The organism is Candidatus Saccharibacteria bacterium oral taxon 488, assembly GCA_005697215.1.
Lineage (GTDB): Bacteria > Patescibacteriota > Saccharimonadia > Saccharimonadales > Saccharimonadaceae > Nanosynbacter.
This window is the reverse complement of the sequence record CP040003.1, coordinates 403,700-459,270: the sequence shown is the minus strand read 5'-3', so window position 1 is coordinate 459,270 and position 55,571 is coordinate 403,700. Positions and strand designations below refer to the sequence as shown.

Genomic DNA, 55,571 nt, shown 5'->3' with positions numbered 1-55,571 from the left:
TGGCAATATTTCGAATCTTGCTAGCGTCCTTCATAAAAATATGGTCTGATGTTAACGCAGACCTTCCTTTGGTGATTAATTGTAGCACATATGGGCGGGGATGAGAAGGTTGGCTAGCTAAATTTCAGTGGTCGTACCTATCTTTTATCTAAGCATCGCGTAGCATTTCTTGCGGCACAAACCGCTCCTTATATTTTCCACCCAGTAAAATCGCCTCCCTCACATCGCCGAGTGCGCGATGATTGTGGCGGTCGGTTAGTCGATATCGGCCCTGGCTCGTCCAAGCATCGGCCATTTCTTCAGCGCAACGCATGTCAAGTTGCCGGAATCCCAAACGCTCGTATAGCGCGGGCATGCGTCTCGCGAGGATCTCGCGGTCACATTGCAGATAATAGCCGCAGTGAATTAAAACAGCGTCATTTGCGGTTTGCTGTAGCCAGTTGAGCGCTTGCTTTTCGAGTGCGGCCTCGTTATATTTTGACACGGAGACATCGTCCAGTAGACCATTTCGCGTGTGCATATCAACAACCGATTCGGGCATAGAATGTTCAGAGAAGCCATTAGGCTTGCAGGCTAAAGAAAACGGCTCACCGATTTGCTCCAACTGGCAATTGGTGATAATCGCCGCGACTTCAAGTATCCGCGCCGCATCAACATCGGTCGTCGTATACTCCAAATCCATCCAGACAAAGAGGCCGGGTGGAAGTGGGTCGTACGGGATCACGGTAGCCTCCATGATACTTATTATACACGTAATTTACGCGGTTTATTGACGAGTGGGCGGTAGCTTATCGATTTCAAAACGACTTACTAAAATTTCACAGCTATCCATCAAATATAGCAACTCGGCCTTCTTTGTGATATTTGCCTCATCATATAAATCATGGCGCCAGGTTGTGGGGATTGCTTCATATCCATAAAATGCACCCGCCAACTGTCCATAGATTGCACCGTTTGTATCGGAATCACCGCCGAGGTTTACGACAGCTAGCATGCCATCTCTGAACGAGTCGTAGGTTTGAAACGCCCACCACGCAACCTGTAAACTATGAATGATATAACCGCTAGTATTCAGCTCCTGTGGTTGTCTAACGCGCCGCCAAATATCATCAAACAGGTTACCGGTACTTAGACTATCAATGTCTGCCACTTTGGTTTTATTCCCATTGGCTTTCATTGCTCGAATGAGTAGTGCAGCGAAAACTTCAGCGCCAGCCTCTGCTTCAAATGAGTAGTGCGTCTCTCTGGCCGACAAACGAACCATGGCAAGGATATCTTTTTCTGAGCGATGCTTGAATGCTGCTAACACCACTGGAGCTAATCGCATAATTGCACCATTGCCAGCAGACTCAGTGCGTGGAGTATCTTTAGCAACCCAAGCACTTTTATCGCTTTCAAAATCACGAATAGCCGCTTGAATCTGTCCGCCGCAGTCAAAACAAAAGCCGGTGGAACTTAAATATCCCTCATTGCGCCACCGAGTAAAATTGCCCATCACATCATATGAATCATATCCTCCGTTGTTGAGCAGGCTTTCGGCTAGACAAAGTGCCATTGATGTGTCGTCCGTCCAGTATCCTTTCGGTAGATTAAACGGTCCGCCAGCTCTCATTTCATCAACATATGGAAATGTCCCGGGCTGCTCAAATTCGCACACCATCCCCAATGCATCGCCAATCGCTAATCCTGTTAGCATACCTTTGGCATTGTCTATCATAGAAGCACTCATGCAGGTTATTATAGGGATAAAAAAATATTTATCAAGCATAGAGAAGTAAATAATCTCTCTATTCCTAATCTTAAATCGAGTGGGTCTATCAAGGACTATGTAACGCCATACTTATTGATAAATTGGCGCTCCAGCCAGCCGTGTCCAGCCTTCATCGATATTTACCCATTCTTCATCAGGTGGTGGGCCTTGTCCGACGGTGACGGTAGCTGCTGGTTCGACGTTGATTTGCAGCGGGATTGAGCCAAGATTGGTCTTGTGATGGGTTAGGCTGAGTGGCCCGTCAGGAATATATAGCTCTCGCTCAAATAGATACTGGCCCCAGAGGATGCGAATAGTGTGCGGCTGGTTGGCGTTGCCGGTAGCAGGAGTAATTCGAATCCAAACTGGGCCCTTGTAGTCGTCTGGGTGCTGACCGAATGTCCATGGCGCTGGGTGGCGGTTGAGGCGGTGAACGCTGTGTCGGGCTACTGACTTAGACTCAGCCTGATCTTTCTCGAGATTACTGAGTCGTCGGTCTATACTATCAAGACGCTTGGTGATCTCGTTGAGGCGGTTTTCAAGATTCGTACAATGCTGATCCATTTGCCCCGTCGATGTATCAATCCTTGCTGACATTTCCTTCACGAATATTCTCCTATACCTATTAAATCAAACGGCACCATGAATAGGCAAGTGAGGGGGGCTGGCTAGGTGGGGCTTACACGAGCATTCTAAAGAAAGGATTAAAACGCGGCATGTCAGAGATTCGTGAAGCGAGTAGGAGCTTTCTTGTTCAATAAATCAAAAAATAGAGTAATTACCACAGATGTTCCGTTTAGAAGGCCCGGAGACAGGTTAGCCCCGACTTCACTCCAACCCCGCTTTGAGGAAATCTTTGAGAACTGGAGTGAAGCTAGAGGACTACTGGATACACTGTAGAAGGGGTCGATATCGTTCTCCGTCACATTGATAGCACCGATTTGGACAAGAGAATTATTGCGCAAACTCACGCGCTGACATATCTCGTTGTCCTTGAGGATCGGCTTGACAAAGTTTTTTCAGGTGCATCAAGCGAAAAAGAACGGATCAATGACTTGCTGGTGTCGTTGTATGATGACCTAGACGATGAACGCAGTAAATCGCAGGAGCTATACGAGAAACCTCTTATTATCGGTACACCATTTGCAATATATGAAGGTGGTTCTGCACTAATTCATGTCCCAGATATTCGACTGGAATTGCTTGAATCTGAAGAAGATTAACGGTTTTATTTCTCATCATTATCCTCCTCCATTTCAAACCCTCCCAGAGCCATAAAAGCAGCAGTTCCTCTTTTGCGTATTTCGCGGATAGCATCAGGATCGCCGTTGGCTGCTTGCTCAGCCTCATATGTTCCCTTAAGGATCTTATACACCTCGATAGTTCGCGGGTCGGGAACACCCATAAATATGTCAGACGCCCTAAAGCCTTCGGGTTCCGTGAGCCCTGAGTGGACGTAGGTTTCGACACCGCCATCCGGCCTCCAAGGAACTTCCTCGTCTCGTTTTTTTCTGTTGAATAATCTCCATTTCATATGAATCTAGTGCCGAATGGTGGGAAATACAGGGCTCGAACCTGTGACCTCACGAATGTGAATCGTGCGCTCTAGCCAACTGAGCTAATTTCCCGTAAAAATAAAACCCTGGTGCGGATGAAAGGACTTGAACCTTCACGCCGTGAGGCACATGCTCCTAAGGCATGCGTGTCTACCAATTCCACCACATCCGCATAGCTAACTGTCAAAGATGCGCACGGTACTTTCAGGCGCATCTACCCCTCAATTATACACGACCCGCTGCGACCGGGCAATACACTTTACGCCCCACCTTGACCGTGCTATCATGAAATTAACAGAAAAAGGGGGACTATGAATAAGGTTGCGACATATTTGAATGAACATCTGACGGGTGAAGTGGTGACGCATGACGGTGCTTTGGCGGATGCGCAGCGGGACGGCAGCGTGCTGGCGCGGCAGCCGGAGTTGATCGCACGAGTGGCGGACACGAGTGATGTGCGCAAGGTTTTGCGGTTTTGTTCGCAGTTGGCGGAGAAGGGTCACGTCTTGCCGGTGTATGCGCGCGGATGCGGCACGGATAGTACGGGCGCGGCGATTGGGCGTGGCATCGCCATTGACATGGCGGCACACATGCATAATGTCGTCGGAATTGATGCTAAGCAGCAGCTGATTCACCTCCAGTCGGGTATTTCTCATAGGGCGGCGCAGGCAGTGCTGTCAACGCATAAGGGTTTGGGGCTACCAGAGATTTCATTGACGGGTGAGGATGGCACGATTGGTGGCGCGATTAGTACTGAAGCGGCTGGCATGCTGTCCTCGGCGTATGGTCTATTGAGCCAGTCGATTCACCAGATGGAAGTTGTCTTGTCAAGCGGCGATATCGTGCAGACCGGTCGGCTGTCAAAGCGCGAACTGAGCAAGAAGAAGGGTCTGGCGACATTTGAGGGCGAATTATACCGTCAGCTGGATAATTTGATAACCGATAATGAAGCGCTGATCGCTCGGATTGATGCTGGCGCGCCAGAGATGGCCGGCTTTTCGAGCATCGCTCAGGTGCGGCAGCGCGATGGCTCGTTTGACCTCACGCCGCTATTTGTCGGCGCTCAAGGCAGCCTCGGTATCATCGGTGAACTGATCATGAAAGCTGACTTCATCCATCCGGAACTAGCCGTGGTAAGTGCCGCGTATAGTTCAATGAATGCAGCGCAGGCGGCGGTCGACACGGCGCTGCAAGCGGGCGCCTCGACCGTCGAGCTGATCGACGGGCGGCTCTTCTCGCGGGCGGCAGCCCAGGGTAAAAAACTAGCATGGGCGCCAAAAGAATGCTATCGCGGTGGCGTGGTAGTGGCGCTCTTTCACGCGTTTTCGGACCGCGCGCGTAGCAAGGCTGCCAAGAAGTTACTACGTGCGCTTCGCGGTGGCACGGCTGTGCAGGTTGAGCTACGCGACGTGGAAATGAAAGAAGCGTTTACGCTACATTCAGTGCTGACCTTGGCGGAGCATCCAACGGATGAGCACGGTGTCATGCCGCAGGTATTCTCTGGGATGTGGCTGCCGGGCGTGCAGCTGGACGGCTTTATCAAGTCGATGCGCGCGCTTGAAAAAGAATACAGCGTGGCCATGCCGCTGTTTATCGACGCGACGACTGGCATGATCAATAGTTATCCGGTGTTCTCGAGCAAAAAGGTCAGTGACCGCCAACGTATCCTCAAACTCTGCTCGGACATGATGCGGATCGTGACTAGCCACGAAGGGTCGTTCGCGGGATTTGGCGGCGAGGGCCGGCTCAAGGCGGCATTTGTTCAGCCAACACTGACGCCCGAGGAGCGTGACCTGTATGCAAAAATCAAGCATATCTTTGATCCAAAAGGCATCCTCGCGCCGGGTATCAAGACTGCTGTGCCGATGAAACAACTGGCAGAAGAATTAAATGCTTGGTGCCGGCTGGCGGGCTGAAACGGCTGGGAAATCTCCTTGCGGAGGAGCGGCCGGTCGTGTATAATACTCGGTAGTCACGCGGATGTGGCGGAATTGGTAGACGCGCTAGCTTCAGGTGCTAGTGTACGCAAGTACGTGAAGGTTCAAGTCCTTTCATCCGCACCAGAAATCATACGATGAGTCAGCGCTCATCGTTTTATATTGTTTGACTATAAAAACTGAGGATGTCTCCTCGGGGTATTATGCAGATATATGGTAAGCATGACAAGCAGACGGGATAGGGTTGTCTTAGGTGAGACAACGTGTGTTCCGCCGCTCACTTGTCATGCTTGGCCTGGTACTAAGTCAGGCCTTTGGCCCTGTGCAACTCACTAATGAGCCGCGCCGCCGTCCCCGGGCCTCCGTTGTCCCGATCGTAGAGCCGGGGGTCCAGCTCTCGGTCGGTTGAGAGGAGCACCTTCAACGGTCTCCCGAAGAGGTAGTCGAAGGAGATATTCCCACCCCTCCTCTTTTTTTCGTCGATGATCGACTGCGCCATCTCGACGCTCAATTCTCGAGGGCCATGCGCAGCTGCGAAGATACCCATACCAACGGGCCTGGAATTGTTAAAAAGCCTCGCGAGAACTTCTGCCAGTGAAATACCTTCGATGTTAACCATGTGAGTCATGGTAGCTCTTTCTCCGCATCTTTGGCGACATGCCATCCAATAAATGGACGTGTGCAATCCTATAACACACAAGATGAGGTTTCGCGCCTCTTACCATAAAAGAAGCAAAATCTCACCTTGTGTCGTCTGCTTGTCAATGAACGCCTTTGGACAATAAGTCAAATTTATGTCAACAAAAGCTGATATATATATCACTTATATGAAAAAATGTCAATGATTTTTGTCAAGTTTTTCTGTTTTTTCATCCCCATTTGCTAAAATAACAGAGATGCAAGACACACGAAATGTGATTGACAAATTCAAAGGTCGCAGCGAGGCGGAGATTGTAAAGGAGCTAGACGCCAAGGACCACGGCTTGGTGATTGCTCTGGAGAACACCGAGCGGGATTTTAATATGGGGACGATTGTCAGGAGCGCCAATGCGTTTGGCGTACGGCAGATTTATGTGATTGGCAGGCGGCAATGGAATAAGCGCGGCGCCATGATGACGGATAAATATTTACACGTGCATTATGTCGGTTCGACGGCAGAGTTTGTCGAGTTAATGCGGACTGAAGACAGAGAAATTATTGCGATTGATAATATCCCAGGTAGCGTCAATATGTCGGAGACGAATTTACCAGAGCGCGCGGTGCTAGTGTTTGGTCAGGAAGGGCCGGGAATTTCCGAGGAGATGGCGCAGGCGGCAGATAAAATTATTGCCATTGAACAGTTCGGCTCGACCCGCTCCATCAATGTCGGCGCAGCAGCCACCGTGGCGATGTATTGCTGGCTGCAACAACATGTGCTCGGTTGATATGCTTCAACCCCTCACCCGCCTTTATTATTGAAAAATTTGCCCCATTGTGCCACAATAAAAGCAACCATGAGCAATTTATCAACTCAGAGTTACAAGGGCGCGCGCGATTATTTCCCGGAGGATAAGCGCCTGCAAAACTATATTTTCAAGGTGTGGCACGCCACGGCGCAGAGTTTTGGGTATGAGGAGTACGGTGCGCCCTTGCTTGAGCCGCTGGATATTTATACCGCCAAGTCGGGGCAGGAGTTAGCGGGCGAGCAGACGTACTTGTTCACCGATCGCGGCGGTCGACAGGTAGCAATTCGCCCAGAGATGACGCCGTCGATTTCCCGTATGGTGGCCAGTCGGCGTCAGGAACTAGCCATGCCGGCCCGGCTATATTCTATCGCTAATTTTATGCGCTACGAACGGCCACAGCGCGGACGGGAGCGCGAGTTTTGGCAATTGAACGCCGACCTGTTTGGTGCGGAAGGGCCGTGGGCGGACGCGGAGATTATCGAGTTTGGCTACCATAGCATCATGAACTTTGGTGCGCGCGAAGACATGTTTACGGTGCGGGTCAATAATCGCCAGTTGATCAATCAGTTGATGAGCGGGTTTCTCGGCCTTGATGTGATCGGCGCCCAGATGATGACGCGGCTGCTTGATCGAAAGAATAAGATTTCGCCAGAAGCTTTCCGTGAGCAAGCCATAGAGATTTTTGGCTCGGAGGAGGCTAAGGCGGGCCTACCAAAGTTGGCGCAGCTGATTAGCATGCGCAGTGTCGACGATCTGCCGGAGGAGCTAGCGGATAGTCCGAGCGTCCAACAGCTTCGTCAGGTGATGACCCTGCTGTGTCAGAAAGGCATCGGCAATGCGATGTTCGACGTGACGCTGATGCGCGGGCTGGATTATTATACCGGTACGGTGTTTGAGTTTTTTGATAATTCGCCGGAGAATAATCGAGCGTTATTCGGCGGCGGGCGCTATGATGGGCTGGTCGGGCTGTTTGGTGTCGAGCCGGTCGCTACGGTCGGCGTGGGGCTCGGTGCGACGACGATGCAGCAGTTCCTTGAGGTGCACGAGTTACTACCAAAACTAACGACGCATACCGATGTGTACATCGTCGCGGTGGACGCGGCATCGCTAGGTGGTGCAGATACTTTGGCGCGGACGCTGCGGAGCGAGGGGGTGCGGGCCGAGTTAGATTTCAGCGGGCGCAAGTTAGACAAGCAGCTGAAAACCGCACTCAAAAAGAATATCCCATTTGTGGCGTTTGTCGGCGAAGAAGAGGTCGCTTCGGGTGTCTACACGATCAAAAACCTCATCGAGTCAACCGAGCAAAAAGTCAGCCTCGAGCGCATGATCAGCGTGGTCAAAGATCGGCGCTACGACGGCGATGATGACGCGGCGTTTGAGATTTAGTACTACCCCTGTTATAATAGGTAGTTATGAAGACTACTGTAAAGAAACTATCAGATACTAACGTTTGTTTGACAATTACGCTGGGGGCGGACGAGCTGAATGCGGCTGAGCAGGTGGCGCTGACCAAGATGGCGCGCGACCTCAAGGTGCCGGGATTTCGTAAGGGCAAAGTGCCGATCAGCGTGGCTGCCAAGCACGTCAATCCAATGGCACTCCAGGAGCAGGTGCTAGACAACGCCCTGTCCAAAGCGGTGGCTGAGGCCTTTATGAACGAGAAATTACAGGCGCTGGAGCGGCCGAGCGTTGAGGTCAAGAAATTTGTCCCCAATCAAGAAGTTGAGTTTACCGCCGAGGCGACCGTTGTGCCGCCGGTCAAGTTAGGCGATTACAAAAAGCTCAAGGCCAAGCCTCAGGCCGTCAAGGTTGAGGCCAAAGACGTTGATGAAATTATCGAACGGATGCAACAGAATTTCGTCGATAAAACCGAGGTCGAGCGTGCGGCTCGAGAAGGTGATGAGGTGATCATCGACTTTGTTGGCAAGAAAGACGGCGTGGCGTTTGACGGCGGTTCGGCCAAGGATTTTGCCCTGAAGCTGGGCGGTGGTCAGTTTATCCCCGGCTTTGAAGAGGGCGTGGTTGGCCACAAGGTCGGCGAGACATTTGATCTTGACCTTGAATTTCCGAAGGATTACCATGCTGAAAATCTGGCTGGCGCCAAGGTGGTGTTTAGCGTGACGCTGCACAAAGTAAATGAGCTGAAGCTACCGGAGCTCAATGATGAATTTGCCGCCAAGTGTGGCCCATTCACCGACATCAAAGAGCTGAAGGCCGACATCAAGCGCGAAATCACTGCGCAAAAAGAGCGCGAGGCCAAGGAGAAACTCAAGGATGAGCTGGTGGCAGAACTGGCAGATAGCTCCAAGGTGGCGCTGCCAGAGCTATTGATCGACGATCAGCTGCGGTCAATTGAACAAGATCTGATGCAGAATTTGTCATATCGCGGCCTGACGACGGACTCGTACCTAAAGGCGCAAGGCTTCAAAGATAAAGCCGATTGGCAGAAAAAAGAGGCTCGCCCGGCGGCCGAAAAGCGGGTCAAGGCTGGCCTGGTGCTAGCTGAGCTATCAAAGGAGCTGGGTGTAGAGGTTAGCCGCGAGGAGCTTGATGCACAAATTTCCACCTTCAAGCAGCAATACGGCAAGGATGCCAAGCTGGCCGCCCGGTTCGATGATCCAAACGTCCACCGTGACATCGCCAACCGGATGATCACCGACAAGACGATCGACAAGCTGGTCGAGCTGAATAGTAAATAGCGACGACATAGCAATAAAATAATCTGAAGCAGGGGATGGCAAAAGGGTCGCCCCTGTTTTATTGACAAACCTACAATTAGCTGGTATAATGGCAAAATATGTGTGAATCCTCAAAGTCTGAGCGTCCAGAGTTGGAGTCTGGGCACCCCCAAGAGAAAAATGGGAGCGGCGAGAAGGTTAGCCGTCGCAGTTTTTTGGGAGGTATGGCGCTTGGTGCTGGATGCTTGGGCGCTGGAACTATTATCGGTGAGGCTATAAAAAACCTAGGATCAGAACAAGGTCAAAATATACCGATACAGCACAATAACGAGCGAAAAGCTCCGCCGCCGGGCTCGCTAAGTGTTGTCGTCGTGCAATTATTGCCAGAAAACGCCGAGCCGCATCAAGGCATTGAAAAAATTAGCTCTGGGGTACGAGATGCTCTTGGGCGTATCGCGCTAACGACTAGCCATCTATACCTTAATGTGCGGTTCACGCGGGATGGTCACTCGCCTGATACAACACGAATAACTGAGGATGGTAAACAACCTGCCTATAGTCAGCGTCTGCTTCAACTGATTGGCCAGGCTCATGCTCCTGAAGAAGGTGATATGGCACTGGTTATCGTCGATTCTGCTGATACAGAAGAGGACTACTACGCTGGTCTAACCGTGTATGACGATAAACACCCTCCAGTTGCGCTTGTGCGCGATGTGGGTGGCGTGTCCATTGGTACGATTGCACACGAATTAGGACATATGCTTGCTCCAGAGGGTGTCAAGCGCGGTCTTGGTCACGCCTGGGCCCTGCAGTCGTGGGTAAGGCAAGATGGTGACAAGGAGGTAAAAGATTGGCGCCATAGTCCTCACGTTGCTCCTATTCAGGACATTATCGCTGCGGGGTATGGTCTGGAGAAGGATGACAATGGAAAACCAAATCCCTATGCTTCACGATATAGCGTCATGGGAAATAGTGCATTATTTGATTCCATGGTAGATCCAACGATACCAATGTTCTCTTCCCCTGAGCTTGCCTTTCTCGATCCAACGCTGTCAATTCGCCATATCACAATGCCGTCGATGGGCACAGGCCAGATACCCATTAGCTACGGCGGGCCTGACCGAACCGGTATTACTATAGACATCCCAGAGGATCATATACTACGCCAAATAGCTCCGGAGGCAGATACACTTTTCATTGGCCCAATAGTCCGCTCAAAGCAGTGGAGTAACCCTATTGACCGGATGGGTGTCTTTGCGACATGGTCAGGAGGGCGTGATAGCGCCATATTAAATCCAAGTATATGGGATGAGAGTATTAAATATGGCGAGAATAGCTTTGAACACGTTGCGTATATTGATGAACAGCTCGGTATATTGGTCGCCGCTGGACAGCAATCGGGCCAGGTCTACGTCCGCTTAGTGCCGCTCCATACAGAGGAGGCTCAGGAGCTAATACGTGCGGGGCAAGAGCGGCTGCTAAAAAGTCTCAATATATAATGGATTGACAGGCTATTCTTTACAGCGGCGAGCTAAGCTTATATAATAACTGTGTATGAAGAAGACAACATCGTATCTCATCCCCACCGTCATCGAAAAGTCAGCCGACGGCGAGCGGGCGTTTGATATCTATTCACGGCTGCTCAATGAGCGGATTATTTTCCTCGGCGAGGAGGTTAACGAGCATACTGCCAACAGCGTGGTGGCGCAGCTATTACACCTGGCGTACGTTGACCCGGGGGCAGACATTTCGCTCTACATCAACAGTCCGGGCGGCAGTGTCTATGATGGCATGGCGATATATGACACCATGAATTTTATCAAGCCGGACGTGGCGACGTATGGCATTGGTTTACAGGCCAGCATGGGTGCATTTCTGCTCAGTTCGGGCGCCAAAGGCAAGCGGTTTTGCTTGCCGCACGCCAAGGTAATGATCCATCAGCCGTCAAGCGGCACGCGCGGTAAGGTGACCGATATGGAAATTGACCTGAAAGAAACGCTGGAAGTGAAGGAAATGCTGGCGAAAATCATGGCCAAAAACACCGGCCAGAAGCTCTCTAAGGTCAAGGCTGACATGGAGCGTGATTACTGGATGAGCCCTCAGGAAGCAGTACGGTATGGGCTGGTGGATAAGGTGCTGAGCCAGTTAGCCTAGACCGCAAGAAGTCTCGTGCCCGTGAGCCATACATATATCGAACACGGCCGTAGCGTTGTCAAAACTACCGCTGGTTTTGCTTGTGGTTACGGTGGAATCTTGCCATAATTGAGGAGAGGCAAGGAGGAAAGTATGAGGCAATATTTAGACGTCCTACGGCATGTCCGTGATAATGGCGTGAAAAAAGGCGACCGCACCGGCACCGGCACGACGGAAGTGTTTGGTGTGCAAACGCGGTATGATCTGGCGGACGGCTTTCCAGCCATGACCACCAAGAAATTGTATTTTTACAGCGTGGCGCACGAACTGTTGTGGTTTCTCAAAGGCACCGGTAATATTGAGTATCTGGTGCAAAACGGCGTGCATATCTGGGATGAGTGGCCGTATAAGAATTATTTGGAGAAAACCGGTCAGAGCATTCCGGAGATCAATGGCGAGGAATGGCGCGCTGGTATGAAAGTGTTTATCGGTAAAATCGCGACTGATCACGCCTTTGCTGAGAAGTGGGGTAATTTGGGCCCAGTCTACGGCGTGCAGTGGCGCAAATGGCCTGATGGTAAAGGCGGGACGATTGACCAAATCCAAAACGCCATCGACATGATAAAAAACAATCCAACATCGCGGCGTAATATCGTTAGCGCCTGGAATGTGGCGGAAATTGACGATATCGTACAGTCAGGTGGACTGCCGCCGTGCCACACCATGTTCCAGTTTAATGTGCGGCCGGGCGGGGACGGCGAGAAAGATAGGCTGGATTTGGCGCTGACCCAGCGTTCGGCGGACATGTTCCTCGGCGTACCGTTTAACATTGCCAGCTACTCCCTGCTGCTATCAATGATCGCCCAGGTAACTGATAAACAGCCCGGCGAATTCATCCACACCCTGAATAGCGCGCATATTTACAATAATCACCGCGCGCAGGTCGATGAGCAGTTGTCGCGCCGTCCGCTACCACTGCCGAAACTGTGGCTGAATCCAGATATTGAGAATATCGACGATTTCACGATTGATGATATTCGTCTGGAGAATTATGAGCACCATCCACCCATTAAGGCACCGATTGCAGTGTAAGACACTGTCATATCACAGGTTTTCGCTGGTAAATTACAAAGTCAAAAGCGTAGGCATTGGCTTCATCTGCTGGGCAGCGGGTGCGGTCAGTCTCTTCCCAAACAGTCATGTCCAGCTCTGGGAAAAAGGTGTCAGTGTCTGAGAATGCAGCATTAACCTCGGTGGCGTAAATGGTGTCAATTGCTGGGATTTCCAGCGCACCACTATAGACCCGTGCGCCGCCGATGATGAAGGTTTTGTAACGAGCTAGGGCCAGGGCACCTTCTAAATTCACTGCGGTGAGGATGCCTTTGACGCCGGTTGGCTGCGAGGAAATAACGATGTTCTCGCGCTCCGGCAGCGGACGACAGCCAATCGACTCAAAGGTTTTTCGGCCCATGATGACGTCGCTACCTTTGGTCAGCCGCTTGAAATTCGCTAGATCCGCCGGTAGGCTGCGACCCCACGGCAAATCGCCGCCCCGGCCAATGGCGCGGTTGACATCATAAGCAACGATGATGGCTTTCTCCATAACCCCAGTCTAGCATGATGTAAAATTTACGAAAAGCTTGCCCGAGCGAGTAAATGTTGTCATAATAGAATTACTCGGGGGAGTGAGGTAAGATAAACAAGAGGAGGCGCGGCATGAGCGTGTATTCAAACCGGGAAATTTTGGCAGCGATCGAAGAGGGAACGATTGTCTGTACGCCGTTTACTCCGGACAATGTGTCCGAAGCGAGCCTGGATTTTACGCTGGGGCATTATTTTTATAAACAGGAATTTGACGATCAGTCAAGCGTCTATAATCCATTTGACGAAGCGGAGGTGGCGCGGTATTTCAAGGGGCCGCTGATGGCGATACCGCACGCCGAGTGGTGCGAACATAACGGCTTTACGCGGTTTCGTAATATTCCGGATGAGCATCCGATCATTGTACTGCGTCCTGGCGAGCGGATTTTGGCGCATACCCATGAGTTCGTGGGCATTCGGGCGCATGGCGGCGCGGCTGAGGTGAAAAGCCGCAGTTCGTGGGGTCGTAACGGCGTGGCGGTGTGTTTTGACGCGGGTTGGATCGACCCCGGTTATATTAATCGGATTACACTCGAGATCTACAATTTGAACAAACACGAAAGCGTGGTACTGCCAGTTGGCGAGCGCATCGGGCAATTAATTTTCCACCATACCGGGCCGGTGGATGGCGGCTACGCTGACGGGCGTGGCGGCATGAGCGGCAAGTACCAGCACACCGACGACCTCACCGAGCTTATCCGTAGTTGGCGGCCGGAAACGATGCTGCCGCGAGCGTTCAAGGATCGGCGTCATGCACCGGCGATTATTAATGGCCTAGGCGAGGGTGTCAAATGAGTTGTCCCGGTCGATACATCGTCATCGAAGGCAACGACGGCACGGGCAAGTCAACGCAAGTAGCCATGCTGGCGGATTATTTCCGGGCGCGCGGCCGCGTCGTGTGCGTGGTTGAAGAACCAGGCAGCGACGATCCAGAAAAGTCGACGCCGGTAGCCAATGAACTGAGGCGCATCGTTAAGAATGGCGACCTAGTACGTTCCAGTGAAATTAACCTAGCGTTGTTCTCGGCGGCGCGGCGCGAGTTGTGGCGCGAAAAGATTCAGCCAGCTCTGCAGCGTGGCGAGATTGTTCTCAGCGCGCGTAATTATGTTTCGACACTGGCTTATCAGGGCTATGGCGACGGGCTGGATGCGGAGGAGATTATACGGATGACGAAGTTATTTACCGATGAGCGATACCTGCAGCCGGACGCGATGGTGGTCTTGACACTCAGTGACGCCCAGCGCCAGCAGCGCATCGCAGGGCGTGGGCGCATCGCTCAGCCTGATACATTTGAGTCGCGTGAGCAGTCGTTTCAGGACAGGGTTAACCACGCCTATGAAGCCATCGCCGCCGAGCGAAATATCCCGCTATTGTCAGCTGCCGGAACCCCAGAGGAAGTGCACGCGCGGATCCTTGACAGCATTACTCGATATTTGTAGTATATTTCATAAATAGGAGAGGATATGATTGAGACAGTTCGATTAAGTGGTGGTGATATTACCGATTCATTGTGTGATGAGCTACGCCACTTGTGGGTTGAGTCTCTCGTACATGTGAAGCCAGATATCAGCGCTTGCGAGACAAGGCGATTGTATCAATCTGAACAGTTTACGCCCGAAGTACTTCGGAGGCAAGCCGATCTTGCCGAGGGTGGTATCTATGTTGCGCTCGCAGATGCGTCAATCAAGGCGGCAGCAAGTGTAGGTCGAATCGACGCCTTAGGCTTGGCCTCAGATATTCCGGATGTACAGGATAATAATCTGATATATCTCGAGCGGTATGGGGCTAGAAATATGAAACGCTGGGATCTGTTTCGGGGACTGGTAAATGCGGTACTTAATCATGAGACTGGGCCAAATAATCGGCCAACATATCTTGGTATGTATATTGACGAGCAGGCTCTATTGCTACCGGGTCACGTCAAAGATATTAATCCACAAAATCACCAAGTTAGTCGTATTGTCAAACATGACTCGGTTGGCGGTATCGCTGGTAATTATCGACTACACACGGCGCAACTTCAAACCGATGGAAGCTGGGAGTGGTTAGCGACGATCACTGACGGTGAGCGTGAGGCTAGATTACTGGGTGAAGTGTGCCTTCGTTTAGAACTAGCCGCTGCTTAACGACAGTCAATTTTTCATTATTTTTCTCTTGCAATTCGTCGTCCTATGCGTCATAATGTGTCACAGTGAAGTAGTGTAGTTTTAGCGAGGGGCGAGCTTGATGGGCGGGCAAACCTCGGGCTCGTGCTGAGACTAAGAGATCTTCCGGCCGTGATCACCAATTATAATCAATGCGAGGAGTAACGCCTGTGGCTCAACAGACCACTCGTGGCGCGCGCGTCTTTTTCACTGGAACAGACAGTGCCATCGCCATGCCAAATCTCATCGCTCACCAAGAGGACTCGTGGCGCTGGTTCGTCGAGGATGGTTTGAGCGAAATCTTTTCAGAAATTAACCCAATTGACGACTATACTGGTCAGAAGTTGGCACTGCGGTTCGGCAGGTATCATTTTGACGAGCCAAAGACCACCGACCAGTTCGCCAAGGAAAACAATTTGACGTTTGAAGCGCCGCTGCATGCAACCGTCGAACTGACCAACAAGGTCACGGGCGAAGTCAAGGAACAGGAAATCTACCTCGGCGATTATCCATGGATGACCGAGCGCGGTACCTTTATCATCAACGGTACGGAGCGTGTGGTAGTTAGCCAACTGATCCGCTCGGCCGGTGTGTTCTTTACTGCTGACACGGTAGCTGGTCGTAATTACTACGGCGCCAAGATGATCCCGGGTCGCGGTGCCTGGCTGGAGTTTGAAACGGCGACTAATGGCACGATTTATGTCAAGATTGACCGCCGACGCAAATTGCCAGTGACGACCTTGCTGCGGGCTTTGGGTCATCCAAAGACGTCAGAAATTCGCGAACTGTTTGCCGACATTGACACGGGCGAGACCAGCTACATCCAAGAAACTTTGGATAAAGACACAACTCGTGGCGCCAATGAAGCACTGATCGAAGTCTATCGTCGCCTGCGGCCGGGCGATCTGGCGACGGTTGACAATGCGCGCCAGATGATTGAGCGAATGTTCTTTGATTTCAAGCGATTTGATTATAGCCGGGTCGGTCGGTACAAGATGAACCAGCGCCTGGGTCTAGACGTTGCTAACACGGCCGAGAATCGTATCTTCCAGATGAGCGACCTGGTGGCCATCATCCGCGAGATTATTCGCCTCAACAACACCCAAGAGCCAGCTGATGACATCGATGCCCTGAGTAATCGCCGCGTCAAGCTGGTCGGCGAGCTGATTGCCCGTCAGTTCCGCGTTGGTATGCTCAGGATGCAGCGCAACGCCATGGACCGGATGAGTGTGGCTGATATGGAGAACGTCACGCCGAGCCAATTGATCAATGCTCGCCCAGTGGTGGCAGCGGTGCGCGAGTTCTTTACTAGCTCGCAGCTGAGTCAGCTCCTCGATGAGGTCAATCCACTGTCCGAGCTCAGCCACAAGCGCCGCTTGAGCTCAATGGGTCCTGGTGGTTTGAGTCGTGAGCGCGCTGGTTTTGACGTTCGTGACGCGCACCCAACGCACTACGGCCGCATCTGTTCGGTGGAGACGCCAGAAGGTGCCAACGTTGGCCTGGTGCTGAACCTCGCTACCTACGCGCGGGTCAATGAGTATGGCTTTATCGAGACGCCGTACCTGCGCGTCACCGATGGTCGGGTGACTGATGAAGTGGTCTATCTGGACGCCGCTCAGGAAGCCAGCGAAGTTATCGCTGATGCTGGGGCGCGCTTGAATGATGACAAGTCATTCACCGACAGCCGTGTCAGCGCCCGCAAATTCCTCCAGCCAGGTCAGGTCGACGTCGAAGAAGTTACCTTTATGGACGCTGCTCACAAGCAGATCCTCGGCTCGACGGCGGCGCTGGTGCCATTTATCGAGAAAACCCGCGTTGACCGCGCCTTGACTGGCTCGAACATGCAGCGCCAAGCAGTGCCGCTGCTCACGCCAGAGCCAGCGGTTGTTGGTACTGGCATTGAGCAGGCGGTGGCCGAGAATAGCGGTCACTTGATCCAGGCCGAGGCTGATGGCGAAGTGGTGCGGGCTGATGCTGATGAAATTCATGTTAAGTATGCTGATGGCGTCAAGGTCTACGCACTGCGTCACTTCGTCAAGAACAATGACGATCGCTGCTACAACCAAAAGGTTCGCGTAGCCCGTGGCGACACGGTCAAGCAAGGCGACATCCTCGTCGAGGGTGCGTCGATTGCCGAGGGCGAGATCGCGCTGGGACGAAACCTGACGGTGGCCTTTATGCCGTGGGGCGGCTACAACATGGAGGACGCGATTATCCTTAGCCGCCGCTTGGTGGAGGACGATCGCTTGACCAGTATTAACATCAAGGATTATAACGTGGAGGTTCGCGAGACCAAGCTCGGCCCAGAGATCGTCACCCGCGATATTCCGAATGTGTCAGAAGACAGTCTACGCCACCTCGACGAAAACGGTATCGTGCAAATCGGTTCTGAGGTCAAGGCCGGTGACGTCTTGGTCGGTAAGATTACACCAAAGGGTGAGCAGGAACTCAGCTCTGAGGAGCGTCTGCTTCGCGCCATCTTTGGTGAAAAAGCCAAGGACGTGCGCGACACCTCGCAGCGGATGAACAATGCTGGCGGCGGCAAGGTTGTCGGTGTCAAGATCTTTAGCCGCGAGAATGGCCACGAGCTCAAGGCCGGCGTGTTGATGCAAATCCAAATCTTTGTGGCGCAGATGCGCAAGATCGGTGTCGGTGACAAGATGGCTGGTCGCTTCGGTAACAAGGGCGTGGTCGCGCGGGTACTGCCGGTCGAGGATATGCCATTCATGGAAGACGGTACGCCAGTTGACGTGATCTTGAACCCGCTGGGTGTGCCGAGCCGTATGAACCTCGGTCAGCTGTTTGAAACGCACCTCGGTATGGCAGCACGAGCGTTGGGCTACCGCGTGGCAACGCCGTCGTTTGACGGTGTACCATCAGCCACAATTTCTGATGAACTAGAAAAAGCAGGACTGGCGCGTGATGGTAAATCACAACTATTCGACGGCCGCACTGGTGAAGCCTTTGAAGAGCGCACCACAGTCGGCGTCATGCACATGATCAAATTGCACCACATGGTGTCTGACAAGATTCACGCCCGCTCAACTGGCCCGTACACCATGGTCACCCAGCAGCCGCTCGGCGGTAAGGCGCAGAACGGTGGTCAGCGCTTCGGTGAGATGGAGGTCTGGGCACTGGAAGCCTACGGCGCTGCGGCAACCTTGCAGGAAATGCTAACCATCAAGTCTGACGACGTCTATGGTCGTGCTAAGGCCTACGAATCCATCATCAAGGACGAGCCAATCGTCGGGCCGAAACTGCCAGAATCCTTCAACGTGCTCGTCAAGGAACTGCAGGGCTTGGGCCTTCGGGTTGACCTGCTTGATGAGGGTGGCGTGGTTGACGCTGAACATGTTATCGCCTCCAGTGGTCCAGCTGATAAGACCGTGCCACAAGCCGTAAGCGACGACGATGACGACGACCAAGTTTACTTAGACGAATCGGACGACATCGGCGACATCGAGGTCGGCATGAGCGTACAAGATATTGACGAAGTAGAAGAAATAAAGGAGGAGGCGTAAGATGGCGCAATATTCATTTAACGCGACCGGAATTAGCGATTTTGATGCGGTACGCCTAGCGGTGGCCAGCGCCGAGGACATCCTAAAGTGGAGTCATGGCGAGGTTCTCAAGCCAGAGACGATCAATTATCGCACCCAAAAGCCAGAGCGCGACGGCTTGTTCTGCGAGCGGATTTTCGGTCCGGTCAAGGACATCAACCCGCATGATTCCAAGCTCAAGGGCGTGCGTTCACGCGAGGCCGCGGTTGATAAAAACGGCGAACTAGTCACCAAATCAATTGTCCGCCGCGAGCGCATGGGCCACATTCAACTGGCCGCGCCAGTGGCGCACATCTGGTTTATGCGCGGTACGCCGAGCGCCATGAGTCAATTGCTCGGCATGACGGTTCGTAGCTTGGAGCGGATCGCCTACTTTGCGACCTATGTCATTCTCAAGGTTGATGAAGTCACCCGCGACCAATACCTGGCGGATCTGGAGGCCGAGACTGAAGCTGGTCGGATGGCGATCAAGATGCGCTACGAGCAGCTCGCGGAAGCTGACGGCGCTGACATCAAGCAGCTAGCGAAGGAACAGAGCCGTGAGGTTGACGAGCTTAACGACAAGTACACGACGAAGAAGTCACAGCTCGAGGGCCTCGTCAAGGGTGCGCTGATCTCGGAGACAGATTATCGCAACTTGCCAGAGGAGTACGACGAGCTGATCGAGGTCGGCATGGGTGCCAGCGCGCTCAAGGCACTGCTGGATGAAATTGATCCGTCAGAACTGATCGCCCAGCTGAGCGAGGAAGCCGAACACGCCAAGGGTCAGCGCGAGAAGAAACTACTCAAGCGCCTGAAGATGCTCGAGAGCATGCAGGCTGCCGGCATCAAGCCATCCAGCCTCTGCCTGACGGTACTGCCAGTCATCCCACCAGACCTCCGTCCAATGGTCGCTCTCAGTGGTGGTCGGTTTGCAACGTCTGATTTGAACGATCTGTATCGCCGCATCATCAACCGCAACAATCGCCTGAAGAAGCTGGTCGAGCTCAATGCGCCAGAAGTGATTCAGCGCAATGAGCGACGCATGCTGCAAGAGGCCGTCGATGCCCTGATCGACAACGCAGCGGCGCGCGGTGGTCGGGCGGTCAGCTCGACTGGCAGCCGCCGTCGCCTCAAGTCAATCAGTGATATGCTCAAGGGCAAGCAAGGCCGCTTCCGCCAGAACCTGCTCGGTAAACGCGTCGATTACTCTGGTCGCTCGGTCATCGTCGTTGGTCCAAAATTAAAGATCAATCAGTGCGGTTTGCCAAAGCAAATGGCGCTCGAACTATTCAAGCCGTTCGTCATCAGCTGGCTGATCAAGGGTGAATTTGCCCACAACATTCGCTCGGCAACTCGCTTGATCGAGTCGGGTGAAGCGGTTGTATGGGATGCGCTTGACGAGGCGATCAAGGGCAAGTACGTGCTGCTCAACCGCGCACCGAGCTTGCACCGCTTGTCAATTCAATCCTTCCAGCCAGTTCTCGTCGAAGGTAAAGCCATTCAGCTCCATCCGCTGGTCTGTGCTGGTTTTAACGCCGACTTTGACGGTGACCAGATGGCCGTCCACCTGCCGCTTTCCAAGGAAGCGCAGGCCGAGGCGCGCGAGCTGATGAGCGCCACCAACAACCTGTTGAAGCCTGCCGACGGTGCGCCGGTGCTGCACATCTCGCAGGACATCGTGCTCGGTAATTACTACCTGACCTACGACAAGCCGCAGGCGCAGACTGATAATGTCAAGGCGTTCAGCTCGGTCTACGAGGCAGAGCTGGCGTACGACAAGGGTGCTATCCAGCTGCAAACGCCAATTCGCATCTATGCCAAGGGCAAGCTGCGTCAGACGACCTTGGGCCGGGTCTTCTTTAACGAGATCCTGCCAGAGGACTTCCCATATGATAACAATGTTCAGACCAAGAAGCAGCTGAAGAAGGTATTGGCACAGATCTTCAACAAGTACGGTGCCGAGGAAACTGCCAAGATTGCTGACCGTATGAAGGGCCAAGCTTTCCGCTTCGCCACGACTGCGGCCGTGTCAACTGGTATGACCGACTACGTGCACTTTGACGAGATCGCTGAGTTCGTGGCCGAGGGCGACGCCAAGGCGGCCTTGATTTCCGAGCAGTTCGACCAAGGTCTGATCACCGAGGACGAGCGTTACAACTTGACGGTGAATGCTTGGCGAAATGTGGACAATAAGATCACAGCCTTCCTCCAGGATCAGCTGGCCCACATGGACACCAGTATCTCGATGATGGTCAACTCTGGTGCTCGTGGTGATATCTCGAACGTCAAGCTCGCTAGCGCCATGATTGGTATTCAGGTCGACGCCGCTAACCGCGAAATTGAGCTGCCAATCCGTAGTTCGTACACCGGCGGTTTGTCCAGCCTGGAGGCCTTCGTGGCGACCCGTGGTGCGCGTAAGGGTCTGATCGATACCGCGCTCAAGACTGCTGACTCGGGTTACCTGACGCGACGTTTGGTCGACGTGGCGCAGGACGTCTTCACGGTTGAGGACGTTGAAGGTGACGACGAAGGTTACGCGATCTACCGCTCAGAAACTGAGGAAACGATGATTGACTTCTCGAACCGCTTGGCTGGCCGGTACGCTGCCGAGACAATTCCAGGTCACGTCAACAAGGACGAATTGATCACCCGGGAAATCGCTGACTCAATTGATGATGATGAAAGCGTCCAAAGCGTCAAGATCCAGTCAGTCTTGTCAACCAACAACCTCAACGGTATTCCGCAGCGCAGCTACGGTGTTGACATGTCAACTGGTAAATTGGTTGGTAATCATCAGCCAGTCGGTGTCATCGCTGCTCAGTCAGTCGGTGAGCCAGGTACTCAGCTGACCTTGCGTACCTTCCACAACTCTGGTGTGGCTGGTGGCGACATCACCCAGGGTCTGCCGCGTGTTGAGGAATTGTTTGAGGCGCGCACACCAAAGGGTCAGGCGTTTGTTACGGAAATTGCCGGGTTAGTTGACGTTTGGGAAGATGGCAAGAAGTACATCGTCCAAGTCACTCCAGAATCGGGCAAAGTTGAGCGCTTGCCGCTAGACGGCCGAACCATCGTGGTCAAATCCGGTTCAAGTGTCAAGGCTGGCGACGTGCTAGCAACTGGCGAAGATGACACTCGTCCACTGGTCGCACCATTTGACGGCGTGGTTGAAGCGGCAGAAGACACCTTGGTGATCGCCGCTGAAGCTGGCGCGCCGGCTCGCTACGAAATCCCAGGCACCATGCAGTTGGTCGTAAAAGCCAATGACGTTGTCGAGGCTGGTGACCGCTTGACGGCTGGTTCATTGAACCTGCATGACTTGATGCGCCTCAAGGGAGTCGAAGCTACGCAGCGCTACATCATCAACGAAGTGCTGCGCATTTACGCCGCTCAGGGCCAAGACGTGGCCGACAAGCACCTGGAGATCATTGTCCGCCAGATGTTCAGCCGCGTCCAGATTGAAGATGCGGGTGATAGCGACTTTGTGACTGGCGACATCGTCTCCAAGGCTGCGGTGGTGAACACCAACAAGCAACTGGCTGCTGAGGGTAAAAATCTCATCAGTTACACTCAGCTGTTGCTCGGTATCACCAAGGTGTCCATCTGGAGCGACTCGTGGTTATCTGCTGCGTCCTTCCAGGACACCACTCGCGTGCTGATCAACGCTGCTGTCTCGGGTCGCGCTGACCACTTGCATGGCCTCAAGGAAAACGTCATCATCGGCCGCAAGATCCCAGTGGGAACTGGTGTCGTTGAAGAAACGGAAACCGACGAGCCAAGCGAGGATGAGTTCGCAGACAGTCAGGAAGAGGAATTAGCTGTAGCCGTATAAGCCAACTAGCTTCCTTTCTCAGAAAACCGCTCCGATGGGTACGGGGCGGTTTTTGCTGTATTCAGTAGCGATAGGCTAGTTATATAGATTGACGATAATACAATAAGTATGTATAATCATAAAATGTGTGGGCATTATCATAGGTAGACTATTTTATTAAAAATATAGGAGAAGATATGTCAGAACGCGGTCGTCCATTGATGTCGGCAGGAAATCGGGATATAGAAACTGCTTGGAAATACGCCCTGCGGTATGCTGGTGAAGGAGGGCATATCGCGACACTCCCGGAGATCATTGAAGCAAGAGAGGCGGCTCATAAGTCTTTCTATGGAAATCATCACGGTAAAATGGGGAGGGATGAAGTGCCGCTCATGAGGGCATGGAATCAGGCTTACACTAGTGCAAGTGGTGAATATGTCGGAACGGGTGCTGATCATCGCCAAAAAATCATCGTGGCTCATGGTGTTGGTCCGCTGTCTACGTTAGATGGAATCACGGAGGCCTATGACCATGATCTTCAAGAAAACCCAGGAGGGGTAATTAGTACGGAGCAGTTTCGTAGTCTAGAAAATGGTGACTACGGGGAGGTGAAGGTTATTGATGTCGATGCTTTTGTTCCCTCGGCTGGGCAGGTATATAAGGATGATGTCAATATTCCAGAAGTAACCGTGCTTGATAAAGTAGACTATGAGAATTTTGTAAGGAAGAGATGCCTCGCTGCGAATGGTGAGAGGCTACTCGACCTACATCAGGCTATGCGTGATCCGCTGACAAGGATGCGTTTGGGCTCGCAGGCATGTAGATATCTATGTACGCAGGCAAACCTAGCAGAAGACGTATTGAGACGAGCCGGGAGACTGATATATGGAGATCCTGTGCACATTATTGAACCTGTCTTCGAGACCAGGGGGCATGATTTAAGCGAACCAATGCCTTGTCGCCTATCATATACAGAACATGTGGAACAAATCGCTACTTTAGGCAGGAATGCCGCGGCACATATACTTGGTATTAAAGATTTTCAAGCACTGTATGCTAGGCGAAACGAGATGCTGGTTAGTCCATATTTTGCCGATCCAGGATCCTTTAGTAACTTTGTGGCTGTGCCAAAAGAAGCAGACATAGAAGCCGGTATCGGCAAACTACCTACAGCAGAAGAAATACTATCTGAAGACCCAGAACGGTTCATGCGGTCGACTGATGGAGAGAAGGTGTCGGTGATTACACCTGTGCGGCTGGGTGACATTGGAGGAAAGACGTTCACACGTTACCCAAAAGATTCTCTAAAAGAACCATGTATGGACTCTAGTAACATGGAGTATCTGGTGAAATCATGTACTCCAGTTGGAGAATGTAAAACTTTTATGGTAGATGAGGAATTCTTTCTGCGTTATACACTTGATCAGGTGCGTAGGATAAAACCTCGTGGTGCAAATGCATACAGAATCGTTGATATTGGTAATAGGCATGAGCATAAGCCCGGCTACACATTGGTAACAGTCCAGTTCTTCAAGGCTGATATCGACACGTCACGTCGTGTACCTCGTGCTGAGGAGATAAGTACTGACTTTGATAAACTGATGGATGCACATGGCGTGCGATATCAGAATAATAGCGATGTTGATACGATACAACGCGGCATGTAGCAGGCGCATTCCTCGTGTAAGAGATCTAAAGAGGGCCGCCACTTGAAGTATCGACTGAACCTGTGTTATAATGACCCTCAGAGTTTCCTCTTTTCGGAGCAAGCGGTGGTTTGAATGTGTACAGACCGAATGCTCGGCAGAAAAGGTATAGACACGGGGCGGAGTTGCTGAATCCAAGCCGTAGGCGCTAAGAGAAGCTGGTTTTTGCGTGTCAATGCCGCCGCCAGCCCACTCTGTGCCACCAGGCGAAATCGCCATCATTAGTAAATCAACCAAGGAGAAATTGGATGCCAACTATCAACCAATTGGTGCGTAAACCGCGTCAAACGGCTAAGAAAAAGTCCAAGTCGCCAGCGCTGGGTCGCATTCACAACGCCCTGAAAACGCGTTACTACGACCAGAATGCACCGCTCAAGCGTGGTGTTTGTGTGCGTGTTACGACTAAGACGCCAAAGAAACCAAACTCAGCGCTGCGTAAAGTTGCCCGCGTGAAACTAAACAACGGCTACGAAGTCTGGGCTTACATCGGCGGTGAAGGTCACAACTTGCAGGAGCACGCTGTGGTCTTGATCCGCGGTGGTCGTGTGCCTGACCTTCCGGGTGTGCGTTACCACATCGTCCGCGGTGCGTTGGACCTCCAGGGTGTCAACAACCGCAAGCGGGGCCGTTCGAAGTACGGTACTAAGAAAGGGGATAAGTAATCATGCCTCGTAAAGTTACCAAGAAATTACAACGCCAATTGCAACCTGACCGCCGCTACCAAAGCGTGTTGGTGCAGCGCTTGATCAACAAGTCAATGCTGGACGGTAAGAAATTGGCGGCTGAGCGGGCTGTTTACACCGCCCTGGAAACTGCTGCGAAGAAATTGGATTCAGAAGATCCGTTGGCAGTGTTTGAAAAAGCATTGAAAAACGTTAGCCCAAACTTTGAAGTGAAGAGTCGCCGCGTCGGTGGTGCGAACTACCAGATTCCGTTCCCAGTTCAGGGACACCGGCAGCTACACTACGCGTTTAGCTGGCTGGTGCAATCAGCTCGGGCTCGCAGCGGTATGCCATACTCACAGCGTTTGGCATTGGAAATCGTTGACGCCTACAACGAAGCTGGTGCTGCCTTCAAGAAGAAAGAAGACACCCACAAGATGGCCGAAGCCAACCGCGCCTTTGCGCACTTTGCTCGCGGCTAATTGTCGGGAAAATGTACACTCAAAAATCGCTCTGAAAAACGGGCGATTTTTGTTATAATGGAGAAAACGAGGAGGGGTAAATGGCAAGTTTTTCATTTGATATTGTGTCAGAAATTGACAAAGCCGAGCTGAATAATGTTTTCATGCAGGCGGAAAAAGAAATCCAAGGGCGGTACGATTTTAAGGGAACGAATGCTGGGATTGACTGGCTGGATGATAAAAAAGGATTCAAGCTCACCGGTGATAACGACTGGCAGGTTGATGCGGTGCTGGATATCGTGCGCAAGAAACTGGCGGCTCGGGGTCAGTCGAGCAAAGTCCTCGATCTCACCAAAGAAAAGGTTACCTCAAATCTCAAAACCACGTGGGAAATTCCCTTCAAGCAAGGCCTTGACCAGCCGACCGCCAAGCACATCGCTGCCGACATTCGTACTAACGCGCCAAAAGCCAAGCCACAAATCCAAGGTGACCTCGTTCGCGTCACTTCCGCCTCGAAAGATGAGTTGCAAAAAGTCATTAGCCTGGTGCGTGAGAATGATTATGACACGCCGCTGCAGTGCGTGAATTATCGGTAAGAGCGGATCGTCGTTTTACGGTTATGGTTGCGTCAGTTGGCTTTTACGCCGTATGATTAAGAGATGATGACTGAATCTAGCCCATCTGCCGCCCCGCTGCCTGAGAACCTTGCGTTACTTGATAAGGCTGTTTTCAATCAGCAAGTCGCCACTGTCCTCCGCCTGGCTCGAGAGCGAACGTCCGACATTCGAAAGCTCAGTCCTCATCAGTATCCAGAAGCCACTGTGCAGATTAACCAAGAACTATTTGCTGGGTTTATAGGCCAGCTGATGACGGTAAGCGGATGGGTGCAACAATACACCAAAAACGGAAAAGAGTACGTATATATTGAAGATCATGAACTCCAGTGTGCCGGTTGCCTGATTGTCGCGAATAAATCTGATCCAGAAATTGCACTTGGTGGTCTTGGCGTAACACCAGGGGATACCACGACTCAATATATTGTTCCGCTAGATGTCCTTATTCAATTTCCGCAGCTGATGGATATTGAACAGGCCAAGGCTATTTTACAGCTGTACATGCTTGAAGTCCTTGATTATTTGAATAATATACGACCAGTTGATCCAAACAATAATTGTATCGACTCAGCTCGGATGATCAGGGAGCTAGCAGATGTTCCGATTGATGAAATTCCTTTTGGGCGATTGTCAAATAGAGACCTCAATCGAGTGATTAAGGCGATAAACATTCATTGCAAGGTGCTGGCTTCACTTGATTCATATATGCCGTATGACGTTACGTATATGGGCCCCGCTTTTCGCAACGAGGGGTGGGTTGGATTAGAGGCGAAAGGTGCGATGTATGTGCAGTCTGTCTCCCTAGAGGCTGTCACGGATCCCGAAGGCTACAATTCTTTGGTGATGATGGTGCGTGCAACGCTCCTTGGTCGGTCTGACGCTCAAAACAGAGATTATCTGCTCGTCGCCAAGGGAATACAATGGATCCAATCAGGTCGTAGTCAAATTCCGCGGTAAGATGAGGCTCATTCACAAAACGCCAATCGTCTGCTATAATACAGCTCAAGCGTAGTTTTTTGGTGCGTCAAAATAGCTCCGGAGAATCTCGAACAATAACCACTTTTAACAAAGGAAAGACAAATGGCAGCAAACGTTCCATTACAAAACTTTAGAAATATTGGTATCATTGCCCATATTGATGCCGGTAAAACGACGACAACTGAGGGCATCTTGTACCGCACTGGTTTGACGCATAAAATTGGCGTGGTCAAGGGTGACGGCGATGGCGCCACCACCGACTGGATGGCGCAGGAAAAGGAGCGCGGTATTACCATCACCTCGGCGGCGGTGACCTGTTTCTGGAAAGACCACAAGATTAATATCATTGACACGCCAGGGCACATCGACTTTACCGCTGAGGTGGAGCGTTCACTGCGCGTGCTCGACGGTGCGGTGACGGTGTTTGATGGCAAGATGGGCGTTGAGGCACAGTCCGAGACGGTGTGGCGCCAGGCTAACAAATACGGCGTGCCGCGCATTTGTTTCGTTAACAAGATTAACCAGACCGGCGGCGACTTTTGGAAATCGCTGGAGTCAATTCACAACCGCCTGAGCAAGCAGGCCTTTCCAATTCACTTGCCAATTGGTTTTGAAAAGACGATTAACGGTGTGGTTGACCTAGTCGACATGAAGGCATACACCTACGATGACTACACTGATCATGAGCTAAAGGTCGGCGAGATCCCAGCTGATATGTTGGAGAAGGCAAAGAATGCCCGCGCCCTGCTAGTGGAGAATGCCGTTGAAGCTGACGATGAATTGATGATGAAGTTCCTCGATCAGGGCGAGGAAGCGATTACTATCGAAGAACTGAAGATGGCGCTGCGCAAGCGCGTGCTGGCTGGCGACTTTTACCTAGTGACTGGCGGTGACGGCCGCGGCGTCATCGTCGAGAAGCTGCTTGACTTGATGGTTGACTTCTTACCAAGCCCATTGGACGTTGACGAAATTTGGGGCAAGAATCCAAAGACTGGCGACGAAGTGAGCCGCAAACCAGACGACAAAGAACCGATGAGTGCCTTGGCCTTCAAGATTGCGACTGACCCATTTGTTGGTAAATTGATCTTCATCCGCGTCTATTCTGGCGTGTTGAACTCAGGCAGCTACGTCCTGAACACCACCACTGGCGATAAGGAGCGTATCGGCCGTATCGTGCGCATGCATGCTGACAAGCGCGAAGATATCGATAAGATTTCTGCCGGCGACATTGCCGCGGTGGTTGGCTTAAAGAATACTGGTACTGGTAACACTTTGACTGACCCAGCACATCCGATTGCCCTGGAAAGTATCGAGTTCCCAGAGCCACCAGTATCCATCGCCGTTGAGCCAAAATCAAAGGCTGACCAGGAAAAGATGGCGCTGGCCTTGCAGCGTTTGGCTGAGGAAGACCCAACCTTCCGTATTCACACTGATGAAGAGACTGGACAGACTATCATGTCTGGAATGGGTGAGTTGCACCTGGATATTTTGATCGACCGCATGAAGCGCGAGTTCAAGGTTGAAGCTAACATCGGTGAGCCGCAAGTGGCCTTCCGCGAGTCAATCAAGGGTCACGCCGAGGTTCAGGGCAAGCACGCCAAGCAGTCTGGTGGTCGCGGTCAGTACGGTGACGTTTGGGTACGCTTTGAGCCAAACGAAGCTGGCAAAGGCTTTGAATTTATCGACGAGATCAAGGGCGGCGTGGTGCCTCAGGAATATCGCCCGGCTGTGATGAAGGGTATCAAGGAGACTTTGGAGGGCGGTGTTATCGCTGGCTATCCAGTGGTTGACGTCAAGGCGACGCTGTACGATGGTTCATACCACGATGTCGACTCCTCAGAACTAGCCTTTTCATTGGCGGGTAGCTTGGCAGCTCGTGAAGGTATCAAGCAAGCCACACCAATTCTGCTTGAGCCAGTCATGAAAGTCGAAGTCACCACCCCAGAAGAGTTCATGGGCGACATCATCGGCGACCTGAATTCACGCCGCGGCCGCATTGACGCTATGGAAGATTTGATGGGCGGCGCTAAACTAGTCAAGGCCTTTGTGCCGCTGGCAAATATGTTTGGCTACACCTCGGACATCCGCTCGATGTCACAGGGTCGCGCCGCCAGCACCATGGAGCTCGCGCAGTACGAGGAAGTTCCACTAAACGTGGCGCAGGAGATTATCGAAAAGCGCAACGCCTAGCGTGTAGCAATAAACCGATACTAAAATACCGCTCCTTATCGGGGCGGTATTTGTTATGTCAATAGCATAGACCAACATCCTACTACTGTTGACGTCACAGACCAACGTGTGTTAAAATCACAGGGTAATTTCTATTACGCGTAATATCAACTGTTCTCCTTGATGAATGAGCAGGTCTGGTTATGATTGAAGCGCTTGTCATGAACGCCTCACTCAGAACCCAGAAACCGCACGTCATCAGGAGTATTTAAGTGGGAGTGAGGAAAAGTGAAAACACTTCTCGGTACCAAACTTGGTATGACCCAGCTCTTGGCTGAAGACGGCAAAGCCATTCCGGTGACGCTGATCCAAGCCGGCCCTGTCACCGTGACTCAGGTGAAGACTGTCGAGACCGACGGTTACAATGCGGTGCAGGTCGCTTATGGAGAGGGTAAGAACCTGAGCAAGGCCGTGGCTGGACACGTCAAGCCAGCCCAAGTGACCCCGAAGCACATTCGGGAATTCCGCGTCGACGAGATCCCTGAAGGTCTCAAAGTTGGCGATGAAATCAACGTTTCCGCGTTCGAAGTCGGCGATTCTGTCGATGCGACCGGAACCAGCAAAGGTAAAGGTTTCGCTGGAACCATTAAACGCCACAACTTTAAGCGTCACCGCAAGACGCACGGTGGTAAAGGTAATACTCGTAAGCCAGGTTCAATTGGCTCGATGTATCCACAAAAAGTGTTCAAGGGTAAGACAATGGCTGGCCACATGGGTCACGAGCGTGTTACGGTCAAGAACCTGGAAGTGGCATATGTTGATCCAGAGACCAATCTGATCGGGGTGAAGGGCGCTGTCCCTGGGCCACGAAAAGGGCTGATCATTTTAGGAGGTAACAAGTAATGGCTGAATCAACCAAACTTCCTAAAGACATTTTTGCTGTTGAAGTGCCAAATCACGAACTGTTGAAATTGGCATATGACAGCTATCTGGCAAATGCCCGCCTGGCAAGCGCCACAACCAAGCAGCGTGGTGAAGTTTCCGGTGGTGGTAAAAAGCCATGGAAACAAAAGGGAACTGGTCGAGCACGTTTTGGCTCAAGCCGTAACCCAATCTGGCGCGGTGGTGGTGTGGTCTTTGGCCCACGCGGCAATGAAAACTACACCAAAAAATTGTCTAAAACCGCCAAGAAAGTGGCAATTCGCCAAGCCTTGACGGTAGCCAATGAAGCGAAGAAGATCGTCGTCAAGGACATCAAGACGACTGGCAAGACCAAAGAGGTCGCAACCTTCTTGGCTGACAACAAGTTTGAGCGCCGCGTACTGATCGTCGTCGACGAAAAGACGCCAGAATTGATGCGTGCCACAAACAACATTCAGAACGTATTAGTGATTCGCGCGAGCTACCTCAGCGTCTACCACATTCTGAATGCGGATACTATTGTCATGACCCCGAAAGCTCTGCCAGTAATCACTGAGTGGCTGGGTAAGGAGGAAGCGTAATATGAAACAGATGACAATTATCCCACGCATTAGCGAGAAAGCATACGCCGTGAGCGCCAATGGCGTGTACGTGTTCCGCGTTCCGCTCAACCTGAATAAAAACGAGATCAAAGCAGCAGTTGAAGCGCAATTTGACGTTACCGTCCTAAAGGTAAAAACCTTGGTCCAAGACGGTAAAGCTGTGCGTTTCTCACGAGGCAAGAACCGCTATCCTGGCACGACTACGCGCAAGGATTGGAAGAAGGCTTACGTGACGCTGAAAGATGGCGATAAGCTCGATGTGTTTGACGCAGTAGAGCAGCAGATGGAGGAGACCAAGTAATGCCAGTGAAAGCTTACAATCCAACCACTCCTGCTCGTCGCGGCATGACGAGCCAGGACTTGTCGGATATCACGACGAAGAAACCGCTCAAAAGTCTGACCAAAGCCAAAAAGCAAAATGCCGGCCGCAACAACCAAGGCCGCATCACCGTGCGTCATCGCGGCGGTGGCGTTCGTCGTCACTACCGTTTGGTGAACCACAATTTGCCGGCTGGTTTGACGCTGACGGTTGAAGAAATTGAGTACGATCCAAACCGCTCAGCACGCATCGCTCGGGTGAAAGATCAGTACAATTTGTACCACTACGTATTGGCCGACACCTCGATGGTCAAGGGCAAGACGATTCAGACTGGCGAGACAGCGCCAATCGAGGCTTCAAACCGCCTGCCATTGTCTACTATCCCTGTTGGTACGATGATTTATGCTATTGAACTGACTGCCGGCAAAGGTGCGCAAATGGTTCGTGCCGCTGGCGCCAAAGCTCAGTTGATGGCCAAAGAGGGCAATTACGCAACCATCAAATTGCCATCTGGCGAAGTTCGCAAAGTTCGCCTGGAAGCTACCGCTGCCATCGGTACAGTTGGTAACGTCCAGCACCAGAACGTCAAAATCGGTTCAGCCGGTCGCCGCCGCCGCAAGGGTATTCGCCCAACGGTTCGCGGTGTCGTCATGAACGCCGCAGATCACCCGCATGGTGGTGGTGACGGTGGTCGCCATGGTACTGGTAAAGCACCACGTACGCCATGGGGTCAATTGACGCTGGGTTATCGAACTCGCCGCCGCAAAGGCTCAAATAAATTAATCGTACGCACGCGTCACGACGCGAAGAGGAAGAGGTAAATCACGATGAGTCGTTCATTAAAGAAAGGTCCATTCGTCGATGTGAAGCTTGCGAAAAAAGTCGCTGCTCTCAGCCTTGACGATCGAACCGTTATCAAAACGTGGGCGCGCGCTTCGACTATCACCCCAGAGATGGTTGGTCGAACGATTGCTGTCTACAACGGTAAGATGCACGTGCCAGTGCTGATTACCGAAAACATGGTTGGCCACAAACTCGGTGAGTTTAGTCCAACTCGCAAGTTCCGTAAGCACGGCGGAAAGGATAAGAAGTAATCATGGCTGATACAACTTATACTGTTCGCGCTTACGCCAAAGGTGTTGACCAAACACCACGCAAGGTTAGCCTGGTGGCTGCGTTGGTACGCGGCCGCACCGTCGCTGACGCATTGGTCATCTTGGAGCACGTGCCAAAACGCGCTGCTATGCCAGTCAAAAAGGCTATCGAAAGTGCCAAGGCAAACGCCATCAACAATCACGGTTTGGACGCTAAAAGCTTGGTGATTACTACGTTGAGCGTTACTACCGGTACGCGCCTACGCCGCTTTAAGCCAGCGTCAAAGGGCCGTGCGTTGCCATTCCAGAAAAAGACCTCAAACATTTTGGTTGAAGTAACTGGTACTGAGAAGCCAAAGAAAGCGCCTGCGAAGAAACCAGAGACCAAGGCAAAGGCAGAGACCAAACCTGCCAAGCCTGCAGCGAAGAAAGCCGCCGAAACCACGGCAAAAAAGGAGGAGAAGTAAATGGGTCAAAAAGTGAATCCAATCAACTTCCGCCTACAAGTTCACAAGAACTGGAGCTCTCGTTGGTTTACGGCCAATAAGAAAGAGTTTGCGGAGGCAATTCGCCAGGATCACGAAATCCGCGAATTGATTGAGAAGAAATTTGCCTCACGCCCAACCATCAATCGCATTGAGATTGAGCGGAGTGCTAACTTGATCACGGTAACCATTCACACGGCGAAAGCTGGTGTGGTGATTGGCCGTGGCGGTGCGGGCGTGAATGAATTGAAAAAGCAAGTTGAGAAAATTGTCGGTCAGGCGGTTCGCATCAACATCGAAGAAGTGCGCCGACCGGAACTAGCAGCCAAATTGGTGGCAGAAAACATTGCTCGCCAGTTGGAGCGCCGCATCAACTTCCGCCGCGCCACTAAAATGACCGCACAAAACACCATGAGTGCTGGTGCCAAAGGTATCCGTATCGAGGTGGCTGGTCGTTTGAACGGTGCTGAAATGGCACGCCGCGAAAAGGTGATTGAAGGCTCAGTGCCACTGCACACTCTTCGTGCTGATATTGACTTCCACTGTGCTCGCGCCCAGACACCAGCTGGTATCATCGGCGTGAAAGTGTGGATTTATAAGGGAGAAAGGAGTCGCTAAATGCTGTTACCAAAGAAAACCAAGCACCGCAAAGTGCGCATCGGTAAAAACCGTGGTCAAGCAACCCGTGGTAATTACATCGCGTTCGGCGACTTTGCACTGCAATCACAATCAAACGAGCGCATCAACTCCCGCCAAATCGAGTCTGCTCGTCAGGCAATGACCCGCTACATCAAGCGTGGTGGTAAGATTTGGATCCGGATTTTCCCACACACCCCAGTTACTCGCAAACCACTTGGTTTGAAGATGGGTGGTGGTAAGGGCAATCCAGAGTTCTTTGTTGCCAAGGTGAAGGCCGGCACGGTGATGTTTGAAATGCAGGGCGTTTCAGAGGAAGTCGCTCGTGAGGCGATGCGCCTAGCGAGCCACAAACTACCAGTCAAATGTAAGTTCATCAAGCGGGAGGACGCATAATGGCTGAAGCAAAGAAAACTGCAAAAGCAGCAGTTGTGAAGACCGTTGATGATTTGAAGAAGGAAGTCGCCGAAAAGCGACATGACCTGCTTCAGGCAAAACGTTCTCACGCTGCTGGCGAATTAGTTAATCCAAAAGCGCTGCGTTCACTCCGTAAGGACATCGCACGCCTGCTGACACAAATTAACGAAAAGGAGAGCAAGTAATGGCCCGACGAACACTGATTGGCGTCGTAACGAGTGCCAAGCGCGACAAGACCATCACTGTGACGGTCACCAGCCGCGAAACGCATCCGCTCTACGGCAAACAGTACACCGTGACTCGCAAGTACACTGCTCATGATGAGACCAATCAAGCAGGCGAAGGCGACAAGGTGCAAATCGAAGAGACTCGCCCGATTTCCAAGACCAAGAGCTTTACGCTGGTCAAGGTGATTGAGAAGTCTCGCGGTTCTATCAAACTAAAGGCTGAAGTTTCTGGTGAAGCTGAGGAAGAGGCTAAGGAGGATGACAAATGATCCAACAAGAATCTCGCCTCAAGGTAGCTGACAACTCGGGTGCTAAAGAAGTACTGTGTATCCGCGTTCTCGGTGGTACCCGCCGCCGCTACGCTCGCGTTGGCGACGTGATCGTCTGTTCAGTCAAAGACGCCAGCCCAACCGGCAACGTCAAGAAGAAATCTGTCGTCAAGGCTGTGGTGGTTCGCACCCGCGACCAAATCCACCGCAAGGACGGCTCAACTATTTGCTTTGATGACAATGCCGTGGTGATTATCAACGATGACAAGCAGCCAAAGGCCACCCGTGTCTTCGGCCCAGTACCACGCGAACTTCGCGACATGGGCTACATGAAGATCGTAAGCCTAGCTCCGGAGGTACTCTAATGGCTCGTATTCACAAAGATGACACCGTAAAAATCATTGCTGGTAAGAACAAGAGCACGACTGGTAAAGTTCTGAAAGTTAACACCAAAGATCAGACTGTTTTGGTCAAAGGTGTTGGCGTCGGGCATCGCCACGTCAAGCCAAGCCAGTACAATCCAAAAGGCGGCAAGAAAGACATCCACGTACCGATGGATATCAGCAAAGTCGCGCTGGTTATTGACGAAAAGTCAGGCAAAACCAGTCGGGTTGGTTTAGTAAAGAACGCTGACGGCGGCAAAACTCGCGTCGCTCGCCAAGCAAAAAATAAGGAGATTAAATAATGGCAGAGAAGAAAATTGTCGTGCCAGCTCCTCGCTTGAAAGCCTTGTACCAGGAGAAATACCTGAAGGAACTGCAAGCCGAATTAGATCTAAAGAACGTGCACCAAGTGCCGGCTTTGGAAAAGATCATCGTGAGCGTTGGCACCGGCAAAAAGAAAGATGACAAGCGTCACTTTGAAATTGTCAAAAACACCGTTGCAAAGATCACCGGTCAGGCACCAGTTGCCCGCCAAGCAAAGAAATCAATTGCTGGCTTTAGCATCCGTAAAGGTATGGGTGCGCCAATTGGCGTAAGCGTCACGCTGCGCGGCAGCAGGATGTACGAGTTCATGGATCGTTTGATCAATGTAGCCCTACCTCGCGTACGCGACTTCCACGGTGTTGGCCTGAAATTTGACAAAGGTGGTAACTACAACCTGGGTATCATCGAACAGTCAATTTTCCCAGAACTGACGTTCGAGGAAACGCAGATTTTACACGGGTTGCAGGTAACATTTGTTATCAAGAACGGCAGTAAGGAAGCATCAAAAGCCTTGCTGGAGAAGTTCGGCATGCCGTTTGAGAAGAAAGGAGGCGTCAGGTAATGGCTAAGAAATCAATGGTCGCTCGCGACAAAAAGCGTCTGAAGATGATCGCAAAATACGCTGCGAAGCGCGCTGAGCTCAAAGAGCTTGGCAACCTCGACGGTTTGCAGAAATTACCTCGCAACTCGAGCCCAACTCGGCACAAGAACCGCGACAGCATTTCCGGCCGTCCACGTGGCTACATGCGCCAGTTCGGCTTGAGCCGCATCAATTTCCGCGAAAAAGCAGCCAAGGGTGAAATCCCAGGCATAACAAAGAGTAGTTGGTAAGAAGGAAAGGAGATTCGACAATGTCTATGCAAACTACAGACCCAATCGCCGACCTTCTGACGCGCATTCGCAATGCGAAACTGGTTGGCAAGACGGAAGTTCGTGTTCCGTCCAGCAAGATGAAAAAAGTCATCGCTGAACAATTAGTCAAAAACGGCTACCTTGCAGATGTTAAACTAGAGGACGCCAAGCCTCGCGGCGTGCTGGTCGTGACCATCAACGAAGAAGGTACCAACAGCACCATCAACGAGATCACCCGTGTCTCAAAACCTGGTCGTCGCGTTTACGTCGGCGCTAGCGAGATTCCAAAGGTGAAAAGCGGCCGCGGTCTGGTACTCATCTCAACCTCCAAAGGCGTCATGACTGGCGCTGAGGCAGCCAAGGCTAAACTTGGTGGTGAGTTGCTACTGAAGGTGTACTAAAACATCGCAATGAACAAAATAAACGTCCTCGTTGTAGGGCGTTTATTTTTATGCTACACTTTTCGTATTGCATAAGGAGATTGAAATATTAAAAAACATATCATCAGCATATCGAGTAGTAGTCAAGGGATTGGTGCGTGATTATTCAGGCAAGCTACTGTTTGTTCAAGAGAGAAGTGACTCATGGGATCTTCCTGGCGGCGGCCTGGAACATGGTGAGGGTGTTATAGAAGCGTTGAAACGAGAGTTTTTGGAAGAATTAGAAGCAGATGTCAAAGTCTCTACAGAAAATCCCTTGATTATTCCAACTTGGAATACAAAGTTCGATGACCCTGTTCTGATTATTGCCTACAAAGTTACTCTACTAACGGCACCTCGTAAAACAGATGAAGTTTCAAACTTTAACTATTTCGATATTCATGAAATCAAACAAGAAAAATTGGATTCTACGCTAGCTAGCAACCTTTCAAAGATATATCCATGCAAATATCACGATACGGCTGAGTGATGATTTCAAACTCCTGAACTCCTATCCGCGCTTCAACATCCTCAATTTGCCGCAGCGCCAACTCTTTATCCTCACTGATGATTTCCGTTTCTACGAAAACACCCGCACCGCTAATCTCATCAATAGCAATCGTCAACCCCGGTTCATCATCGTACTTAAATATCCGTCGAAACTTATTGACCTCAACCAATTTCACCATACCAAGATTTGTTAGCAGCTGCTTAGCGACGGCCGCATTCTCTGGATTGACTGGCAGATTAGTTTCTGGCTTGACGATAACTCCATCCTCAGTGCGCGTACGCTGATTGGTCGGTGGCTTATAGGTTATCTCGGCAAAATCATTACGCTGTCGAACCCGCAAACATTCAACTGTCTGCATGAAATCAACGTCAGACCGAGAATAGTAGCTACCAATCTCAGTAGTTTCATCAACTAAGGAAAATCCCTGAGAACTCAGTTGTGCAATAAACACTTCCAAATTGCCCGCAAACTTACGCTTACGTTCTATTTCATACTGCTCTGCCAGATGGAACCTCCAGCTCAATTATGCAATACCAAAAGTATATAGCAATTTACGAACTATCGCTAATCCGATATATATGTGCTATTATTGAATAAGTTGCGGAGGTACCGTGACTATCTGAGAGAGAAAGGGGGCGATTCGCTTGGCAAAGGCGAAGCCCAACTTCACTCCCCGCGCCAGCAAGAGCGCACAGTCCCGTGCGCAGAGCGCCGCTCGTAAGGCGGCACAGCAGGCTCGCGGCAGCTCCAAGTTCGGCGAGAGCAACCCGCACAACGGTGCGTCTATCAGCCAGAGCGGGAGCAAGAGCAGGGGTCAGGGATAGTTCCTAGGGCCCTAGGAGTTCGTTGTTTTTTACAACGCACTCCCCCGCCCAGACATACAAGTGTCTGGGCGGGTATCTCCTTATTTCCAGAGAACAGCAAAGAGAATGTACTCATCGCTATACAAAATATCAAAAGATAATGGCTTGCTAGCTCACGTCTACGAGCATTTGCTTGCCCAGTATGTTTTGAAATATCTTCAAGACAAAGGATTTTTTATTTCAAGCGATATTACCTTAACGGCAAAAACGTACGGCGACACTTGTTTTATGGATGCTGAATTCCACAACCCAGAGGCGCAAGACGCTTACAATGAAGCACTGCGACTATTCGACAAAAGGGATATTCCGGGAAGCGCTGCCCTGCGGGCGGCTGCCGAGTGCGGAATAGAGATGAATCGCTTAGTGACAGAGTTAGTACAAGATAAATTACTACATAAATTAAGTTCAGTGCAGTCTTCTGCATGGCGTCAGCAAAGTGATATAACGTATCGCAAAGCTGATGATAAAAGCTCTGTAAATACACTCTTTTGTATGCCATACATAAAATATGGCGTAGAGTCCAAAAATCTTTTTCCTGAATATGTTTTAGAATATTCGGTTGATGAAAAATATATCCAATCGCCAGTTGATCAAGCGCTGGCGGCGGTTGTCATACAGGCTGTGGCGCTTAACTTTTTAGTGATGATTCGTGAAAAACATACAGTATACGATCGCGGCGATCAATGGTCGGAAGCGTCAAAGTCGGTTGGTTATCGAATGTTCCTTGGGCTAATCAAGAAAGACGATAATATAGTCGACCAGTTAAAGCGCGAATTCATGGAATATATGCAATTTTTATCAGCGTCGTCGTTTTGCGATAATTTGCAGGCAGCGCTGGTTAGGTGCTCGCATAACTACGAGCAAGTATTGTTGGGTAGAGATACGCTGAATTCAATCCTCGGCGGCTGCGTTATTGGTGGCGAAGGATGGCTAAAGATGGCAGACAATAAGCTAATCGGGCAGATACTTAAGGCGATCGAGATAGACGTTTACGATATTTAAGAATATATTTTGCTATACTGTAATCATATGCGTAGCTTCCTCCATATGACAAAAACGTCAAACCAAGCAGAAATAACCGTCAAAGATGTCTTCATTGTTGATATTCTACCCTTCTCGTTATCTATTGTCGTTATAGTGCCGCTACTGTACGGAATAGGTTGGCTTATTGGCAGTGCTGACCCCAGGCAAGGAGTTCCTAGTTATTATATTCAGGTACTATTTATGGAAAACCCTCTCGTTGAGTTAATCATGGTCGCCGCTGCCTGCTTTATTGCTGTCGGACAAAAGCCACAGGCACGCTTCTGGTCGACAATGGCGGTGGCTACATTCATTGCTCCAGTTGATGCATCAAACTTTCTTTGGCATATTGATGTCAGCGGCTATTTAAGTATCTTCGCTGGTATTCTTTTAATGATCTCTGGTTGGCGGCTATGGGATTATTACGAAGTGCGTAAAATCTACACCATGACAGAACCGTATTTAACCAAGGCTGCGCTAGCAACATATATTGCTCTCGGCATTTTGGCGATTGTTCTACTCATTCCGTACGGTAACTAAGCAGGACGATCAAAAACCTTGCATTTCACCTCTAATCTATGCTAAAATACCTAGGTTAATATCAAATCACACGAAAGGTGAGTAATGAGTCTGAGTCGAATCGGAAAACTGCCGGTGGTTATTCCGGCCGGTGTGACAATCACGGTTGACTCTGGTGATGTGGTCGTAAAGGGCCCGAAAGGTGAATTGACGCAATTCATCACGCCAGCAGTTGAGGTGAAAGTCGAAGACGGACAAGTCACGGTTCATCCGAAGGATGAGTCCAAAACTGCTCGCGCCCAGCACGGTCTGATGCGCGCGCTGATCAACAACATGGTAATCGGCGTCACCAAGGGCTACGAGAAGCGTCTCGAGGTCAATGGTGTCGGTTTCCGCGTGAGCTCCAGCAATAATGAGCTGGAAATGGCGCTCGGGTTTTCACACCCAGTCAAATATAAAGCCCCAGAGGGTATCACCGTTACCAATGAAAAGATGACCATCATCGTTAGCGGTATCAATAAACAGCAAGTCGGTCAAGTCGCTGCGGAAATCCGCGCGCTGAAGAAGCCTGAACCATACAAGGGCAAGGGTATCAAGTACGCTGACGAGCAGATTTTGCGCAAAGCAGGAAAGACAGGTAAGTAATCATGACTGAGAACAAGAAATTACTCAACCGCGCTCTTCGCAAAAACCGCGTTCGCGCGAAAGTTTCAGGTACTGCAGAGCGCCCACGCCTGACGGTCACCATCAGCAACATGCACGTCAGTGTTCAGCTGATCGACGACGTCGCCGGCAAGACATTGGCTGCCGCAACCACCGTTGGCACCAAAGCAAAAGGTACGATGAGCGAAAAATGCGCTACCATCGGTACGGAAATTGCTAAGAAAGCAAAGAAAAGTAAAATTAGCGCAGTCGTCTTTGACCGTAACGGCCGCCAGTACGCTGGTCGCTTGAAGGCATTGGCTGATGCTGCGCGCCAAGAAGGATTGGAGTTCTAGTATGGCAGAACAAGCTGCAAATACTACCCCACGCGCAGAAGGCCGCCGGCCTCGCAGTCCGCGTGGCGGTCGCCGCGATGACCGGCGAAATGTGCGTGATGACGCACCAAAAGAGTTTGAAGAATTGGTAATCAACATTGACCGCGTGAGCCGCGTGGTAAAGGGTGGCCGCCGTTTCCGCTTTAAGGCGTTGGTGGTTGTCGGTAACCGCAAGGATAAGGTTGGTGTTGGTGTAGCCAAAGGTGCCGACGTGCAAGCTGCTGTCGCCAAGGCAACCTCAGTTGCCGAGAAGCACTTGATCACCTTGCCGCTGAACGGCGAGACCATTCCACACGACAGCGAAGTTAAGTTCTCAGGTGCCCGAGTGCTAATCAAGCCAGCCGCTCCTGGTACCGGTATTATCGCTGGTGGTGTGGTGCGACAGATCATCGGCGTAACTGGTGTTCGCAACCTGCTGACCAAGTCACTCGGTTCAACCAACAAGGTGAACATCGCCTATGCAACCATTGAAGCATTGAAATCATTGGTTCCGCGCGAAGAATGGCTCAATGCTCAGCCAGTCAAAAAAGTTGCTAAAAAGGAGGCTAAGTAATGAAATACAACGATCTCCAAGTTTCAGCAAACAAGAATAAAAAGCGCGTTGGTCGCGGTATCGCTGCTGGCCAGGGTAAAACCGCTGGTCGTGGTACCAAAGGTCAGAACGCCCGCACTGGTAAAAAGCTTCGCGCCATGTTCCAGGGTGGTCAGCGTCCATTGGCTCAGGCTGTGCCAAAAGTTCGCGGCTTCAAGAGTCTGCGTACACCAGCTCAGGTAGTCTACCTAGATCACTTGAACGCCTTTGACGGCAAAACCGTTGACAATGCAGTGCTGTTTACCGAAGGCTACATTGCCACGCCGTTCCACACGGTCAAGGTGATCGCCCGCGGTGAATTGAAAGCCAGGGTTGACTTGAAAGTACAAGCTGCTTCCGCTTCAGTTGTCAAAGCGATTGAAAAAGCCGGCGGCTCATTTGAGAAAGTCGCAACGCCACTGCGCCAAAGCATGAAAGAAGCCGAAGAAAAATAATCTTCCTTTGGTGACTATAAAATCCCCTTTGTAAGAGAAGGGGATTTTCTTTTGTCTTGGTGAGTCGGATTACTTTTCGCTACATTTCTGCGGTGCAACGAAATAAATCGTTACACGTCTGTCGGCCGTATCATCGCTAGTATCATGGGTGGCGACTATTGGCTCAGAAACAGTAATCTTACGCTCTGGAATTCCATTAGATACCAAATCGTGCTTAATCTTATCGGCACGCTCCAAAGCCAGCTTTGAGTCCTCGCCCGTCTCATTAGGAACCAGTTCAATCGAAAATTGCTTGTCAGTATTAAATTTGTAAAGCATTCCTAGCTTAGCCATTTCAACATTGGAAGTTCCACGTTGGTATTGCGTTGAATCTGGCTTAAAGAGAATGCTACGAAAGTTAAATTTGCCGTTCTCTAACACAAAATAGCCATCCTTTACGTGCGTATAGCCAGATCTTCGAAAATCTGCAGACGTTAGGCATTTTGTGGCCTTCGTAGTTGAGCCTTGCTGATTGTCTTCATCCTCCTCATTGTCATTATTCTTATCAGGCTTGGTCGCTCGCTGACGTGAAGTTGTTGTATCAGCTGAAGAAGTGGAGTTATTCGACACAATAATAATTGTTATGATAATCCCGACTATCGCCAACACGCCGACAATCGCCAGCGTAATCCACAGCCATAGCTTACTTTTCTTTGGTGGATACTGTGGCGGTAATTCTGGGCTTAGCTGCGGCATTGGCGATGGAATTACTGGAGTTTCGGGACGTTGTTGCATATGACACCTCAATCTTGCATTATTGTATTAATTCAATTATAGCGCATGTGCTTTTATGTTTTTAGTATGGAAATATTGGCCGCGGTCATGTATAATTAACAGAGTTAAGAATTGTTAGTGACTATGAGGGGCTAAAACATGAATTGGAGAATAATTTTCCGGTCGCTGAAAAATAAAGATATGCAGAAACGCCTGGCCATTGTGGTGGGTATTATTGTAGTGTATCGAATGCTGGCGCATATTCCGGTGCCGCTGGCGAATCCGACACAGATGAAGACGGCACTGGCAGCAGCGCTGGGACAGACTGACCTCGGTGGGTTCTTGAACTTGCTTTCGGGTGGCGCGCTGGCAAGCTTTTCACTCGTGCTGGTTGGGCTCAGTCCATTCATTACCGCCAGCATCATCACTCAGCTCCTCACCAAGGCCATCCCGAAGCTCGAAGAGCTACACAAGGACGGTGAATCGGGTAGGCGTAAGATCCAGCAGTGGACGCGGCGGCTGACCATCCCGCTGGCTATCGTCCAGTCAATCGCCTTTATATTCCTGTTGCGCCAGACAGTGCTGGCTGGCGGTACGACCACGCTGAGCGACCCGACGATGCTTGAGTGGACAGTTGGCGTGACGGCGATGACGGCTGGTTCGGTACTGCTCATGTGGCTGGGTGAATTGATTACCGAGCAGGGTATCGGCAATGGTATTTCGATCTTGATTTTCGCTGGTATCATCAGCCAGATCCCGCAGATGCTCGGCTCACTCATCTCGTCGCTCGGCAACACCTCGGCTGGCGGACTGAACGTCTTTAACTGGTTTACCCTGCCGGTCAATCCAACCGTCTTTTGGCTGGTGGTGATCATGGCTATCGCCTCACTCATCGTTCTCTATTTCCTGGTGAAAATTAATGAAGCCCAGCGCGTCATCACTATCAACTACGCCAAGCGTATCCACGGCAACTCCAGCTACGGTGGTATCAAGAGCATCCTGCCGGTCAAGCTAATCGCTGCCGGCGTCATCCCGGTCATCTTTGCCGTCGCCTTCCTCAGCTTGCCGCAATTCATCGGCCAAGTCATGAAGGCATCAGGCAATCCAAACCTGCAAAACACTGCTAACACCCTGATCACGTGGTTCCAGGCACCCAACCCAGGCTCCTTTACCGGCAGTACCTGGGAGGCGTTCATTTACCCGACGCTGTATTTCCTCTTGGTTATTGCCTTTACCTACTTCTACACCGGGATCGTCTTTAACGCCAACGAAATCGCTGAGAATCTGCAAAAGCAGGGCGGCTTTATCGAGGGTGTTCGACCCGGTGAACAAACCGAAAAGTATCTGATGCGCACCGTCAATCGTTTAATTTTGTTCGGTTCAATCGTCCTCGGCGTCATCGCCATCTTGCCGTTTGTCGCTGAATATTTGATGTATCACCTAGCGGCAATCCGCGGCTCACGCCTGTCGATCGGCGGTACCGGGCTGCTCATCGTAGTCTCAGTCGGCCTCGAGTCACTACGCCAGCTCAACTCGCGCGCTCTGATGGTTACTTATGACAACTTTGACCCAGACGAACTGACCAAGAAAAAGTCGAAAAAACGACGCTCGTCCCTCTTGTAATCGCCGAGACGATACGGTATAATTGACAACTGTAACTTATGGCGAGTCAAAAGGAAGTCATCAAGATGATTGGTAAGGTGGTGGAAGCACTGCCTAATACCCAATTTCGGGTGGAACTGGAGAATGGCCATAGTATCATCGCGCACATTTCGGGACGGATGCGCAAGAATTACATCCGCCTGGTGCCTGGTGATAGGGTGGAAGTCGAGATGACTCCTTACGATCTCACAAAGGGTCGCATCGTCTTTCGCCTCAAGGAGGAGCGACCAGCGCACGTGGCTCGAAACACGCGGCGCTCGTCATAATACTAACGATAATCTCGGGTTTACTCGGGAAGGGAGATTTCAGAGCACTTTATGAAAGTTCGTGCAAGTGTCAAGAAGATCGACAAAGATCCCAAGAAAGGTGACAAGCTAGTGCGCCGCAAAGGCCGCCTATACGTCATCAACAAACGAAAACCTAAGAACAAGCAAAGGCAGGGTTAAGCATGGCTCGAATTGCTGGGGTAGTTATCCCAACAGAGAAGCAGGTACAAATCGCGCTCACCTATATTTATGGGATTGGGCCAAAGCACGCTTCGAGCATCCTTGCGGCGGCGAACGTAGAGCCGACCACTCGGGTGAAAGATCTCACCGAGGCTGAAGAAAACAAGATTCGCGAAATTATCGACAGCGAATACACCGTTGAGGGTGATCTCCAGCGCTTGGTGACGAATAATATTAAGCGCTTGAAGGATATCAACGCCTATCGCGGTCTTCGCCATAAAGCAGGACTGCCGACACGCGGACAGCGGACTCGTACGAATGCACGAACTCGCAAGGGTCGCGCCATCGCCGTGGGCGGTACACAACCAAAAGCAGCAAGTAAGACCTAAAGAAAGGACTAAGAAATGGCAGACGCAAAATCTACCAAGAAGAAGCAGCGCCGATCAGTCCCAGCTGGTCAGCTGCATATTCAAGCAACATTTAACAACACCATCGTTACTTTTTCCGACAAGAAAGGTAACGTGTTGACCGCTTCATCAGCTGGTGCATGTGGTTTCCGTGGTAGCAAAAAAGGCACCGCCTATGCTTCACAGGTTGCTGCTGAGAAAGCTGCTGAAGCTGCGAAAACTCAGTATGGTTTGAAATCAGTTGACGTTTTCGTCAAAGGTGTCGGTTTGGGCCGTGACGCCGCTATTCGTGCGATTGGCGCCTTCGACATCTCAGTAGAAAGTATTAAGGACGTAACTGGCGTGCCTCACGGCGGTGTCCGTCCACGAAAGGCACGGAGGGCATAATTATGGCACGAGATAATTCACCGATTGTCAAGCAAAGCCGCCGCGAAGGTTATGCGCTTCATCCAAAAGCACATAAAGTTTTGGCACGAAAATCTGGCATTCCAGGTCAGCACGCACACAGCCGACATAGCAAGCCAAGCTTGTACGCCACGCAGCTGCGCGAAAAGCAAAAAGTTCGCCGCCTGTATGGTTTAGTGGAAAAGCAATTTGCTCGGCTGATGAACGAAGCAACTCGCGCCCAAGAAGGTTTGGCAGGCGAAAATCTGCTCAAGTTGCTGGAGCGCCGCTTGGATAATGTCGTTTATCGTTCTGGATTCGCTGTTAGCCGCCGCGCTGCTCGCCAACTAGTCAGCCACGGCCACTTTGAGCTAAACGGCCGCCGCGTCGATATTCCATCGATTCGCGTTAAAGCTGGCGACGTCATCACCGTTCGCCCAAAGAGCACCAAATCTGAGTACTTTACGCAAATTGACAACGTGATCAACAATTCAATCCAAGGCCCGCTGAGCTGGCTAAAGAGCGATAGCAAGAAGTTGAAGATTGAAGTGACTGGTTTGCCAAAGCGCGAGGAAGCAGAAGCTGATATCAACGAGCAATTAATTGTTGAGTATTACTCACGATAAAAGAAGGGTTAGGGAAGAATTATGGCAAAAGCAATTTACAATCCAGCACTCGCGAGCGTTGATGATATTTCCGCGACCAGTGCAACCTTTCTGATCGAGCCGATGCACGCCGGCTACGGCAATACATTAGGTAACTCAATGCGCCGTGTCTTGCTCTCCAGCATCCGTGGTGGCGCGATCGTTGCCTTTCGTATTGAGGGCGCGACGCACGAATTCACCACTGTCGAGGGCATCAAAGAAGATGTCGTTGACATCATGCTGAACCTAAAGGGTGTGCGACTCCGCGTTCACACTGACGAGCCAGTTGAGCTGCGTCTGGAAAAAACTGGTGGTGTTATCACCGCTGGCGACATCCAAGCAAACGGCGAAGTAGAAGTTGTTAACCCAGACCACATCATCGCTACCATTGATGATCCGAACAAGACCGTCATTATGGACTTGGTGGCAGAAGCTGGCCGTGGTTATCAGACGATTGAAGAGTCGAGTGCCAATCGGTTGCACTCCGACATGATCGCGCTCGACGCTATCTTTACACCGGTGCTGCGCGTTCGCTACAAGGTTGACTCGACACGCGTTGGCGACGAGACCAACCTCGAGAAGCTCGCCCTGATGGTGGAGACCGACGGCACATTGACACCGCGCGAAGCCTTTGAGGAAGCAGCGGCTATCCTCGTCAGCCAATATAGCGCACTGGCAGGCTCGACTGTGGTAGCCGGTGCGCCAGCACTGGGCAACGACGAGGCGGATGATTCGGAACTTGACATGTCAATCGAAGAATTAAACCTCAGTGCCCGCACCACGAATGCGCTGATTAACAATGAAATCCGCACGATTCGCGACCTGGTGACTTTGACCGAGCAAGATTTGCGAGAATTGAAAGGCTTTGGTTCAAAGGCACTGGATGAAGTACGCGACAAGATGGCGGAGTTGGAGTTTTAACTATGCATAGACACGGATATCAAGGGCGCAAGTTCGGCCGTGAGCGTGATCAACGACGAGCCTTGCTGAGGGGCCTGGCGACCAGCCTGGTCGAGCACGGCAAAATCGAGACCACCTTGCCGAAAGCCAAAGAGCTGAAGCGCCACATTGAAAAAATCATCACCAAGGCGAAGAAGGGCGATCTAGCCAGCCGCCGCCAGGTGATCGCAGCACTCAGCACCCGCGCTGCTGCTTACAAACTCGTTGATGAAATTGCCCCGCAACTTAGCGGCCGCACCAGTGGACACGTTCGCGTTGAACGAACACGCCTACGTGTTGGCGACGGCGCTCAAATGGCAATCATCGAGTTTGTCGACGACATCAAACCAATGCCAAAGAAGGAGAAATAAGATGAAGACATATTCACAAAAACCATCTGACGTTTCTCGCCGCTGGGTATTGTTTGACGCGAGCGAATTGCCACTGGGACGCCTAGCAACTGAAATTGCTAAACACCTGACTGGTAAATACAAGCCAACTTACACGCCGCACGTTGATGGCGGTGACTATGTGGTGGTTATTAACGCTGCAAACACCGTCGTTACTGGTTACAAAGAAACCGACAAGTATTACTACCGTCACAGTGGTTTCCCAGGCGGCATCAAAGAAACGCAGTTCAAAGAAATGCGTGAACGCCACCCAGAACGAATTATTGAAGAAGCTGTCAAAGGCATGCTGCCAAAGAACAAATTGCAAGCAGAGCGCCTCAAGCGCCTCCGCGTATTTGCTGGCAGCGAGCATGCTCACACAGCACAAACCCCAGAGAAAGTTGAGGTAAAGTAATATGGCTACTGATACCTATTTCTACGGCTTGGGACGACGCAAAAGCGCCTCGGCAAGTGTTCGCTTGCTTCCTGGCAAGGGTACCATCACCATCAACGGCAAAGCAGCCGCTGAGTACTTGGATGGCAACAAAACCTTGCTGGCAGAAGTAACCGACCCACTAGCCATCGTCAGCAAGCAAAAGGAATACGACGTTACCATCTTGGTGAAAGGTGGTGGTCTCGCTGGTCAAGTTGACGCCATCAAGCTTGGCATCGCCAAAGCATTGACGGCCGCTCACGCTGATCTGCGCCCGGTCCTGAAGAAGGCTGAGCTGCTCAAGCGCGACCCACGCGAGAAAGAGCGCAAGAAATACGGTCTGCGTTCCGCCCGCAAGCGCGAACAATTCTCCAAGCGTTAAAACAGAGGAGAAAATGATTCTCAAAATACTCCGTCTCATGTGTAGGCGGAGTGTTTTGGTGCAATGTAAAACGACCGTTCAGTAGAGTGATGCTATAATAAAATCATGAATTTTCCGCCAAAACCGAGTTATAGCAATGGCCAAATCAATCGGGCAGGTGACACCATACGTCAATATGGTCATAACAGTAGCCGGTCAAAGAAAGCCCTCGCGCTCGTAAATAAATGGCGAATAAGTCATGAATACCCGATGCACACCTTCAATGTTACTCTTCGCCGCAAAGCGAAAGAAGTGTGTCCCGACGCCATCGTCGCACGACGGCTAAAGCGACTCCAAACGATCATCGACAAAATAAGTAATCGCGAACAGCACATGAGCCTTAGCCGAATGCAAGATATTGGCGGCGTTAGGGCTATCATGCAAAGCATCAAGCAAGTTCAGCGACTACATGCAATCTATACGGAGCCGGGCCGCTTTCCTCATAAACTGAAAACTGTCCATAACTATATAGCATCACCTCAGCCAAGCGGCTATCGCGGCATTCATCTTGTTTTTCGCTTTCACAATTCTCAAGGGCGGCAGCCAGAAGCACGCTGCTGGGACGGCCTGAATATCGAAATACAGTTACGCACCGAACTCCAGCACGCATGGGCTACTGGTGTAGAGATTGTCGGAACGATGCGTCATGAAAACCTAAAGGCAGGACAGGGGAACACTGATTGGCTTCGGCTATTCGAATATCTTGCATCAATTATCGCTCTCGTGGAGGACAGCCCGACACTCCCTCAGCATAAAGATATGACAACACAAGAACTATTTCAGCAGGCGCAAGACCTCTCTTCACGGTTGGGGGCTAAGGTGCAGCTGGGGGCATGGCTTACTGCCATGAGGGTATCGACAGAAATGAAGCGTTCTGGACAGCATCATTATAATATACTCACTATTGACACAAGAGAACATTCACTCTCTATTCGAGGCTTCAGAAAAAATGATCTAGATAGGGCAAACCAGCTTCTCTCAGAGCTTGAGCGAGAGATGCCTGAGTTGCAACCGGTGCTCGTGGCGGCAGGGGATATGACTAGCCTTAAGCGAGCCTACCCCAACTATCTTCTTGATGCCAGAAAACTTATTACGATACTTGATACCATTGAAAAAACAACACAGGATCGTGTATAATAAAGTATATGAGCGATGCAATACTCTTGCGCAAGATGAAAAAGATCTACAAAGCAAATAAAAAGCTCTCGTAGTCTGTGCCTGGTTTATTATAGTTACGAGAGTCTGCTGGGACTTCATTACGACTGAGTACAGTGGTTTTTTGTGGATTCCACGGCCCGACCATGCCAACAAGCTAGGAACAATGAAAACGGGGTGCCGATGGTGCTGTATTCTGCTATAATACCCTTATGAGTAAACCCGTCATCCTCACTGGCGTGCGCGCCAACAACGATATTCACATTGGCAATTATTTTGGCGCCATTTTGCCGATTGTCGACATGGCGAAGCGCTGCTCGGCTGATTTTGATATCAATCTGTTCATCCCTGATCTTCACAGCTTTACCACGCCAATTGACCACAGCAAGTTGTATGACAGCATTCTCAATAACGCCCGGATTTATACAGCCGCCGGACTGCCGCTGGACAACGAGGCTATTCATTTGTATCGCCAAAGCCGCGTCCCAGCCCACAGCGAGCTGGCGTGGATTTTGGACTGCTTCACTGGATTTGGCGAGATGAGTCGAATGACGCAGTTTAAAGATAAGAGTGGCGTGACAGACGTTAGCGAGGCCGTTGATGCTGTGCTACAGCGATACGATGAGCAATACGATATGAATAGTATGGTTAGGTATAAAGACATAAGAGGTTCAATGAAACTGTACGCTGCAACATTTGACGGGTTCAACAAGACATCTCCAATTTCCGTCGGTCTCTTCAACTACCCAGTCTTGATGGCCGCCGACATCTTGCTCTACGGCGCCACTTACGTGCCAGTTGGCGATGACCAGACGCAGCACCTGGAATTTACCCGCGACATCGCCGAACGGATGAACCGCAAATTTGGCGACCTGTTCATTGTACCCAAACCAGTTGCTCAGCAGCATCAATTCTTTGGCAAAGACCAGGGCTTGAGAATCAAAGATCTAGTGAACCCGACCAAAAAGATGAGCAAGTCCGACGACACTGGCAAGGGCGTGATTTTCCTCGGCGACAACCCGCGAGTCGCCCACAAAAAAATCATGAGCGCCACCACCGATTCGCTGGGCAAGGTGCAATACGATAAGGAAAACCGACCCGGCATTTCCAACTTGCTGGAGATTTTGACGTTGGTGCGCCAGGACGCCGGACGAGACGTCACACTAGAGCAGACAATTAGCGAGTTCACTGGCATGGAGCGCTACGGCAAGTTCAAGCAAATCGTGGCTGATGAAGTATCGGAATTCTTGGCGAATTTCCAGGCGCGTCTGGCCGCAGTGGACGAGCCAGCGATCGAGACCAAACTCCAATCCAGCGAACAAGCCATGAACCTCGTCGCTAACGAAACCTTGCACCGCGTCCAAACGGCCGTGGGGCTGCGGAGATAGTATGGTGATGGCAAGTTGTCTCACTGAGCCAGGAACGCCGCCACATCAAGCGCCGCACATTTCTAGCCGTTCAAGCGCCCGAGGACGCGCCACGTCGTGAAAATCTCGCCGCGCACCGTCCTCAAAATCGCCAGGCTATATCACCTGGCGGACGACAATACGCCCATCAAAGCCTTGCGCCATCTGAAGGTTCAGACGGACGAATCGCACATCGTGGCGGAATTTATCTTGAACAAGCAGCATTTCGCCGTACTCTACGGCTCAATTGTTGACGAAGAATCAATTGACGAATTGTGGCCCGGTAGGCCCGCCAACGCTGAGATATTGCCAAACCCGCTTGATGCGAGCTGCACCGAAACGCCGTTTCAGGGCAAGTTCGTCATCATGCTCCACATCGTGTCGACCAAGCAGCGCCTGGACGTCCACTTATCCACGGACTTTGACCCGTCAATTTCGCGCAGTCTCTGGCAAAAATACATCAAAGCTGGGCATGTTTCGGTTAATCATCAAGTGGTGACGGCGCCAAAGTTCGAGGTTAATGAGACCGACGAGATCGCCGCCAAGCTGCCAGAGCAGGAGCAGACCAGTGCAGAGCTGCCGATATTATACGAAGACGACGACGTGATGGTGGTGAATAAGCCAAGCGGGCTCCTGACGCATGCCAAAGGCGGACTATCGACCGAACCAACCGTGGCGGAAATTATTCGCCCTAAAACATCGTTTGCCTCGGGCACCGACCGGCCGGGCATCGTCCATCGGCTCGACCGCGACACCTCGGGCGTACTCATCATCGCCAAACACCCTGAGGCTGCCGCCCATTTACAGCGGCAATTCGCCCAGCGTACTACCAAAAAAACCTACCTAGCGGTAACCGACGGCGTACCGAAATTAGCCGCCGCAAAGATTGACCTACCGATTGGCCGCAACCCAGCCGCACCCAGCACCTTCCGCGTTGACCCGAACGGCAAGCCCGCCCAGACGACCTACCGCGTGCTGGCGTCAACCGATACTCAGGCGCTGATTGAACTCAAGCCCACCACCGGCCGCACTCACCAGCTGCGCGTTCATATGGCATACCTGAACACGCCAATTCTCGGCGACCGCGTTTACGGTAAACTCAATGCCAGCCGCCTGATGCTTCACGCCCACAAACTAGAAATCACACTGCCATCAGGCGAACGAAAAACCTTTGAGGCGGCCGCTCCAGAAGAATTTCGACAATCATTCCCGAAGCTTGCCGCAACCCAGGACGAGATGAGCGAGGCCACTCATGACTAACACCCGCCCGCCACGCACACCAGTGGTGGCGCATCGCGACCGCGCTACACTACACCAACTCGCCAATCGGCTGCCGCAGGCGGTGATTATCAATGCCGAGCGTGGGTTAGACGGTATAGGCACCGCCGAATATCTGGCGAAGCTCACACCATCAGAGGTGATTCGGCTGCAGCCGCTGGAAGCAAAAACCACAATTACAACTGAGCAAGTCCGCACCATGATCGCCATGTTGCGCACGCATGCCACGGTTCGCCGTGTTATCGTTATCAATCCAGCCGACCAGATGAGCGAGGCTGCCCAGAACGCGCTTCTCAAATCCCTAGAGGAGCCGAACGCCAATACGCATTTTTTGCTGGTGACCGAGAACGAGCAGCAGCTGCTGGCTACCATTCGTTCGCGCTGTCAGGTGCTGACCCTGCACCGTACCTCGCTAGTACAGGACGAGACGCTGCTTGACGCCACCTCGCTCACCGCCAGCGAGCGGCGCCAAATCCTGTTCCTGGCCGCCGGCCGGCCACTGCTCATCCGCCAACTAGCGCGCACACCGAAACTGCTGTCCGAATATCAAGCCATCGCCGCTGACGCCAAATGCATCCTCTCTACACCAGGCTCATACGAAGCACTACGCACGCTGCCATCCTATTTCACCGACCGTGCCAAAGCCCTCCAATTGATCGACATCCTCCTGACCATGGTGGCGTTTCAGATGAAAACTCAACCGAGCCCCGCACACCAGCCTCTCCTTGATCGGATCATCACCGCCGAGACGCGACTGACGCATAATGGCAATGTGCGGCTGGCGCTACTCAATATTGTGGTATAATGGATGCATATGTCTGGATTATTAGTTATCCTGCTAGTTATGGTGTGGGCAGTTTGGTATCAGCCGTCAGTCGGCGAAGCGCAAAACTTACCAGTTAAATTGTCAGAGAAACTCGATAAGCTCTGGGCCATCGCTCAAGAGTCGCTGCGCGAAAACAAATATCTGCGTGCCGAGAAGGCACTCCTAACCATCCTGCGCGTCGATGAGAAAAATGCCACGGCCTACAACCGCCTGGGGATTTTATACGCCAAGCAGCGCGCCTACAAGGACGCCATCGAATGTTTTGAAATCGCCCAGAGCCTCGAGCCGAGCGCCTCGAGCCTGCACAATGTCGGCCTCATTTACTACGAGACGCAAGATTATGTCAAGGCGGCGCTGGCATTTGAGCAGGCGCTTGATATGGAAGCCAATCATGCCGCCCGGCACATCGCCTACGCCAAGGTTCAGGAGAAATTAGGCAACACCAAGAAAATGCTGGCGGCGCTGGAGAAGGCCGCCGAGCTTGAACCGACGCCGCACACCTTGAACACACTCGCTCAAGCCTACGACAGCACCAAGCAGCCCGAACAAGCCGCCAAGCTTCGCGAGCGCGCCACGGCCATGCTCACGCCCGACAAACCAGCCGCCGCCCCGCGCCATTCGCAGCACCCAGCCCACCCTCAGCAGGCACGCCAGCCGCGGCAACAATCACGAAAAGTGATCATGTAGACCTTGTCTTGGGCTGCAAAACTTGCTACAATCATTCAAGATGCCGATTTAGCTCAGCTGGTTAGAGCAGCTGTTTTGTAAACAGCAGGTCCTGGGTTCGAATCCCTGAATCGGCTCCATTTGCGTCGCCCCCGCACCAAGCGTGTAAAAACGTGCGGACGCCGCGGTACAGCAAGTTCCATGCCGGAATCGTGTAGTGGCAATCACAGGAGACTGTAAATCTCCCGCCGTCAGGCTTCGTAGGTTCGAGTCCTACTTCCGGCACCAAATAGTTATTTCAGAGAGAGCGTCCGTCGGCGCTCTTTTATTGACTTTACTCGTAAACAATGCTATAATTTCGAGCATGTTAGAGCTTATTAAGCGAGGACTGATCACTTGGAACGAGCAGAAAAATCAGCGCCTCAAACTGCAGCAGGCCTATGTCGCCCTAGCCATCATCAGCTTGACTGTCGGCGGCGGGCTAATCCTGATCAGTAATTCAGCCGCACACCTAGCTGCCTCAATCGCCGGTATCGTCGGCGTGGTCTTCTTGGTCAATAGCGTCGCCTGGACGGTACTGGACGCCATCATTGCACCGCGCTTGCCACGGCCAGCCAAGCCAACCCGAGCGCGCACCACAAAATCTACCCGTACTTCACGCTGAGTTGCTCGCCGCCGCCCGACATGCTATTATCAAATCATGAAACGATTTCCATTTGCCAAAACACTCAAAGCACTCTATAAACCATTACCACGCATGTCCAAGCAATCGCGCCAAGCGGTCGCCGACAACCTCTGGATTGTCGCCGCACTGCTGGCAGTGGTGGCTGCCTTGTCGCTAACCTCAGCCCTGTCATTACTGTCACAAGCTGATCATATCTCCCTCTTTGGCGTCGCCATATTTGTACCAAATATCGCCATCATCCGCTTGCAGCAGATCATCACGCTGATCTTTGCGATCACCGAAATTGTCCTCTTCGGACTGGCCATCTCACCGCTACGACGCAAGCAAACCCGAGGCTGGCTCTTTACTACCGCTGGCATTGTCGTTACGTTCCTTGCCACCGTTGTCACCTTTATTCTCAGCTTCTTCACTCATTACTACGACGTTGCGAGCGGAGTTGTCGCCATCGCCCTGGTCGCCGCTATGGGCTACGTGCTTAGCGAAATCGAATCTGAGTTTGACTCAGCCAAAGCCAACAAGCCGACAGCGCACAAAAAAGAGCCCAAAGAAACGACTGCGCCGACCACCCCTGAAGCCGCCGACAAGCCAGATCAGGTCGAGGCAGAGAAGTAGTCTGAGAACGCCATCGTCTTTGCACGGCCACGTGAATATGGTACAATACGAATGTTGCCGCGCCGTTTTCGGACGTAGCGGTGTGTCGCGATAGCTTCTACGCGTGAAACGTGAACATACGTAGAGCGCATACCGCAGGCGATGGTGTAATGCCGCGATAGCTCAGTTGGTAGAGCGCATCCATGGTAAGGATGAGGTCTCGGGTTCAAGCCCCGATCGTGGCTCCATTTTAATTTTTAGATTATTTGTACTAAACATGGATAAGCAATCGTCTGCCGCCTACATGCAACACATTCGCGACCTTACGGCTGATTATCCACGTTTTGAAGATGGGCGGGTTAACTATACTGATGAACGTGTGTGTTTTGTGTTAAACTGTGTTGTTGTCTCGGGCGATCAAGTCCTCCTGACTAAACGCAGCGCTGAGGTTATCGCCTATCCGGAGCTGATTAACGGCATATCCGGTTTTATCGACAACCCTAACCTTAGCATCGAAGACATCGCGTATGGTGAACTAGCCGAAGAGATCGGCATTTCAAAGCAACATATTATCAATATGAAGCTCAGCCAGCCATTTGTACAGATTGACCAGCAACTAGATCGTGAATGGCACGTTGTTGCTATCCTCGTTGAACTGGCAAGTACCGTTACGCCCCGGCTTAATTGGGAAAATAAATCCGCTACCTGGTTTAATCTCGAAGAAGTTCCCAAGATGAAGCTCATGCCGGGTTTTGCCGAAACGGTGGAAGCAGCGTTAGCAATGCGCCACCTATAGGTTATAATAAACATATGCTTCACAACCTCACGCGCCAACTCGAAACGCTTGCCCAAGACAACGAATCCTACGCCGCCTTTAATAAGCGCATCGTCAATACCAAGATGCCGGTCATCGGCGTACGCGTGCCGGATTTGCGGCGGTTGGCAAGGAGGTTGGCGCCTGACATGAGCGCAGCAGGCATTAGCAAATTACTAACGGCCAAGAACAAATCATTTGACTACATGCTGCTGTGTGGGCTGCTGATCACGCACGCTCGGCTTGATGATCGGGCGGCGATTGACTTAGCTAAGCACTACCTGCCACTTGTTGACTCGTGGGCGCATATTGATATATTTGTCGAGAAAAAGCGGCGCTTTGCCGGCGAGCTGTGGTGGTATTTTGCACTAGAATGCCTACAAAGCGAAGCTGAATTTACAGTGCGCTACGGCGTAATTTCTTTGATGACTAATTTCCTAGACGAAGCACACATCGATCAGGTTTTCGCAGTGCTGCGAAACGTTAAACACGACGGCTATTATGCCAAAATGTCGCTGGCCTGG

69 protein-coding genes and 6 tRNA genes (2 of these 75 running past the window's edge) are annotated in these 55,571 nt (G+C 51.5%); 64 read left to right on the top strand and 11 right to left on the bottom strand.

Annotation, left to right across the window (positions count from 1 at the left end):
• The 4 genes from typA to FBF24_02410 all read right to left on the bottom strand — a co-directional run.
• On the bottom strand, window positions 1–34 hold the 5' end (the start) of the coding sequence (gene typA / locus FBF24_02425; protein ID QCT40736.1) for a translational GTPase TypA. Its footprint begins 1,790 nt before the window's first position; the window shows 34 of its 1,824 coding nt (coding positions 1–34); the start codon lies at window positions 32–34; its stop codon lies beyond the left edge, outside the window.
• 114 nt (window positions 35–148) lie between these two features.
• Complete coding sequence (locus FBF24_02420) at window positions 149–736, bottom strand: oligoribonuclease (GenBank protein ID QCT40735.1); 588 nt, start codon at window positions 734–736, stop codon at window positions 149–151.
• Window positions 737–766: 30 nt separating this feature from the next.
• On the bottom strand, window positions 767–1,768 hold the full coding sequence (locus tag FBF24_02415) for an ADP-ribosylglycohydrolase family protein (GenBank protein ID QCT40734.1): 1,002 nt from the start codon (window positions 1,766–1,768) through the stop codon (window positions 767–769).
• A 72-nt stretch (window positions 1,769–1,840) separates the two neighbouring features.
• The gene (locus FBF24_02410; protein ID QCT40733.1) at window positions 1,841–2,356 is read right to left on the bottom strand and encodes a hypothetical protein; all 516 of its coding nucleotides are present in this window, start codon (window positions 2,354–2,356) and stop codon (window positions 1,841–1,843) included.
• 335 nt (window positions 2,357–2,691) lie between these two features.
• Between FBF24_02410 and FBF24_02405 the strand changes: the two genes are divergently transcribed.
• Window positions 2,692–2,973 carry a hypothetical protein gene (locus tag FBF24_02405; GenBank protein QCT40732.1) on the top strand — a complete coding sequence of 94 codons (282 nt, stop codon included), beginning with the start codon at window positions 2,692–2,694 and terminating at the stop codon, window positions 2,971–2,973.
• Between the two features lie 5 nt (window positions 2,974–2,978).
• On the opposite strand, the gene FBF24_02400 is transcribed toward FBF24_02405, so the two are convergent.
• The 3 genes from FBF24_02400 to FBF24_02390 form a co-directional block, all read right to left on the bottom strand.
• Entirely contained in the window at window positions 2,979–3,284 is a 306-nt protein-coding gene (locus tag FBF24_02400) for a hypothetical protein (GenBank protein QCT40731.1), read from the bottom strand.
• A gap of 17 nt (window positions 3,285–3,301) precedes the next feature.
• Window positions 3,302–3,378 (bottom strand) — tRNA-Val (locus FBF24_02395).
• Between the two features lie 15 nt (window positions 3,379–3,393).
• Window positions 3,394–3,478 (bottom strand) — tRNA-Leu (locus FBF24_02390).
• A 139-nt stretch (window positions 3,479–3,617) separates the two neighbouring features.
• On the opposite strand from FBF24_02390, the gene FBF24_02385 reads away from it, so the two are divergent.
• Window positions 3,618–5,222, top strand: a complete 1,605-nt coding sequence (locus FBF24_02385) for an FAD-binding oxidoreductase (GenBank protein ID QCT40730.1) — start codon at window positions 3,618–3,620, stop codon at window positions 5,220–5,222.
• A gap of 60 nt (window positions 5,223–5,282) precedes the next feature.
• Window positions 5,283–5,369: transfer RNA gene (locus FBF24_02380), tRNA-Leu, on the top strand.
• A gap of 175 nt (window positions 5,370–5,544) precedes the next feature.
• Here FBF24_02380 and FBF24_02375 read toward each other — a convergent pair.
• Window positions 5,545–5,862, bottom strand: a complete 318-nt coding sequence (locus FBF24_02375) for a hypothetical protein (GenBank protein ID QCT40729.1) — start codon at window positions 5,860–5,862, stop codon at window positions 5,545–5,547.
• A gap of 277 nt (window positions 5,863–6,139) precedes the next feature.
• Between FBF24_02375 and FBF24_02370 the strand changes: the two genes are divergently transcribed.
• The 6 genes from FBF24_02370 (at window position 6,140) to FBF24_02345 (ending at window position 12,591) form a co-directional block, all read left to right on the top strand.
• Window positions 6,140–6,667, top strand: a complete 528-nt coding sequence (locus FBF24_02370) for an RNA methyltransferase (protein ID QCT40728.1) — start codon at window positions 6,140–6,142, stop codon at window positions 6,665–6,667.
• A gap of 69 nt (window positions 6,668–6,736) precedes the next feature.
• Complete coding sequence (locus FBF24_02365) at window positions 6,737–8,074, top strand: histidine--tRNA ligase (GenBank protein QCT40727.1); 1,338 nt, start codon at window positions 6,737–6,739, stop codon at window positions 8,072–8,074.
• A 26-nt stretch (window positions 8,075–8,100) separates the two neighbouring features.
• Entirely contained in the window at window positions 8,101–9,387 is a 1,287-nt protein-coding gene (tig, locus tag FBF24_02360; protein ID QCT40726.1) for a trigger factor, read from the top strand.
• Between the two features lie 98 nt (window positions 9,388–9,485).
• The gene (locus tag FBF24_02355; protein ID QCT40725.1) at window positions 9,486–10,865 is read left to right on the top strand and encodes a twin-arginine translocation signal domain-containing protein; all 1,380 of its coding nucleotides are present in this window, start codon (window positions 9,486–9,488) and stop codon (window positions 10,863–10,865) included.
• Between the two features lie 55 nt (window positions 10,866–10,920).
• On the top strand, window positions 10,921–11,520 hold the full coding sequence (locus tag FBF24_02350) for an ATP-dependent Clp protease proteolytic subunit (GenBank protein QCT40724.1): 600 nt from the start codon (window positions 10,921–10,923) through the stop codon (window positions 11,518–11,520).
• Between the two features lie 132 nt (window positions 11,521–11,652).
• A complete protein-coding gene (locus FBF24_02345; protein ID QCT40723.1) occupies window positions 11,653–12,591 on the top strand; it encodes a thymidylate synthase in 939 nt (312 codons plus the stop codon).
• A 7-nt stretch (window positions 12,592–12,598) separates the two neighbouring features.
• Here the strand turns inward: FBF24_02345 and FBF24_02340 are convergent, their stop codons facing one another.
• Window positions 12,599–13,102 carry a dihydrofolate reductase gene (locus tag FBF24_02340; GenBank protein ID QCT40722.1) on the bottom strand — a complete coding sequence of 168 codons (504 nt, stop codon included), beginning with the start codon at window positions 13,100–13,102 and terminating at the stop codon, window positions 12,599–12,601.
• A gap of 113 nt (window positions 13,103–13,215) precedes the next feature.
• On the opposite strand from FBF24_02340, the gene dcd reads away from it, so the two are divergent.
• From dcd to FBF24_02205, 27 genes are all read left to right on the top strand, one after another.
• Window positions 13,216–13,935, top strand: coding sequence for a dCTP deaminase (gene dcd / locus FBF24_02335; protein QCT40721.1), 720 nt, complete (start codon window positions 13,216–13,218; stop codon window positions 13,933–13,935).
• On the top strand, window positions 13,932–14,579 hold the full coding sequence (gene tmk / locus FBF24_02330) for a dTMP kinase (GenBank protein QCT40720.1): 648 nt from the start codon (window positions 13,932–13,934) through the stop codon (window positions 14,577–14,579). Before dcd ends, tmk begins: the two co-directional genes overlap by 4 nt.
• Before the next feature lie 24 nt (window positions 14,580–14,603).
• Entirely contained in the window at window positions 14,604–15,266 is a 663-nt protein-coding gene (locus tag FBF24_02325; GenBank protein ID QCT40719.1) for a hypothetical protein, read from the top strand.
• A 170-nt stretch (window positions 15,267–15,436) separates the two neighbouring features.
• Window positions 15,437–18,805 carry a DNA-directed RNA polymerase subunit beta gene (locus FBF24_02320; protein ID QCT40718.1) on the top strand — a complete coding sequence of 1,123 codons (3,369 nt, stop codon included), beginning with the start codon at window positions 15,437–15,439 and terminating at the stop codon, window positions 18,803–18,805.
• A 1-nt stretch (window position 18,806) separates the two neighbouring features.
• The gene (rpoC, locus tag FBF24_02315) at window positions 18,807–22,655 is read left to right on the top strand and encodes a DNA-directed RNA polymerase subunit beta' (protein QCT40717.1); all 3,849 of its coding nucleotides are present in this window, start codon (window positions 18,807–18,809) and stop codon (window positions 22,653–22,655) included.
• Window positions 22,656–22,831: 176 nt separating this feature from the next.
• A complete protein-coding gene (locus tag FBF24_02310) occupies window positions 22,832–24,301 on the top strand; it encodes a hypothetical protein (GenBank protein ID QCT40716.1) in 1,470 nt (489 codons plus the stop codon).
• A gap of 287 nt (window positions 24,302–24,588) precedes the next feature.
• On the top strand, window positions 24,589–25,002 hold the full coding sequence (locus tag FBF24_02305; GenBank protein ID QCT40715.1) for a 30S ribosomal protein S12: 414 nt from the start codon (window positions 24,589–24,591) through the stop codon (window positions 25,000–25,002).
• 2 nt (window positions 25,003–25,004) lie between these two features.
• Window positions 25,005–25,484 (top strand): 30S ribosomal protein S7, encoded by a 480-nt coding sequence (gene rpsG, locus FBF24_02300; protein QCT40714.1) that lies wholly within the window; start codon window positions 25,005–25,007, stop codon window positions 25,482–25,484.
• An 80-nt stretch (window positions 25,485–25,564) separates the two neighbouring features.
• On the top strand, window positions 25,565–26,059 hold the full coding sequence (locus FBF24_02295; protein ID QCT40713.1) for a YajQ family cyclic di-GMP-binding protein: 495 nt from the start codon (window positions 25,565–25,567) through the stop codon (window positions 26,057–26,059).
• A gap of 63 nt (window positions 26,060–26,122) precedes the next feature.
• Window positions 26,123–27,034: a hypothetical protein gene (locus tag FBF24_02290; GenBank protein QCT40712.1), complete on the top strand. Its 912-nt coding sequence runs from the start codon at window positions 26,123–26,125 to the stop codon at window positions 27,032–27,034.
• Window positions 27,035–27,157: 123 nt separating this feature from the next.
• Window positions 27,158–29,245 carry an elongation factor G gene (fusA, locus tag FBF24_02285; GenBank protein QCT40711.1) on the top strand — a complete coding sequence of 696 codons (2,088 nt, stop codon included), beginning with the start codon at window positions 27,158–27,160 and terminating at the stop codon, window positions 29,243–29,245.
• A 267-nt stretch (window positions 29,246–29,512) separates the two neighbouring features.
• Window positions 29,513–30,127, top strand: coding sequence for a 50S ribosomal protein L3 (locus FBF24_02280; GenBank protein ID QCT40710.1), 615 nt, complete (start codon window positions 29,513–29,515; stop codon window positions 30,125–30,127).
• Window positions 30,127–30,726, top strand: coding sequence for a 50S ribosomal protein L4 (rplD, locus tag FBF24_02275; protein ID QCT40709.1), 600 nt, complete (start codon window positions 30,127–30,129; stop codon window positions 30,724–30,726). Before FBF24_02280 ends, rplD begins: the two co-directional genes overlap by 1 nt.
• Window position 30,727: 1 nt before the next feature.
• Complete coding sequence (locus tag FBF24_02270) at window positions 30,728–31,048, top strand: 50S ribosomal protein L23 (GenBank protein QCT40708.1); 321 nt, start codon at window positions 30,728–30,730, stop codon at window positions 31,046–31,048.
• Complete coding sequence (gene rplB / locus FBF24_02265) at window positions 31,048–31,887, top strand: 50S ribosomal protein L2 (protein ID QCT40707.1); 840 nt, start codon at window positions 31,048–31,050, stop codon at window positions 31,885–31,887. Before FBF24_02270 ends, rplB begins: the two co-directional genes overlap by 1 nt.
• 6 nt (window positions 31,888–31,893) lie before the next feature.
• Complete coding sequence (gene rpsS / locus FBF24_02260) at window positions 31,894–32,160, top strand: 30S ribosomal protein S19 (GenBank protein ID QCT40706.1); 267 nt, start codon at window positions 31,894–31,896, stop codon at window positions 32,158–32,160.
• A 2-nt stretch (window positions 32,161–32,162) separates the two neighbouring features.
• Window positions 32,163–32,627, top strand: a complete 465-nt coding sequence (locus tag FBF24_02255) for a 50S ribosomal protein L22 (GenBank protein ID QCT40705.1) — start codon at window positions 32,163–32,165, stop codon at window positions 32,625–32,627.
• Complete coding sequence (gene rpsC / locus FBF24_02250; protein ID QCT40704.1) at window positions 32,628–33,263, top strand: 30S ribosomal protein S3; 636 nt, start codon at window positions 32,628–32,630, stop codon at window positions 33,261–33,263.
• On the top strand, window positions 33,264–33,677 hold the full coding sequence (rplP, locus tag FBF24_02245) for a 50S ribosomal protein L16 (protein QCT40703.1): 414 nt from the start codon (window positions 33,264–33,266) through the stop codon (window positions 33,675–33,677).
• On the top strand, window positions 33,677–33,883 hold the full coding sequence (gene rpmC / locus FBF24_02240) for a 50S ribosomal protein L29 (GenBank protein QCT40702.1): 207 nt from the start codon (window positions 33,677–33,679) through the stop codon (window positions 33,881–33,883). The genes rplP and rpmC overlap by 1 nt, the downstream gene beginning before the upstream one ends.
• Entirely contained in the window at window positions 33,883–34,194 is a 312-nt protein-coding gene (gene rpsQ / locus FBF24_02235; protein QCT40701.1) for a 30S ribosomal protein S17, read from the top strand. The genes rpmC and rpsQ overlap by 1 nt, the downstream gene beginning before the upstream one ends.
• The gene (rplN, locus tag FBF24_02230; GenBank protein QCT40700.1) at window positions 34,191–34,559 is read left to right on the top strand and encodes a 50S ribosomal protein L14; all 369 of its coding nucleotides are present in this window, start codon (window positions 34,191–34,193) and stop codon (window positions 34,557–34,559) included. Before rpsQ ends, rplN begins: the two co-directional genes overlap by 4 nt.
• Window positions 34,559–34,879 carry a 50S ribosomal protein L24 gene (gene rplX / locus FBF24_02225; GenBank protein QCT40699.1) on the top strand — a complete coding sequence of 107 codons (321 nt, stop codon included), beginning with the start codon at window positions 34,559–34,561 and terminating at the stop codon, window positions 34,877–34,879. Before rplN ends, rplX begins: the two co-directional genes overlap by 1 nt.
• Complete coding sequence (gene rplE, locus FBF24_02220) at window positions 34,879–35,463, top strand: 50S ribosomal protein L5 (GenBank protein QCT40698.1); 585 nt, start codon at window positions 34,879–34,881, stop codon at window positions 35,461–35,463. The genes rplX and rplE overlap by 1 nt, the downstream gene beginning before the upstream one ends.
• Window positions 35,463–35,732 (top strand): 30S ribosomal protein S14, encoded by a 270-nt coding sequence (gene rpsN / locus FBF24_02215; GenBank protein QCT40697.1) that lies wholly within the window; start codon window positions 35,463–35,465, stop codon window positions 35,730–35,732. Before rplE ends, rpsN begins: the two co-directional genes overlap by 1 nt.
• A gap of 20 nt (window positions 35,733–35,752) precedes the next feature.
• Entirely contained in the window at window positions 35,753–36,154 is a 402-nt protein-coding gene (gene rpsH, locus FBF24_02210) for a 30S ribosomal protein S8 (GenBank protein QCT40696.1), read from the top strand.
• 97 nt (window positions 36,155–36,251) lie between these two features.
• The gene (locus FBF24_02205; protein QCT41169.1) at window positions 36,252–36,662 is read left to right on the top strand and encodes an NUDIX hydrolase; all 411 of its coding nucleotides are present in this window, start codon (window positions 36,252–36,254) and stop codon (window positions 36,660–36,662) included.
• Here the strand turns inward: FBF24_02205 and cyaB are convergent.
• Window positions 36,610–37,206, bottom strand: coding sequence for a class IV adenylate cyclase (gene cyaB / locus FBF24_02200; GenBank protein QCT40695.1), 597 nt, complete (start codon window positions 37,204–37,206; stop codon window positions 36,610–36,612). The genes FBF24_02205 and cyaB overlap by 53 nt on opposite strands.
• 445 nt (window positions 37,207–37,651) lie before the next feature.
• On the opposite strand from cyaB, the gene FBF24_02195 reads away from it, so the two are divergent.
• The 6 genes from FBF24_02195 to rplO all read left to right on the top strand — a co-directional run bounded on the left by FBF24_02195 (window position 37,652) and on the right by rplO (window position 41,148).
• Window positions 37,652–38,548: a hypothetical protein gene (locus FBF24_02195; GenBank protein QCT40694.1), complete on the top strand. Its 897-nt coding sequence runs from the start codon at window positions 37,652–37,654 to the stop codon at window positions 38,546–38,548.
• A gap of 45 nt (window positions 38,549–38,593) precedes the next feature.
• Window positions 38,594–39,106, top strand: a complete 513-nt coding sequence (locus FBF24_02190) for a hypothetical protein (GenBank protein ID QCT40693.1) — start codon at window positions 38,594–38,596, stop codon at window positions 39,104–39,106.
• A gap of 90 nt (window positions 39,107–39,196) precedes the next feature.
• Entirely contained in the window at window positions 39,197–39,730 is a 534-nt protein-coding gene (locus tag FBF24_02185) for a 50S ribosomal protein L6 (GenBank protein QCT41168.1), read from the top strand.
• Window positions 39,731–39,732: 2 nt separating this feature from the next.
• Entirely contained in the window at window positions 39,733–40,083 is a 351-nt protein-coding gene (locus tag FBF24_02180; GenBank protein QCT40692.1) for a 50S ribosomal protein L18, read from the top strand.
• A 1-nt stretch (window position 40,084) separates the two neighbouring features.
• Window positions 40,085–40,675, top strand: a complete 591-nt coding sequence (locus FBF24_02175; protein ID QCT40691.1) for a 30S ribosomal protein S5 — start codon at window positions 40,085–40,087, stop codon at window positions 40,673–40,675.
• Window positions 40,675–41,148: a 50S ribosomal protein L15 gene (rplO, locus tag FBF24_02170; protein QCT40690.1), complete on the top strand. Its 474-nt coding sequence runs from the start codon at window positions 40,675–40,677 to the stop codon at window positions 41,146–41,148. The genes FBF24_02175 and rplO overlap by 1 nt, the downstream gene beginning before the upstream one ends.
• Before the next feature lie 69 nt (window positions 41,149–41,217).
• On the opposite strand, the gene FBF24_02165 is transcribed toward rplO, so the two are convergent.
• A complete protein-coding gene (locus tag FBF24_02165) occupies window positions 41,218–41,922 on the bottom strand; it encodes a hypothetical protein (protein QCT40689.1) in 705 nt (234 codons plus the stop codon).
• 138 nt (window positions 41,923–42,060) lie between these two features.
• On the opposite strand from FBF24_02165, the gene secY reads away from it, so the two are divergent.
• The 22 genes from secY to FBF24_02055 all read left to right on the top strand — a co-directional run.
• On the top strand, window positions 42,061–43,524 hold the full coding sequence (gene secY, locus FBF24_02160) for a preprotein translocase subunit SecY (GenBank protein ID QCT40688.1): 1,464 nt from the start codon (window positions 42,061–42,063) through the stop codon (window positions 43,522–43,524).
• 38 nt (window positions 43,525–43,562) lie between these two features.
• Entirely contained in the window at window positions 43,563–43,829 is a 267-nt protein-coding gene (gene infA / locus FBF24_02155) for a translation initiation factor IF-1 (GenBank protein ID QCT40687.1), read from the top strand.
• A gap of 51 nt (window positions 43,830–43,880) precedes the next feature.
• Window positions 43,881–44,009, top strand: a complete 129-nt coding sequence (locus tag FBF24_02150; protein ID QCT40686.1) for a 50S ribosomal protein L36 — start codon at window positions 43,881–43,883, stop codon at window positions 44,007–44,009.
• Window positions 44,010–44,011: 2 nt separating this feature from the next.
• Entirely contained in the window at window positions 44,012–44,398 is a 387-nt protein-coding gene (gene rpsM / locus FBF24_02145) for a 30S ribosomal protein S13 (GenBank protein ID QCT40685.1), read from the top strand.
• Between the two features lie 15 nt (window positions 44,399–44,413).
• Complete coding sequence (gene rpsK, locus FBF24_02140) at window positions 44,414–44,803, top strand: 30S ribosomal protein S11 (GenBank protein QCT40684.1); 390 nt, start codon at window positions 44,414–44,416, stop codon at window positions 44,801–44,803.
• Window positions 44,804–44,805: 2 nt separating this feature from the next.
• On the top strand, window positions 44,806–45,426 hold the full coding sequence (gene rpsD / locus FBF24_02135) for a 30S ribosomal protein S4 (GenBank protein QCT40683.1): 621 nt from the start codon (window positions 44,806–44,808) through the stop codon (window positions 45,424–45,426).
• 21 nt (window positions 45,427–45,447) lie between these two features.
• Window positions 45,448–46,365 (top strand): DNA-directed RNA polymerase subunit alpha, encoded by a 918-nt coding sequence (locus FBF24_02130; GenBank protein QCT40682.1) that lies wholly within the window; start codon window positions 45,448–45,450, stop codon window positions 46,363–46,365.
• A 2-nt stretch (window positions 46,366–46,367) separates the two neighbouring features.
• Window positions 46,368–46,754, top strand: a complete 387-nt coding sequence (locus FBF24_02125; GenBank protein ID QCT40681.1) for a 50S ribosomal protein L17 — start codon at window positions 46,368–46,370, stop codon at window positions 46,752–46,754.
• 1 nt (window position 46,755) lies between these two features.
• Window positions 46,756–47,187: a 50S ribosomal protein L13 gene (gene rplM, locus FBF24_02120; GenBank protein QCT40680.1), complete on the top strand. Its 432-nt coding sequence runs from the start codon at window positions 46,756–46,758 to the stop codon at window positions 47,185–47,187.
• Window position 47,188: 1 nt separating this feature from the next.
• Window positions 47,189–47,587: a 30S ribosomal protein S9 gene (gene rpsI / locus FBF24_02115; protein QCT40679.1), complete on the top strand. Its 399-nt coding sequence runs from the start codon at window positions 47,189–47,191 to the stop codon at window positions 47,585–47,587.
• Between the two features lie 105 nt (window positions 47,588–47,692).
• Window positions 47,693–48,763 (top strand): hypothetical protein, encoded by a 1,071-nt coding sequence (locus tag FBF24_02110; GenBank protein ID QCT40678.1) that lies wholly within the window; start codon window positions 47,693–47,695, stop codon window positions 48,761–48,763.
• Between the two features lie 230 nt (window positions 48,764–48,993).
• Window positions 48,994–50,169: a tryptophan--tRNA ligase gene (gene trpS, locus FBF24_02105; GenBank protein QCT40677.1), complete on the top strand. Its 1,176-nt coding sequence runs from the start codon at window positions 48,994–48,996 to the stop codon at window positions 50,167–50,169.
• A 96-nt stretch (window positions 50,170–50,265) separates the two neighbouring features.
• Window positions 50,266–51,447, top strand: coding sequence for an RluA family pseudouridine synthase (locus FBF24_02100; protein ID QCT40676.1), 1,182 nt, complete (start codon window positions 50,266–50,268; stop codon window positions 51,445–51,447).
• Window positions 51,440–52,270, top strand: coding sequence for a hypothetical protein (locus FBF24_02095; GenBank protein ID QCT40675.1), 831 nt, complete (start codon window positions 51,440–51,442; stop codon window positions 52,268–52,270). The genes FBF24_02100 and FBF24_02095 overlap by 8 nt, the downstream gene beginning before the upstream one ends.
• A 3-nt stretch (window positions 52,271–52,273) precedes the next feature.
• Window positions 52,274–52,978, top strand: a complete 705-nt coding sequence (locus FBF24_02090) for a tetratricopeptide repeat protein (GenBank protein QCT40674.1) — start codon at window positions 52,274–52,276, stop codon at window positions 52,976–52,978.
• Between the two features lie 42 nt (window positions 52,979–53,020).
• Window positions 53,021–53,097: transfer RNA gene (locus FBF24_02085), tRNA-Thr, on the top strand.
• Window positions 53,098–53,160: 63 nt separating this feature from the next.
• A tRNA-Tyr gene (locus FBF24_02080) sits at window positions 53,161–53,245 on the top strand.
• A 76-nt stretch (window positions 53,246–53,321) separates the two neighbouring features.
• Window positions 53,322–53,621, top strand: a complete 300-nt coding sequence (locus FBF24_02075) for a hypothetical protein (GenBank protein QCT40673.1) — start codon at window positions 53,322–53,324, stop codon at window positions 53,619–53,621.
• 36 nt (window positions 53,622–53,657) lie between these two features.
• A complete protein-coding gene (locus FBF24_02070) occupies window positions 53,658–54,254 on the top strand; it encodes a hypothetical protein (GenBank protein ID QCT40672.1) in 597 nt (198 codons plus the stop codon).
• A gap of 151 nt (window positions 54,255–54,405) precedes the next feature.
• Window positions 54,406–54,481, top strand: a tRNA-Thr gene (locus FBF24_02065).
• A 29-nt stretch (window positions 54,482–54,510) separates the two neighbouring features.
• Window positions 54,511–55,029, top strand: a complete 519-nt coding sequence (locus tag FBF24_02060) for an NUDIX domain-containing protein (GenBank protein ID QCT40671.1) — start codon at window positions 54,511–54,513, stop codon at window positions 55,027–55,029.
• A gap of 14 nt (window positions 55,030–55,043) precedes the next feature.
• Window positions 55,044–55,571, top strand: the 5' portion of a protein-coding gene (locus FBF24_02055; GenBank protein ID QCT40670.1) for a DNA alkylation repair protein. The gene runs 171 nt beyond the window's last position; 528 of the gene's 699 nt are visible here — the first part of the coding sequence; the start codon lies at window positions 55,044–55,046; its stop codon lies beyond the right edge, outside the window.

Coding starts and splice junctions, on each gene's coding strand:
- trpS (QCT40677.1), top strand. CDS start 48,994: ATGAGTAAACCCGTCATCCTCACTGGCGTGCGCGCCAACAACGATATT.
- FBF24_02310 (QCT40716.1), top strand. CDS start 22,832: ATGTCAGAACGCGGTCGTCCATTGATGTCGGCAGGAAATCGGGATATA.
- FBF24_02345 (QCT40723.1), top strand. CDS start 11,653: ATGAGGCAATATTTAGACGTCCTACGGCATGTCCGTGATAATGGCGTG.
- tmk (QCT40720.1), top strand. CDS start 13,932: ATGAGTTGTCCCGGTCGATACATCGTCATCGAAGGCAACGACGGCACG.
- FBF24_02420 (QCT40735.1), bottom strand. CDS start 736: ATGGAGGCTACCGTGATCCCGTACGACCCACTTCCACCCGGCCTCTTT.
- rpmC (QCT40702.1), top strand. CDS start 33,677: ATGGCTGAAGCAAAGAAAACTGCAAAAGCAGCAGTTGTGAAGACCGTT.
- rplN (QCT40700.1), top strand. CDS start 34,191: ATGATCCAACAAGAATCTCGCCTCAAGGTAGCTGACAACTCGGGTGCT.
- fusA (QCT40711.1), top strand. CDS start 27,158: ATGGCAGCAAACGTTCCATTACAAAACTTTAGAAATATTGGTATCATT.
- rplB (QCT40707.1), top strand. CDS start 31,048: ATGCCAGTGAAAGCTTACAATCCAACCACTCCTGCTCGTCGCGGCATG.
- rplD (QCT40709.1), top strand. CDS start 30,127: ATGGCTGAATCAACCAAACTTCCTAAAGACATTTTTGCTGTTGAAGTG.
- FBF24_02095 (QCT40675.1), top strand. CDS start 51,440: ATGACTAACACCCGCCCGCCACGCACACCAGTGGTGGCGCATCGCGAC.
- FBF24_02370 (QCT40728.1), top strand. CDS start 6,140: ATGCAAGACACACGAAATGTGATTGACAAATTCAAAGGTCGCAGCGAG.
- rpsH (QCT40696.1), top strand. CDS start 35,753: ATGTCTATGCAAACTACAGACCCAATCGCCGACCTTCTGACGCGCATT.
- FBF24_02305 (QCT40715.1), top strand. CDS start 24,589: ATGCCAACTATCAACCAATTGGTGCGTAAACCGCGTCAAACGGCTAAG.
- rpsM (QCT40685.1), top strand. CDS start 44,012: ATGGCTCGAATTGCTGGGGTAGTTATCCCAACAGAGAAGCAGGTACAA.
- FBF24_02190 (QCT40693.1), top strand. CDS start 38,594: ATGACAAAAACGTCAAACCAAGCAGAAATAACCGTCAAAGATGTCTTC.
- FBF24_02340 (QCT40722.1), bottom strand. CDS start 13,102: ATGGAGAAAGCCATCATCGTTGCTTATGATGTCAACCGCGCCATTGGC.
- FBF24_02090 (QCT40674.1), top strand. CDS start 52,274: ATGCATATGTCTGGATTATTAGTTATCCTGCTAGTTATGGTGTGGGCA.
- FBF24_02320 (QCT40718.1), top strand. CDS start 15,437: ATGCGAGGAGTAACGCCTGTGGCTCAACAGACCACTCGTGGCGCGCGC.
- FBF24_02075 (QCT40673.1), top strand. CDS start 53,322: ATGTTAGAGCTTATTAAGCGAGGACTGATCACTTGGAACGAGCAGAAA.
- tig (QCT40726.1), top strand. CDS start 8,101: ATGAAGACTACTGTAAAGAAACTATCAGATACTAACGTTTGTTTGACA.
- FBF24_02125 (QCT40681.1), top strand. CDS start 46,368: ATGCATAGACACGGATATCAAGGGCGCAAGTTCGGCCGTGAGCGTGAT.
- FBF24_02150 (QCT40686.1), top strand. CDS start 43,881: ATGAAAGTTCGTGCAAGTGTCAAGAAGATCGACAAAGATCCCAAGAAA.
- rpsC (QCT40704.1), top strand. CDS start 32,628: ATGGGTCAAAAAGTGAATCCAATCAACTTCCGCCTACAAGTTCACAAG.
- FBF24_02325 (QCT40719.1), top strand. CDS start 14,604: ATGATTGAGACAGTTCGATTAAGTGGTGGTGATATTACCGATTCATTG.
- rpsD (QCT40683.1), top strand. CDS start 44,806: ATGGCACGAGATAATTCACCGATTGTCAAGCAAAGCCGCCGCGAAGGT.
- FBF24_02415 (QCT40734.1), bottom strand. CDS start 1,768: ATGCTTGATAAATATTTTTTTATCCCTATAATAACCTGCATGAGTGCT.
- FBF24_02290 (QCT40712.1), top strand. CDS start 26,123: ATGATGACTGAATCTAGCCCATCTGCCGCCCCGCTGCCTGAGAACCTT.
- FBF24_02165 (QCT40689.1), bottom strand. CDS start 41,922: ATGCAACAACGTCCCGAAACTCCAGTAATTCCATCGCCAATGCCGCAG.
- rpoC (QCT40717.1), top strand. CDS start 18,807: ATGGCGCAATATTCATTTAACGCGACCGGAATTAGCGATTTTGATGCG.
- rplM (QCT40680.1), top strand. CDS start 46,756: ATGAAGACATATTCACAAAAACCATCTGACGTTTCTCGCCGCTGGGTA.
- FBF24_02375 (QCT40729.1), bottom strand. CDS start 5,862: ATGGTTAACATCGAAGGTATTTCACTGGCAGAAGTTCTCGCGAGGCTT.
- FBF24_02110 (QCT40678.1), top strand. CDS start 47,693: ATGAATTTTCCGCCAAAACCGAGTTATAGCAATGGCCAAATCAATCGG.
- dcd (QCT40721.1), top strand. CDS start 13,216: ATGAGCGTGTATTCAAACCGGGAAATTTTGGCAGCGATCGAAGAGGGA.
- FBF24_02255 (QCT40705.1), top strand. CDS start 32,163: ATGGCTGATACAACTTATACTGTTCGCGCTTACGCCAAAGGTGTTGAC.
- rplP (QCT40703.1), top strand. CDS start 33,264: ATGCTGTTACCAAAGAAAACCAAGCACCGCAAAGTGCGCATCGGTAAA.
- rpsN (QCT40697.1), top strand. CDS start 35,463: ATGGCTAAGAAATCAATGGTCGCTCGCGACAAAAAGCGTCTGAAGATG.
- FBF24_02400 (QCT40731.1), bottom strand. CDS start 3,284: ATGAAATGGAGATTATTCAACAGAAAAAAACGAGACGAGGAAGTTCCT.
- FBF24_02130 (QCT40682.1), top strand. CDS start 45,448: ATGGCAAAAGCAATTTACAATCCAGCACTCGCGAGCGTTGATGATATT.
- rplO (QCT40690.1), top strand. CDS start 40,675: ATGAAATACAACGATCTCCAAGTTTCAGCAAACAAGAATAAAAAGCGC.
- FBF24_02270 (QCT40708.1), top strand. CDS start 30,728: ATGAAACAGATGACAATTATCCCACGCATTAGCGAGAAAGCATACGCC.
- FBF24_02350 (QCT40724.1), top strand. CDS start 10,921: ATGAAGAAGACAACATCGTATCTCATCCCCACCGTCATCGAAAAGTCA.
- FBF24_02060 (QCT40671.1), top strand. CDS start 54,511: ATGGATAAGCAATCGTCTGCCGCCTACATGCAACACATTCGCGACCTT.
- rpsS (QCT40706.1), top strand. CDS start 31,894: ATGAGTCGTTCATTAAAGAAAGGTCCATTCGTCGATGTGAAGCTTGCG.
- FBF24_02175 (QCT40691.1), top strand. CDS start 40,085: ATGGCAGAACAAGCTGCAAATACTACCCCACGCGCAGAAGGCCGCCGG.
- FBF24_02365 (QCT40727.1), top strand. CDS start 6,737: ATGAGCAATTTATCAACTCAGAGTTACAAGGGCGCGCGCGATTATTTC.
- rpsQ (QCT40701.1), top strand. CDS start 33,883: ATGGCCCGACGAACACTGATTGGCGTCGTAACGAGTGCCAAGCGCGAC.
- rpsK (QCT40684.1), top strand. CDS start 44,414: ATGGCAGACGCAAAATCTACCAAGAAGAAGCAGCGCCGATCAGTCCCA.
- rpsG (QCT40714.1), top strand. CDS start 25,005: ATGCCTCGTAAAGTTACCAAGAAATTACAACGCCAATTGCAACCTGAC.
- FBF24_02180 (QCT40692.1), top strand. CDS start 39,733: ATGACTGAGAACAAGAAATTACTCAACCGCGCTCTTCGCAAAAACCGC.
- secY (QCT40688.1), top strand. CDS start 42,061: ATGAATTGGAGAATAATTTTCCGGTCGCTGAAAAATAAAGATATGCAG.
- rplX (QCT40699.1), top strand. CDS start 34,559: ATGGCTCGTATTCACAAAGATGACACCGTAAAAATCATTGCTGGTAAG.
- FBF24_02385 (QCT40730.1), top strand. CDS start 3,618: ATGAATAAGGTTGCGACATATTTGAATGAACATCTGACGGGTGAAGTG.
- FBF24_02355 (QCT40725.1), top strand. CDS start 9,486: ATGTGTGAATCCTCAAAGTCTGAGCGTCCAGAGTTGGAGTCTGGGCAC.
- rplE (QCT40698.1), top strand. CDS start 34,879: ATGGCAGAGAAGAAAATTGTCGTGCCAGCTCCTCGCTTGAAAGCCTTG.
- FBF24_02295 (QCT40713.1), top strand. CDS start 25,565: ATGGCAAGTTTTTCATTTGATATTGTGTCAGAAATTGACAAAGCCGAG.
- FBF24_02070 (QCT40672.1), top strand. CDS start 53,658: ATGAAACGATTTCCATTTGCCAAAACACTCAAAGCACTCTATAAACCA.
- rpsI (QCT40679.1), top strand. CDS start 47,189: ATGGCTACTGATACCTATTTCTACGGCTTGGGACGACGCAAAAGCGCC.
- infA (QCT40687.1), top strand. CDS start 43,563: ATGGCGAGTCAAAAGGAAGTCATCAAGATGATTGGTAAGGTGGTGGAA.